The organism is Marinomonas sp. CT5, assembly GCF_018336975.1.
Taxonomy (GTDB): domain Bacteria; phylum Pseudomonadota; class Gammaproteobacteria; order Pseudomonadales; family Marinomonadaceae; genus Marinomonas.
In genome coordinates this window covers 1,690,595-1,748,265 of sequence record NZ_CP025572.1, presented here as the reverse complement: position 1 = coordinate 1,748,265, position 57,671 = coordinate 1,690,595, and the positions used below count along the sequence as shown (strand labels likewise).

Below are 57,671 nucleotides of genomic sequence, written 5' to 3'. Positions count from 1 at the left end.
CACGAAGCGATAATACTTTTTTCTGGAAGTCATTAAAGGGAGCCGGATGAGCGAAATCACTTATATCCTCTAGAAAGAGAACCTGATAACCATTAAGACGAACACTATCATCCACCAATTGGAGCAAAACCATTTCTTCATTGGCATCCACAACAAAACCGTCGGTCCAACTGTCAGGTCCATCCAACTCTTCACGAAATATGCGAACAACATTATTTCGAGTGCGGGCTTTTTCCAATTCAATGAGCATATAGGCTCCCTAAAAATACGTAAAATATAAACACTCGCTAGTGTAAACCTAGCCAGCATAATGAACAACTACTGCAGCACGTCGTGCCAGTTCTCAATCATATTAATCAGGTCTTCTAAGCCACATTCCGCTTGAATGCCATCCGTTGATGTTTGGTAAAAGCTCTCCTGTGTATCAAACATCGCTTTAATCTCCTCCGCAGCAGAATCCAAATCCACTCGACGCGAAACAGACACCCCTTCTTCACTCAAGATTACATCAAAAGGGCCATGCTTGAATTGAGTGGTTTCTTTTTCCGACTCCGCCAAACGAGCCGCCATCAATACACGTTGAATACTTTCCAAATCACGTACGTACTCAGAGACCCACTCACCAATTGCAGCGAATTCATACCCTGTATAAATACGATAAACATTTTCGTCCTGATCAAAGGCAATTTCATAATCCATGACCGTGAACCTCACTGTTTGTCATCTATATTCTCATCTTGCTTACTAGTTTGAACTTCTGCTGATGTCTGATTATTACGATAAGCACGATTACTAGCTTGCTGGCGCTGTGGAACAGCCGCCGCCAACCTGGCTTGCCTTTCAGCTTCTTTCTTAGCTTTCGCTTCTTCAACCAAACGTTCTTCATGAGCAACCATTTCAGGTGTTTCCATGACATAGGGACCAATTGCCCCTGTTCTCACGTCATTCAAAAACACTTCTGCTGCTTTGTGCATGTCAACTTTTCCACCAGCACGTAACGCGCCTCGCTTGGAACCGATGACCTTTAATACTTCATAAGAGTCATCTGAAACATCTTTCAGTTTATAGCGAGTCGTTAGCAACTCTAGATAGTCGGCGATAAAAAACTTCAAACCAGCCAAAGCGACATCTTCATAATCAATCGCAGTATCTCGAACCGCCCCTGTTACTGCTAAGCGATAGCTAGCATCAGGGTTCTCTATTTTGGGCCACAAAATCCCAGGGGTATCTAGAATCTGAAAACCATTGGTTACTTTCAGCTTTTGCTGCGACTTAGTAACCGCAGGCTCGTCCCCTACTTTTGCGACTCGACGCCCTAATAAGGCGTTCATCAAACTAGATTTGCCAACGTTCGGAATGCCAGCGATCATAGCTCGAATGGGCTTCTCTGCCGTGCCGCGATGTGGAACCATTTGGCTCACCCAGTGACTAATTTTTGAAACGTCTACTTTATCTAAAGTCGAAAAAGGATGAGCTAAAACCGAATCATTTCCTTGCCAATGCTCTAACCACAGCGCTAACCGTACTTTATCTGCCAAGTCTTTTTTGTTTAACAAACGTAAAACTGGCACATCACCGCGCAATGTATTTAACATAGGATTTTGGCTAGAATCGGGAATACGGGCATCCAAAACTTCGATAACAATATCTACTTGCGTCATAACATCTTCGATTTCTCGACGCGCTTTATTCATGTGCCCTGGATACCACTGAACGCTCACCCTAACTCCCCTATATTTAACTAAGTCTTTTTGCGGTGGCGGATTCTACCACAAGTTACGATAATAAAGAGAAAATACTATAGCCCTGTATTGCCAAGACGTTAACTCTCTTATGAGTGTAGCCTTAAACTATGATTTAGAAGGCAATATCCTCTAATACCTAATTTTCATCTCAACCAATTGAAGCCTGACTTAAGTCAAGGCAACCACCTGCAAACTCTCTATACTCGATTACTCCATATAAACGACAGCGAGGAATCTGCACCGAGCTAACGTTATTTATATGGTTGTTCTCTCGATCGGACCGAAAAGGTCCATTAGCCGAGGTTGTGTGTGGCCTCGGCTTTTTTCGTTTCTAGCATTACAAAATCTAATACGTCAGGATAGAGTCGCAAAAATGGTGCTTCTGCTTGCTCAATAACCAGAAGAAGATCGTTAATAAAAACCTGCAAGTGCACTCCATGTTGCCAACGCCGCATAATAGAATAAATCGCTTTTTCTACTCCCTCTACTGTGCCTAAGTTAGGTAACCAATTATCCTGTTCCAAAGATGTAATCATATTTTTCAAACGTTCGGGACTACGATATTTATCTCGTTGTAAAGATTTAATAGCCTGCTCACAAAATACATTCAAAGGCACAGCGCTAAAACGTGACCAATATCGTAATAGCCAATAATCCATAACAATATCTTGCACTATTCCTGCAAACCGACGACGCCCTTGTCTGGGCATAGAGCGAAACAAAACGCTTGCCTCATGTTGATCAACCATGACATCGACTTTCTGATGCAAACGCCAACCTTCTAATAAATCATCATCAAGTTGTTTAGTATCAACGGAAAAATCACCTAACAAACTTCCCATAAAAGATGTATTGGTAACAGCTGCGATATGAAGATGCGCAAAATAATTCATTTTCACCTTATTTTTCGATCATAAGAGACAAAATAAGAACATAAATTGTATATAAATGCGTCATGGTTAAGACCATCACTGTCCTTTTAGTCATTTTTTTGCAAAAATACTTTACTTGTCCAAATAGTCAAAACAAAGCATCCCCCAATGGTACTGTATTGATATTTTTAGACGTCGCAGATTACCCTTAATAAGCCAAATCCAAGAGAGACCAAACAAATGAAAATCAAGGTAATTTTAGCTTGCTGCTTAACCCTGCTCTTATGGAATACAGCGACAGCAACAACACTAAAAATGGCCTTTGATGCAGACCCCATTTCATTAGACCCACATGAACAGCTGTCGGAAGGTACACTGCAGTTTTCGCACCTTGTATTTGATCCATTATTACGGTGGAAACAAGATGGTAAGTTTGAACCCCGCTTAGCCACTAGGTGGGAACGAATCGATAATAAAACTATGCGTTTTTATTTACGCCACAATGTTACCTTTAGAACCGGCAATCCTTTTACCGCAAAAGATGTGGTTTATACTATTGAACGACTAAAAACATCGCCTGATTTTCGCGCCATGTTTAACACGATTGAATCGGCTTCTATCGTTGACCAATATACGGTTGATGTTCACTCAACCTATACCAATCCATTGCTACTTAACATCATGACGTATGTATTCCCAATGGATAAAGTTTTCTACCAAGGCCGAGACCAAATAATTAAATATGGTGAGACATTTGCCTCTCGAAATGTATCAGGCACAGGACCTTTTATCATAACCGAACGAGAGCTAGGTAGCCGTATGGAGTTAAAACGTAACCCAAACTATTGGGATACAAAGTCTGCCGGTAATATCGATAAAATTATACTGACTCCAATTAGAGCAGACTCCACTCGACTCGCCGCACTCTTGTCTGGTGATGTCGATTTTATCTTTCCTGTTTCACCGATAGACATTGAGCGCACAAAAAGGATCAAAGGGATTAATCTAGTCACGCTGCCTAGTACGCGTATTTTGTTATTGCACATGAACCAAAAACGCAGAAAAGAGTTTCAAGATATCAGGGTTCGAAAAGCCATTAATTTAGCCATAAACCAAGCACTTATCGTTGATAAAATTCTAAAAGGCTACGCTATACCAGCGGGACAATTAAGTGCTGACCGCTTTTTAGGTCATATAAATGATTTAAAACCAGAATATGACTTAAAAAAAGCCTTAGAGCTTATGAAAGAAGCAGGATATGAAAAAGGCTTTCGTATTAGCATGATGACTCCTAACAATCGCTATATGAATGATGAGAAAGTTGCTCAAGCCATTACCGCTATGCTCTCAAAAATACATATTACCGTCGATTTGAAAACGCTTCCTAAAGCACAATACTTTAAAGAGTTTAATAATCAGAGCGCAGACATAATGATGTTAGGATGGCAATCAGACACCATGGATTCAAATAACTTATTTGAATTTATAATTGCTTGCCCAGATGCCAAAACCGGTCTAGGCGCTTATAATGCCAGTCAATATTGTAGACCTTCTATTGATAACGATATACGCCAAGCCAACCGAGAAATGAACCCTGAAAGGCGCATTCGTCTAATGCAAAGAATAGAACGAACCATATATAATGATGCCGCTATTGTGCCACTCTATTGGCAATCACTCATTTGGGCGGCGAAAGATAAAGTCAAAATTCAAGACATAGTAAATGATCAAAACTACCCTCATTTAGGAGATCTATTCATTGAAGAATAGTAACTATGCCAACCTGATTAAGGTTTTTAATCAAAATAACACTGCGTTAATACGCAATGGGAATACAATTACCCCATGCTAATTTTTTTACTTCGCCGCTTAATGCAAGCCTGCTTTGTTATGATCATCATCAGTGTGATTAGCTTTGCCATACAAGATAAATTAGGCGACCCTGTACAACAAATGGTTGGCATGACGGTATCCCAGCAAGAACGCAACCAGATTCGAGAAGAACTTGGTCTAAATGACAGTTTCTTCCTACAATATTGGCGCTTTGCAAAAGGTGTGGTGCATGGCGATTTAGGCACCTCTTATTATTACAAAGAGCCGACTTTAGACGTTATCTTAGAAAAGCTACCAGCCACTTTAGAATTGGCTATATGCGCTATTATCCTTGTTATTCTTGTTGCTACACCTTGTGGTGTGTTAGCAGCCATTAAGCCCAAACATATACTGTCTCGTTTACTCATGATTGTTAGCTCTATTGGCTTATCTGTCCCCATCTTTATTATTGCAATTTTGATGGTATACATTTTTTCCATTGAGATGAATTTAGCTCCCAGTTTTGGCCGTGGCGAAACGACTAAAGTATTTGGGTTATGGGAAAGTGGTATTTTCACCAAAGACGGTTTGAAACACTTACTTTTGCCCAGTTTGTCTCTTGCTATTGCACTTATGCCTATTTTTGTTCGTTTGATCCGCGCAGAAATGATGGAAGTTTTACAATCTGAATACATCCGCTTTGCTTGGTCAAAAGGCCTTTCGTCTCGACGCATCTATTTCAAACATGCTTTAAAAAACACCATGCTACCAGTAATTACGGTGGGCGGAATTCAAGCCGGAACGCTAGTCGCCTATACCATTCTGACAGAAACCATTTTTCAATGGCCAGGAATGGGATTTTTATTCATGGATGCGGTCAGCCGAGTTGATACTCCACTCATCTCTGCCTACCTAATTGTTGTGGGTGGCATTTTTGTGATTACAAACACTTTAGTGGATTTAATCTATGGGCTGGTTAATCCCACTGTACGCTTAGCGAGTCATGGACTATGAAGTACACACGAAAAGATCTGCTTCATCCAACATCAGGCAGCCGTTGGAGCCATACGCTAACAGGAGTTATGGGTGATAAGCTCGCCATGCTTGCTCTCATTGTCTTTGCGTTCTATTGCCTTATTGCCCTACTTGCACCATTAGTTGCTCCCTATGATATTGCTGACCCCGCATTTATGGACCTAATGAATGCAGAGATTGCGCCGAGCTGGATCAGTGGAGATAACCGTTTCTTATTAGGTACAGATGCGCAAGGACGAGATTTACTATCGGTCATTCTCTATGGCACACGCCTTTCTCTTACCATAGGTATCTGCGCAGTATTGATACAAGCGACACTAGGAATTTGCATTGGTCTAATGGCTGGATATTTGGGTGGCCGCATAGATAATTTTTTAATGCGCTGTGCCGATATTCAGCTGTCTTTTTCTAACATGATGGTAGCAATTGTTTTCTTAGCTATTTTTCAATCACTATTCGGCATGGCCAGCTATCAACAATTGGCTATGGTGATTCTTATTCTTGTTATTGGCTTAACAGAATGGCCTCTTTTTGCACGTACGATTCGTGCCTCCGTATTGGCTGAAAAACAAAAAGAATATGTTGATGCCGCTCGAGTAATGGGTATTAGTTCTAAGCGTATTATGTTTCGCCATATTTTACCCAACACAGTATCACCCATTCTGGTTATTCTGACTGTGCAAATTGCCAACGCAATTGCGGCAGAAGCCGCTCTGTCCTTTTTAGGTCTAGGCATGCCGGCAACAGAGCCATCTCTCGGATCACTTATTTCAGCTGGTTTTGCCTACATGTTTGCAGGTTCTTGGTGGATTTGTGTCATTCCAAGTACCACATTGATTATTTTAATTCTAGCTATGAATTTACTTGGGGATTGGTTACGTGACCACCTAAATCCAAGGACGTATAAAGACTAATATGAACTTATTAAGTGTCAGCAATTTGCATGTCAATTTCCACATGAAAGAGCAGGAACTCGCCGCTCTTATTGACGTCAGCTTCACATTAAATCGCGGTGAACGAATTGCTATCGTTGGTGAGTCAGGAGCTGGAAAATCGGTTTTAGGGTTTTCTATTGTTAATCTCATTGGTAAACCGGGTTACATCAAATCGGGTTCGATCAAGATAGAAAACAAAGAAATAACATCAATGAATATGCGACAGTTACAAGAAATTCGTGGCAAACGCATTGCGATGATTTTCCAAGACCCAATGATGACGTTAAATCCTGTACTGACTATTGGAGATCAACTGGTCGAAACCATTCGTAGCCATACCAAAATCGCCTACAAAGATGCAAAAAGTATTGCCATTGAGAAACTACATCACGTGCAAATAGCATCACCAGAAAAACGCTTTGACCAATATCCTCACGAGCTTTCTGGTGGTATGCGACAAAGGGTGATTATTGCCTCTGTATTGCTACTCAACCCAGATATCATCATCGCAGATGAGCCAACCACGGCATTAGATGTAACCATTCAAGCGGAGATACTACAACTGCTACTCGCTATCTGCCGAGACAATGGTGTAGCGCTAGTGTTAATTAGTCACGACCTTGGTGTCGTGTCTAAAGTCGCCGAACGTACCTTGGTAATGTATGCAGGTCACATTGTAGAAGAAGGACCAACACTCGAAATAATCAATGACCCTCAACATCCTTATACTCAAGGGTTATTAAATGCCTTACCACAAATGACCTTGCCGGGGCAGCGCCTGAACCAAATCCAGGGCAGTATGCCATCATTAGCTGAACGCCCAACTGGCTGCGCTTTCCACCCTCGCTGCCCGTACGCCACACAAAAATGCAAACAACAGCAACCAAGATTTATTTACAGTGGCGTATCCAGCGTGGCCTGCTTTCTTGTAGAAGACATGATTAATGAGTTTACTGAAGGCAATTTGGAGGTAGACGAATGAGTCAACCTATTATCCAAATTAGCGGCCTAGAAAAATCTTTTTCTTCTAATGAAAGCTGGCTTAGTCAATGGCAATTCCGTCATGGCAGACTGAAAAGAAACAAAGACAGCGTCCACGCACTTAATGGTGTTAACCTTGCGATTAATAAAGGGGAAACCTTATGCGTAGTTGGTGAAACCGGCTGTGGTAAATCAACGCTCGCTCGCGTGATTATGGGCTTAACCTCACCATCCGCTGGCGAAATACACTACCTTGACCAACGCATTGATCATTTAAATAACCGTCAACGCATGTTTTTTCGGCGCCGTATGCAAATGGTGTTTCAGAATCCTTATGCGTCACTAAACCCTAGAATGACAGTTTATCAAACACTGAGTGAGCCTATTTCATTTCACAACCCGCAACTGTCACAAGCCCAAGTAGATGAACAAATTGACGAGCTTTTAGAGTCAGTCGGTATTTCAGCAAGCAGCTCAGACTATTATCCGCATGAATTTTCTGGCGGACAACGCCAGCGTATTAGCTTAGCTCGCGCTTTATCGGTAGAGCCTGACTTCATCGTTGCAGATGAACCCTTGTCTGCGCTAGATGTCTCAGTGCAAGCGCAAGTTCTTAATCTCATGATGGAAAAACAGGAAGAGCGCAATCTTAGCTATCTTTTTATCACTCACGATCTTGCCGTTGTAGAGCACTTTGCTACACGAGTCGCTGTCATGTATCTTGGGCGGGTGTGTGAATTGGCCTCAACTAAGACCTTATTTAACTCTCCAAAACACCCTTACACTCAAGCTTTATTGTCAGCTATTCCAAGGTTAGACAGTAATATAGCTCAACCCATTCGTTTAATTGGAGAAGTTCCCACACCTATTGAAAAACCAATAGGCTGTGTATTCCAAGCCCGCTGCCCCTATGCAAATCAACGCTGTTACGATGAATCTCCAGCAATGACACAACAAGTCGATGGCAGTAGCGTCGCTTGTCATGCAATAGAGGAGAGCCGACTATGACGCTTTTCTTTACGACTTCTGCTTGCCAGGAGGTCTCATGGAAATAAGATGGCTTGAGGACTTTATTGCCCTTGCAAAAACCCGCCACTTTTCTCGTGCAGCTGACGAACAAAACGTTACTCAGCCTACTTTTAGTCGACGTATAAAACTGCTCGAAGAAGAAATGCGTGTCACATTAATAGACCGCAACACTTTGCCTTTGTCTTTAACTCCAGCAGGAGAAGTCTTCCTACAAAGCGCAGAATTAATTACTAGACAATTAAGGGATACCAAAGAACGCTGCCAAGAAATACGCAAACAAGAAGAGTCTCAAATTCGTTTTGTTACCACGCAAACCTTGTTCCTTAGCTTCTACAAGGAGGTCATTGAACCTTTTTGCCAAAGTATCGACATAGATTTAGACATCAATATGAAATCCAGCTCTTGGTTAGGTATCGACTTTGTAAACTCTTTAATGGATCAACAATGTGACATTATGCTTTGCTATTGGCACCCCGCTATAAACTTCATCCGTGCTTTGGATGATGAACAATATGAACATATTGTCATTGCTGAAGAAATGTTGATACCTTGCAGCGCAACCGATGAAACAGGCGAGCCAAAATTCACGCTACCCGGCATGAAACGTAAGCCACTGCCTTATATTGGCTACTATGAAAATTCTTTTTTACAACCTGTTATTCATAATCACCTACAGAGACAGCGGGACATACCACAATTACAAACCCTGTCAGAGAATTATCATTCTGTCAGCATAAAGGCCATGGTTAAAGAAGGTTACGGTATCGGCTGGATTCCAAAGCGCTTAATGCTAGATACATTAAACTATGGAAAAGTTGCCTTAGCTGGCGAAGAAAACTGGAATATTCCACTTGAAATACGCTTGTATCGCTCTAGGTTCAATCAAAACCCGAACCTAACGCAATTTTGGGAAGCCCTAAAAAATAAAATAGCGAAGAATGGCCCGCTCTAATGCGGGTCACAAAATGAACTTATAAATTAATCAAAACCTTCTTTTTCATTCAATGCTACTATCATCGGGTCACTTCCCATGGAACTTGCTCCAAGCGCCTTACTGAACAAATAACCCTGACCAATATCACAACCAAATTCTTGCAACATAATCAGTTGGTCGACATTGCTAATCCCCTCGGCAATAACCTTAAGGTTTAAATTATGACCCAAACTAATAATGGCATGAGTCAATGCCGCATGCTTCTTATCTTCAGTGATATCACGAATAAAGACTTGATCAATCTTCACATAATGAAATGGCAGATCTTTGAGATAGCTGAGACTTGAATAACCAGTGCCAAAATCATCGATAGCCAGCTTTACACCAAGACGACTAATTTGACGCAGCAGTTCAGCACAACTTTCTGCATCTTCGATCAATATAGATTCAGTTACTTCAATCTCCAGAAGACAAGGATCCACTTTATATTTATCGAGTAAAGACAATAAATTAGGAAAAAAATCTGCCCTTTTTAATTGAGCAGCAGAACAATTAATCGCGACAGGAGGCACCGTTATGCCTTGCTCTTGCCACTCAACCAAATGACGAAAAGCCTGCTCAAAAACCCAATCCCCTAACGGTAAAATAACACCCGTTTGCTCTGCAATGGGAATAAACTCCGCTGGAGAAACGACACCAAGCTCTTCATCTTCCCAACGCAGCAATGCCTCCATTCCAACACAACGCTCACTAATTAAATCCACCTTTGGTTGAAAATGCAGTTCTAATCCTGTTGTTTGCAACGCTTTTCTCAACCGTCTCTCGATTCGAACATTACGTTCAAAGCGTCCCCCCATTTCGACATCGTAAAAACGGTATGTGGACCGACCTGATGTTTTAGCATGATATAACGCCATATCTGCGTATTTAATCAAGGTTGTGGCATCTGGACCAAATTCAGGGTAGACAACCCCCCCTATCGAGCAACCAATATTCAAGGTCAAGCCTTCAACATAATAGCCTTCGCTGATTTTCTGAATAATACTCTGAGCTAAACAGTCGAGTGACTCACATTTTTTAAGATCATCTTGGACTATCAAAATGAGAAATGCATCTCCTCCTAAATACCCAATAACAGCATTTTTTGGCAGTACATTAGATAATCGTCTGGATACCTCTACAATTAATTTATCGCCCAACTCATGACCAAATGCCTCATTGATAGTTTTAAAATGATCTAAATCTAAAACAAAGGTCGCAAGCTTTTTATTTTCTTCCTGACAATAAACAAGTAGTTCACTCAATTTATGTTGTACGTAATAACGACTTAATAAGCCGGTTAACTCGTCAACTTTTATATATTTACTGGCGGCATCCAATGCAGAACGATATCTCAATAATAATTTATTGGTATAAAAAGTAAGAAAGCAGGCTAATAAGAAAAAGGAAATAAGTACCGACAGTACTGGAAATAAGTGAACTTGCGTCCACAAGCTGGAATCAAAGCGAGAATCTACACGCCACTTTCGATTCGCTAATGACAGATAATGAGTGTCGTAACCCTTATCCCATAATGTCATTTTCGCTGAGTCCGCAAACCAGATGGGGTTATCAGCCGATACATCTGCAATACGAAAAACAACATTTTCCTTTAGTGAAGAAGTAACCTGTTTCAGTAAATTTTCAATATTAAAATATGCGCCGACAACACCGTAAAACACAATGTTATCTGTTGGTTTATTCGAACGGCTCTCCAGAGGTAAATAAATAGGTGCGCTTAGGATAATAGTATTCGCAGGAGCATTTTGTGTGTTTTGTAAAAAAGGCGTTGCTAGTGGCTTTGAAGCCGTCCACATAAGTGAGTTTCGAACCTGTTGAACTGAAACTAGGTCTTGGTATTGTGTCGATAATATATCGAAGCCGTAAGGTATTTCATTTGGGTAAATCAGGCTCAGCGGCATATATTCTTGGCGGTCACCTTGTGGGTAAATCGAGAAACTCGTATCCCCCAGCCTTACTCTTAGCTTTGACTCAAAAGTACTCTTCATTTTTGCAGGAACATATTGAGCGAAGAAGAACTGAATATCTTGGTTTGAAACAAGACTCTTAACAAAACCTACAAAATGGCGAGGAGAGACATCACCAGTATTGGATTCAATCAATGCGGCCACTGAATTCAGTTCTGAAGTGTACTGTTGCAAAACCCCACTCAATTTACTAGCAAACTTATCGCCCAACGCCTTTTGTTGTTCGCCAATATGTGAACGTTCGTCCAAATACATTGCAAGACTTGTGGCCAGACCACATAAAAAAACAACACAAAAAACCACACAATGTGCTTTGTTGAACATGGCCTGCTTTTTCAAAGAAATCATTCTCTATCCATCAATGTACTTATAGTCTAATACGTACTATTTGATACTGCGCTTATTCTAACTAAACACTTTACCTAAAAATCAAACGCACAACACGGAATATATGGTTAAAAAAAGTATTTGTGGTCGTTTTCTGGTATTCTGGATCTATTATCGACTTAATTAGACAGGCCTTTTGTGACCACATTCCACCACCCGTTAAACAAACACCTCCCCCCTAAACTTACCACTTTATTGTCAGACATGGGGTTCACCAGCTTTACCCCTATTCAGGAACAAAGTTTGCCAGCTATGATTGATGGCAAAGATATACTTGCACAAGCACAAACGGGGAGCGGCAAAACACTCGCCTTTTCAATCGCCCTTTTACTTAAGATCAATCCTCGTTTCTTTGGTGTTCAAGCACTGGTTATGTGCCCAACTCGTGAATTAGCAGATCAAGTATCCAAAGAAATTCGCAAGGTAGCCCGCTATCAAGACAACATAAAAGTACTCAGCTTATGTGGTGGCATGCCATTTGGTCCTCAAATTGGTTCTCTAGAACATGGCGCTCATATCATTGTGGGTACCCCTGGTCGCTTGATGGAGCACTTGCGTAAAGGCACCCTAAAACTCAATGCGTTAAAAACCTTAGTATTAGACGAAGCAGATCGCATGCTAGATATGGGGTTTGTCGATAGCATTCGAGAAGTGGTCGAATTAACGCCAAGCAACCGCCAGACGCTGCTTTTCTCTGCGACCTATGGCGATGGCATTGAAGCCATTAGTAAAGAGTTTCAGAATCAGCCAGTTAGCATTAAGGTAGAAGCACAAGAAGATCTTAAACCAAACATCGAACAATTTTTTGTTCGCAGTGAAAACAAAGATAAATGCGAAACCTTATTAGCTGCTTTAGAGCATTTTGAGCCTCGACAAGCCATTGTTTTCTGCAACACGAAAGCTGAATCACAACTTGTTGCCGATTGGCTAGCCGACCACAAAGTCGCAGCTCAAGCGATTCATGGCGACTTAGAACAAAGGCAACGGGATCAAGTATTGGTGCGCTTTAGCAACCAAAGTAGTTGCGTTCTCGTGGCGACGGATGTGGCCGCTCGTGGTATTGATGTAAAAGAAATAGACCTAGTGGTCAATTACGACACCACCCGTGACACAGATGTCCATACTCATCGTATTGGCCGAACAGGCCGTGCTGGAGCCGCCGGTGTTGCTGTTAACTTTGTCACCTCAAAAGACGACTACAAAGTAAGAGACATTGAAACTCGCTTTAATACCACAGCGAATTTCATCGAGCTTGATGCGGCTGACCCGCATTATCGCTTGATTCCACATAAAACGACCATTTCCTTTGATGCTGGCCGCAAAAACAAGCTTCGTCCTGGCGATATATTGGGCGCGCTCACAGCAGGCTTAGGCTTAGATAAATCGCAAGTGGGCAAAATCGACATTTTCGATTTTCATGCTTACGTTTCCGTCGACAACGAAGTCGCTAAAAAAGTCGTCAAAGAACTGGAAAACAAGAAAATCAAAGGTAAAAACATTCGAGCACGTATTTTAAGATGATCCAAAGATTTACCTCTCCGGCAGTGCAAACTGCCGGCTTTATACTAGGGGCTCTAATCATTAGCTTGTCGACATTAATGCCCCTAGAACAGCTTCCCACCGCCCCAGGCTCAGACAAATTACACCATGTTCTCGGATTTGCATTCTGGGCATTACTTTGTGCCTTAGGACCGAAAAAGCGCTTTACTTACATGGCTTTGTTTATCATTTTTTGGGGCGGGGCTATTGAGCTTATTCAACCTTATGTGAACCGCTATGCAGAGTGGCTAGATTTTTATGCCGACGCTCTCGGAGTCATATTAATCATAATGGCAAGGCTGTTAATTGAACGATTTCTTGAATCTAAACTTAAGGTTTGATGAAAGTACAAAAAAGACCTGATAAAGTATAACCGTTCGGTCAAATATTATTTTACAAGATAACCCTAAGAGAGACATATGAGCCATTTGAAAGCGTGGCGTTGCGCCATCATTCACTGCATCGCAGACCCAAAAGATGTTGGCATTGACGCTGCTTATGAATATTTTGAAGATGGCATTCTAGTCATCCAAGACGATAAGATTCACGCCTTAGGCAACGCGGCCGATATATTGCCGACCTTACCAGAAAACACTCCTATTGAGCATCATCCAGATGCCATTATAACTCCTGGCTTCATCGACACTCACATTCACTACCCGCAAACGGATATGATTGGCTCTTATGGCGAACAACTGCTCACTTGGCTCAATACGTACACCTTCCCCGAAGAAAGCAAGTTCGCAGACAAAGCTCACGCACGAAACGTTGCGGATCGCTTTCTAAAAGAGCTTTTACGCAACGGGACAACAACGGCATTAGTGTTTGGCACGGTTCACAAAGTCTCCGTTGACGCTTTTTTCGAGGCCTGCGAAGTCCAAAATTTACGTATGATTTGCGGCAAAGTCATGATGGATCGCAATGCCCCTGATTATTTAACTGATACGCCAGAAACGAGCTACCAAGAAAGCAAAGAGCTTATTGATACTTGGCATAATAAGGGACGCTTGCACTACGCTATCACCCCTCGCTTTGCCCCAACGAGCTCAGATGAACAATTACAATTGGCAGGCAAGCTATTAAGCGAATACAGCGATGTATACCTGCATACGCACCTCTCTGAAAACAAAGACGAATGCGCTTGGGTACAAGAACTGTTTCCTACCAGTTCTAACTATTTAGATGTCTACGATCAGCACAAACTACTGAGTGAGCGATCGGTTTTTGCCCATGGCATTCACCTGTGCGACAGCGAATATAATAGATTGCACGAAACCGGCTCCGCTATTTCATTCTGCCCAACGTCCAACCTATTTATTGGCAGCGGTTTGTTTAAACTGAATAAAGCTGAAGAGCATAAAGTTAACGTTGGCCTAGGCACAGATGTTGGCGGTGGCACCAGCTTCTCTATGCTGCAAACCATGAACGAAGCGTACAAAGTTATTCAATTGCAAAACGAAAACCTAAATCCAATTAAGTCACTGTATTTATCTACCTTAGGAGGGGCTAAAGCACTTCGCCTAGAAGATAAAATTGGCAATTTAGCAGTAGGCAGCGAAGCTGACTTTATTATTCTTGATAAAAAAGGCACGCCATTACTAGAATCTCGTTTAGCACTGTCTAAAAGCATCGAAGAAACGCTTTTCGTCTTTATGACCATAGGCGACGATAGAGCCATTCAAGCAACCTACTCTGCGGGGAAATGCGTTCACCAACGCTAAAGCCAGCACCACTGAGCAAAGTATAAAAGCCGGCCACTTTACTTCTCTGTTAAAGTGGCCATTTTTTTATATAATGACCGCCACTGTTTTATTGAGCACCAAGATTATGCATTCTCTAGCCACCATCGCCCTCGGCGCCTTTGCAATCATCTTCTTCTGCGCGGCATTAATTGTTGGACTTATTATTCTGAAAAAATACAAAGCGGAACAAATACGACTCAATGAATTGGCCCAAAAGCGTTCAGAAAAGAAACCTACAGATAACTAGTTGTTTTTAATATTAGGGATAAAGCCGAACAATACCGCTTTTACCCTCTATATCACCGAGAATCCATACTTTCTCAAAAGCATGTGGCACTGGGATTGTAATAAGATGCTCAAGTGCTTTTATATCCGCCTGACTCCAAGCCGGGTGCATATTTCTGATTACCAACCAGACCCTGTCTGAATCGTATTGCTTACCCGATTTATTCTCTAAAATTTTATTCAAAGACCTAAGCAAACGTTCATCTGCAGGCTCATTGTTCAAGGCCTGTAAGGTCGCACGAGTTTTATCAGTAAGATTTCGACCTAAAATTGCCATGGCCTCTTCTTCCGATCCGTAGAGATGGGCAATTTCTATATCGAGACGCTCCCCTTCTAACATGCAAGAGACATCGGGGCGAATTGGGTCATTATGCCAAATATGACGAATAGGTTTACCCGTATTACGTTCATAGCAACGCATAAACAGTTTGGCAGCTTGATGTTCAAGCGCTATTTTTTCTTGTTCACTCTTATGCATTAGTTACCCTTTCGTAAAAAGTATTCATGTTTTACTACCTTACTAATAGCATAGTCAAACCGATTAAACGGCATTAACTTCCTTTATTAATGTGAAAATCGCCGATGAATATTAATAATAGCTGAGTATAATACTCGGCTATTATTAAGGGCTCATTTTGATCGCTCTCTCACTTCGTACACACCTATTTTCTTTGGATGACATATGGAAAATGCGCACAACAACACTTCGGCTTCCGGCATGGGAGCGAAGGAATTCACACTTTTAGTGGCTTTATTAATGTCGATTACGGCGATTTCGATCGACGCCTTGCTTCCAGCACTTGGTATTATCGGAAAGGAGCTGGGTGCGGTTACAGCTAACCAACCCCAGCTGCTAATCAGTATGTTGTTTCTTGGTCTGGCAATGGGTCAGTTAATTTGCGGTCCATTATCCGATTCCTTGGGACGTCGCCCTATTTTGTTTTGTGGCTTCGCAATCTATTTGCTCGGCACCGTGGTGTGCTATCAGGCAGACAGTTTAGAAATGCTCATGTTAGGTCGCTTTATCCAAGGATTGGGCGTTGCTGGACCTTATATCTCAGCTATTTCGTTAGTACGTGATTTGTATCATGGTGCTCAAATGGCTCGGATTATGTCTTTGGTGATGATGATTTTTGTCCTGGTTCCAGCTATTGCACCAACACTCGGGCAAGCTATCATGTTTGTTTCAGACTGGCGCGGTATCTTTGAGCTATACCTAGTTTATGCGGTGATATTGGCCGCTTGGATTGGCTTACGCCTAAAAGAAACCCTACCAAAGTCCAATCGGATTCCGTTTTCCAAAAAAGGTTTTGTAGAAGGGTTTAAAGAAGTTGTCACAAATCGCATTACAGCGAGCTACACTATTTGCATGGGGCTATTTTTCGGTAGTTTCATTGGCTATCTGAACTCTTCACAGCAGATATTTCAAGTACAGTTTAAGACTGGAAACCTGTTTGCCCTGTACTTTGGCTTGCTCGCCTTGGTATTAGGTTTCTCTTCGCTAATCAACTCTCGCATTGTGGAAAAACATGGCGCAAGATATATTGCTTTCCGCTCTATTTGCATTGTCGTTATCGCCTCCATAGCTTTTTTCGCTCTGCATGCCTTCGTTTCCATTACTCTATGGATGTTCCTCGTATACGCTTCCATATTGTTCTTCTGCTTTGGCTTGCTATTCGGTAATGTCAACTCTCTTGCGATGGAGCCTATGGGCCATGTTGCAGGTATTGCTTCTGCGGTTATTGGTTCGGTATCAGCGATCATGTCGATGGGAATTGGTACTATCATAGGCCAAATGTACAACAATACCTTATTGCCGATTTCGGGTGGTTTTGTGGTGATGGGATCTCTGGCAATATGCATCATGTATTGGGCCGAAAAAGGCCGCCTTGAGGAAGAGATTGAAGAGCCAAACACAGCAATCTAACGGCAACATTTAAGCTTTCATAGAAAAAATCAAAAGCCAAATAGTCAGTACTATTTGGCTTTTTTTATGGTGATAGAATCAGCTAACAAGGCATCAAGCTGACTTTCCAAGTCTGGCTTATCCATCATCCTCTGTTTCATCAAGGCTGGCATCAGGAGCGCTTCTTTGCTCACCGCTTTCAATGCAAAGAAATTCACCGCAGATACACTAAAGTCCGCAATCCATGCTTTCAAAGTGGATTCTAAAACCGCTTCAAACTCAGTAAATAAGGCAAAGGTAGAAGGTGCCATTTTATGCTGCTCCCCTAATAAAATGCGGTACGTAGCAAGGTGCTCCGCTTTATTCACCCACACTTGCCAGAGCAACATCCAGCCATTTATTAGCGACGCCTCTTTTTTAGATTGCAAACGACCTAACGCTTTTTGCATGTCACCTTGCGCTTGCTCTGTTAACGAAGTTAACACCATTTCCCACAATACCAACTTGGTAGGAAAATTACTGTATACCGTGGGCTTAGACACGCCAGCCGTGGCAACGACTTGGTCAATGCTGGTGCTTTGATAACCCTGCTGAGTAAATAAGCCACATGCGGACTCCACTATGTGCGCTTTTTTACTGGGTCTTCCTCTTGCCATAATTTCCTCTTGGAATCGCTAGAAAGCTTGAATGTATTTCACTCTTGATAATCGTAACACCATCAACATGTTCAATGAGTCCCAATCCAATCAGCAGTAGTAACAACCTTTAGATCTACTTCTGGAAGAATCAAATTTGCCCATGTCCAATTATGATGTTCAACAATACTTTTTGCCGACAAATGCTCTCGATCAGCGGTGGTATGAGCATCTGCAATGGCCGTCAGATTAAAACCTTTACTCAAGCAAGACCTTAACGTCGTATCGACGCAAAACTCAGTTGCCGCACCAGTGATAACCACATTGTCCGCTTTCAAAGCAGTAAGAATTGGCGCTAAATTTGTTTCATAAAACGCATCACAAGCGGTCTTGGTCATTTTCATATCATCAGCCTGAACATCCAGCTCATCAATAATTTCCCAGCCTGGAGTCCCTTCAGCCAACCCCTCTTCTACCGTCCCGTTATGTTGAACATACAAAACCACTCCGCCATTCTGACGAATAAAACGAGCCAGTGAATTGATGTTACTTACAACGCTATCTGTATTTAACCTTGGCGTTAAAAACATCGACTTCTGCATATCAATGACCAGTAAAATATCCATAAACCATCCTCAAACATACTTATATAAGATGATTTTAAACGACTTCCTTTTCTTCGACTAATGCAAAACTTAATGTGGCTCTGATCTTTCACACTATCGATATCTATTCACGGTTTTAGATTCTTATCAATTAATACAAATTACTTGACGAACATCTATCATCGCATTAAATTAACTAAACGGTATAGTTAAATAAATAACAATTTTAGGAGCAAGTCATGCAAAGCGAGAACGGTTTCTACGGGCAATACGGCGGTAGCTATATTCCTGAAATTCTTTATTCGAGCCAACAGCAAATTTTACATGCGTTCGAAGAAGCCAAAAACGACCCTGAGTTTCTCGCTGAGCTTAATAAACAATGGCAGCAGTTTTCTGGCCGCCCAACACCGCTGACTTTTTGCGCGAATTTGACCGAACACTTTGGCGGCGCGCAAATTTATCTAAAGCGTGAAGATTTAAACCACAGTGGCGCGCACAAGATGAACAACGTGATTGGCCAAGGTTTACTGGTCAAACGTATGGGCAAAAAGCGTGTTATTGCCGAAACAGGTGCCGGACAACATGGTATTGCTACGGCGCTTGTTGCAGCGCGATTAGGACTGGAGTGCACCATTTATATGGGCGCGAAAGACATTGAACGCCAATATCCAAATGTATTCTGGATGAAGCAACTTGGCGCAACCGTAGTGCCGGTTACCACGGGTGCTCAAACCCTACGTGATGCACTAGACGAAGCGTTGCGTGACTGGTCTTCTAGTCATGAAGAAAGCCATTATTTGATTGGTACATCTTGTGGTTGCGCCCCTTTCCCTGAAATGGTCGCATTCTTCCAATCCGTTATTGGCAACGAAGTCCGCGAGCAAAGTGTCGCGCAATTCGGTCAATTTCCAGATCGTTTGTATGCTTGCGTTGGCGGTGGTTCAAATGCTTGTGGTTTGTTCCTACCTTTCCTCGATGATAAAGAAGTGGAAATGGTCGGTGTCGAAGCTGGTGGTAAAGGTTTGGAGCTTGGCGAACACTCCATTCGTTTGTCCCATAATCTTGGCCAGCCCGGTATCGCCCAAGGCTTTGCTACTATGTTCTTGCAAGACAATGCCGGACAGCTACAAGAAACACACTCAATCGCAGCAGGCTTAGACTATGTTGGCGTTTCCCCTATCATTGCCCATTTGGCCGAAACAGGCCGAATTAAAATGACCTATGCCATGGATGATGATGTGGTGGCAGCGTGTACTCTGCTACTGAAAAAAGAAGGCATTATCCCTGCTTTAGAGTCCTCTCATGCTTTAGCGGGTGCCTTTAAAGACGCTCCAAACCTACCAAAAGACGCGAAAATCGTCATCAACCTATCTGGTCGTGGTGACAAGGATATCTTCAACGTGGCAAAAGCAGTGGAAGACGAAACCTTCCCACAATTTTTAACCGATTACCTAGCCTCTTACCCAACCACTCAAAACAAAGGGGATAAAGCATGAGCCAATTAGCGACTTTTATCGAAGCAAAACGCCAAAACAAGCCAATTTTATCCATGACCCATGTGGTTTATGGCTACCCAAGTGTTGAAGAAAGCTTGAGTTGGATGGAAAAATTGATGGAGGAAGGAGTGGACTTCATCGAAGTACAATTCCCTTTTTCCGATCCTGTCGCCGACGGCCCAAGTATTGTCGCCGCTTGCCATAAAGCATTAGAACAAAAACTCGATGTGGATACTTGCTTATCTCAGTTAGGCAAGCTCGCGAAGCGCTTTCCTGACAGCCGTATTGTACTAATGAGCTACTTAAACCCAATGTATCGCTTTGGCTTAGACAAACTAGCCCAGCGTGCAGCAGAGGAAAACATTCTGGGTTTAATCCTTCCAGATCTGCCAATTGAGCAAGCCGCGACTTATCAATCGGCTTGTAAAACCAATAACATCGATCCAGTTTGGTTAGTTACTCCTGTGACTCCACCAGACCGTTTAGCCATGCTGGCAAGTCAAGCAAGCGGTTTCCTATATTGTGTCGCTCGCTCTGGTGTAACTGGGCATTCTAGCCATGAAGGCAAAGCCAAGCAGACCTCACTTGATGACTATCTGGCGCAGATCAAACAACACGCCAGCGCTCCGATGGGCGTCGGCTTTGGTATACGCGAGCGTGCCCAAATCGAACAGCTCACTGGCAAGGCTGACATTGCCATTATTGGTTCTGCCCTTTTGGATGCCTACAACCAAGGTGGTCAAAAAGCGGGCATTAAGCTAATTAAAGATTTGTTTCACTAATGAAGAGTCAATAATTAGTACTTGAAAAACGCAAAACCTGAATATATGATCCACATACAATTCATATATGGATCATATATTCATGGGTATTATTAAAATCTCCGACGAACTTCACGATGACATACGCAAAAGCAGTACCGTCATGTCCCGCTCTATCAATGCACAAGCCGAATTTTGGATGAAAATGGGGCGCTTAGCCGAGCTAAATCCAAGCCTCACCTTTTCCGAATTAATTGCCCAAGAACTTGCCAACGCGAATGCGGATGAAGTGCCACTTAAGGCTGTAAAATAACATGCAAGTCCATATCAAAACCCCAGCAGAAATCGAATTCATGCGTGAATCTGGCAAACTTTTAGCCAGCGTCTTTCATATGCTTGATGACTTTGTTGAAGAAGGTGTGTCGACCCTAGAAATTAACAATCAGGTCGAACACTTTATTCGCAATACCTTGGGGGCAAGGCCTGCAAGCCTAGGGCAATATGGCTATGAGTTTTCTCTAAACTCTTCGCTTAATGAAGTCGTTTGCCATGGTGTTCCAAGCGAGCATCAACGACTAAAAGCAAAAGACATCATCAACCTCGATATCACACTGGAAAAAAATGGCTTTATTGCTGATTCCAGTAAAATGTATGTGATGAGCGAAGCCAATCCTGTTGCTAAACGCCTAGTTAAAACGACTTATGACGCCATGTGGGCTGGGATCAAAAAAGTAAAACCGGGTGCTACCTTAGGCGACATAGGCGCCGCCATCCAAAGCCTTGCAGAAAGCAAAGGCTATTCAGTGGTCAAAGAATACTGCGGTCATGGCATTGGTCGAGAAATGCATGAAGAACCACAAGTTCTGCATTACGGCAAAGCCGGAACAGGAATGACCTTAAAAGAAGGCATGACTTTCACTATCGAACCCATGATCAACCAAGGTAAATCCAAAACCAAAACAAAAAAAGACGGCTGGACGGTTGTGACAGCTGATAAAAAACTCTCCGCTCAATGGGAGCACACCATCTTGGTCACTTCGACAGGATGTGAAGTACTCACGCTAAGAAATGAAGAGCGCATCCTTAAATAGTCGTAGCCCAATGACTTTCCATAAAATCAATGAAGACTCTCAGTCTATTCGGCATAAAACGCATTGCAGGAAACTGCATGTATATTCCACCTTGGAAATCACTGTTTAACTGCCAGTCTTCCAGTACTTGTACCACCTCCCCTTTTTCTAAAGCATCTTGGACGACAAAATCTGGAAAAGGTGCAATACCAAAGCCATTCATCACGCCTTTCAAGCGCATTTCAGCATCCGTCACCATATAACGACCATCCACAGTAACGACCGTCTTCCGTTCACCCTGGCTAAAGGTCCAGATCGTATCACCATCAAATAATCCAAGAGGTAAACAGGAGTGATCGGTCAAATCTTCTGGAGAGTTTGGTACACCATGATCAGCCAAGTATTGAGGACTCGCGCACAAAACAGAGCGAACACGGCCTAATGTTTTGCAGACCAAATGTTCGTATGGCTTCTCGGCGATATAAAAAACTAAGTCAACATTCTGATAGGCTGGGTCAACTCGCAAGTCTGTCACTAGCACTTGCAAAGAAACCGCTGGATACCGCTGCATAAAAGACACAAGCAAAGGCTCTAAAACCTGTCTGGCAAATGAGTCCGGCGCGGCGATACGTAGACGACCGGAAGCCTCGTTGGCATTATTTTCCGAGGCAATAACAGCTTCTTTTGCACTGTCTAGCATTTGCCGACATTGCTCGTATACCGCTCTGCCTACCAAAGTCGTGGTTTGACGACGTGTCGTACGTTCTATTAATACCGCCGACAACGCGGTCTCTATTCTTGAAACCTGTCGACTAACGCCAGACGGGGTCACACCCAGCTTTTGAGCCGCTTTAGTAAAACTTCCAGTTTCAACAACGGCAACAAAAGCCGCCATATCAGGCAACAAAGCAATCAGCTTATTCATGTCCATGAGTCATAAGTCTTTTGATTTTTTAGGCAATTATAATCTTCATAAACATAAGTTAGCATGTTTTATCACTCAACTCACCCTTTCTTAGAGAGCAAATATGTCATCACAAACGCTAACTAACCCATCCGTTTTTTCAAAATTGCCCATCGCCGAACTATCACTTTTGTTAACCGCTTTTTTTTGGGGAACAAGCTATGGCATTACAAAAGATGCCCTACTCTATACTGGCGTACTGGCCTTTATTATCATCCGCTTTGGTTTAACATCGCTTATACTCGCCCCTATTTTTATAAAAGAGCTGCGCAAAGGATTAGCAAAAGACTGGAAATTTGCCGTGCCAACTGGCGGCATTTTACTGTGTATTTTTCTTGCTGAAATCTATGGTGTGTTTCACACCACAGCATCTAAAGCGGCTTTTTTGATCAGTCTCTGTGTACTTATTACTCCATTGGTCGAATCCATTGCGGACCGAAAACTGCCCAGTAGATCGATCGTATTATTTGCCTTGCTGTCTGTTTTTGGTGTTTTTCTACTGACCACGCAAGGCATCGACCAGCAAACACCCGAGACCTTCTCTTTCAATCTGAATAAAGGAGACTATTCCATCCTATTAGCGGCGTTGCTACGAGCCTGTATGGTCGTGACAACAAAAATCTTACTGAAAGATAGAGTGTTATCACCTCTGAGCACGACAAGCATTCAGGCTAATATCGTCACGCTTGGTGCATTACTCATTTTTATTGTGAGCAATAACCCAATTGAGCAGTTATTCCCGACCGACTTTGCCTTTTGGGCAATCATTTTTTACCTAGTGATTTTCTGTACCATCTTCGCTTTTTTTGCGCAGAACTTCGGCGTTAAATACACTACGTCCTCACGAGTTGCCCTGCTAACGGGGTCAGAGCCCGCCTTCGGAGCTATTTTTGCCTATTATTGGTTAGGAGAATCCCTGAATACGGTACAAATGATAGGGGGTATTTGTATTTTATTGGCCACCATCATGGCGACGTTAAAACGATAAAGTGTTTTTTTATTATCAAAAAAGGAGGACGTTCTGGAAACGCCCTCCTTTCTATATAGAGACAAGAAATCAAACACACAATCCTTAAAATAATCAGTAAAGTGTGCTGAGGTTTACTCAACTGCACTAACGATTCGTCTGCAACTTTTGCGAATAACATCTTCTTAACGGCTGGAGTGAGTGAGGCTTGGGCGAACCACCGCTAGTCACATCTCTTAGATTAGCTTGATTTATGAAGTCAGAATTCAAGTCTCACTTTCTATAAAATGAGTATACAAATTGGGTTAAAACTTTCAGGCATCTACTCTAAAAATAACCCCTTTACCAAAAATACTATGTATTGGAAATGTAATATTTTTTTCCTTTAATTTCATCCTTAAACGACTAAGGAGAACATCAACTCTATGTAAATCAACAACTTCGACATACCCAAAAAGAGAATCATGCAAATATTTTTTATTAAGTATTTCTCCAGATGACTCAACTAATTTTTTTAACAATGTATATTCTTGCATCGATAAAGATACAGATAATCCTTTATAAATCGCTATACGAGTATTATCATCCAATTGCCAGTAATTAATTTTTTTAAATTGAGTCTGCTTAACCTCTTTTACCACATTCTTTTCTTCGTATGTTGTTGATACCAAACTGATGTCACACATTCTTTTCCATAGTCTATCAATTGCTTCAACTAGCATTAAAAAATTAATTGGCTTTATCAAATACAAATCGGCACCATTACTCAGGCCTTCTAATTTATCCAGTTGATCACCTCGTGCTGTAATTAAGATCATACCGAATTTATTTAATGAACTAAGATGCTTCACGACACTTAATCCATCTTCTCCAGGAAGCCCAATATCAATAAGAACAATATCTGTTGGCTCCGTATGAAGTTGACGCCAAAATATTTCTGCACTTTTACTTCCCCAAGCGTCATATCCACTTTTTTGTAAGAAAAACAGAACATCATCCATTAAATCTTCATTATCTTCAATAATTGCAACATTAGGTTTTCTATACATTAATAATACCTTAATCAATTTATTAATTTGGGAATTCTAAATTGAAAGCAGCACCCTTCATTTGAATTATGCAGCAGCACAACATTTCCATTGTGTCCGATTAAGATATTTTTACAAACATAAAGTCCCAAACCAACACCTGATTTTTTATCTGCTCCGCTTCGCGTAATTTTTTTATATCGTTCAAATATTTCATTTTCTTTTTCTTTATCAATACCGGTACCATGGTCTAATATATTAATCAAATAAAAACCACCCTCCTCATATATATCAACTTCCAAAACACCTTCTTCCATATATTTCAATGCATTATCGAATATATTTGAAAAAGCAATTTGCAGCATTGCATAATCTGCATTAACAGGTAATTTTGGTAGATACATAGGATCTATCAACTGGTGGTTCCATGAAAACTTAATAGAATGATGATCAAACATATAAATCAAATCACTAGCATCGAGCAAAATTTTAGAAAGATCCTGCTTTTCTAATTGTAAGCTTTCTACCTTAGAGGTTAGCCTATCATCAGCTAAACAATTATCTGTTAGCTGTATAAGTCTATTATTAGCTCTCTCAATACGTTTATAGCGTTTTTCTAGCTGTTTATCATTATCATGAAATCTAAGAAGATTGGTTATAGCACCAGAAATAATCGATAAGGAAGTACGAAATTCATGAGAAACAATACTGATAAATTGTCTTTGATGAAATCGGTTCTCTCTTTCTATATTTAGTTCTCTTATCAGACTTTTTCTTTCTATATATTGAATTTTTTTATTGTATACATTTAGCATTGTCACCCCCATCATAAAAAACATTATAATTGCAACTAATACCTGCCAAAAATATCCATCCCCTTCTGGGGTAAATATAAAATCATTCAAAATCATTACCCTATACAGACCTAAACAAAGCAATGAAATAACACCTAACACCATCAAAAAACGAGCCAAATTAATTTTATTTTTATAAAGACTAAAAAAACACAAATACAAAATGGCACACGACCCAAGCAAAAATAACGAATATACAATTCTAATTGCAATTGAGTACATATCAAAAAAAACAAAAAAAACTTGAGCAAGCATAATCAATAAGACAATTTTAATAAAAAAATAGGTTTTCTTATTTTCATCTCGCTGCCCTAATAATTCCGAACACATAAACAAGACAACAGAGAATGTTGTAATTGAAGTAAAACACACGAAATAATGTTGTAGATAAAATCCATATTGCCCCAACATCCAATCAAAATATCCTTGTACACAAAACACATTAAAATATATTGTTGTTGAAAGGAATAAAATCCAGAATTCTCTTTTTTTCATAACTAATGCCAGCAATAAAAATACACCACTAGCTAAAGAAAAAACACCAAAGAAAAAAATCCAAAATGTATTATTTATTAATGCATGATAAATAAATTCTTTCTGATTCCATATCCTTATATTCAAGATCATTGAACTACTGGTGGAGATCCTAAATATTAAAGAGTACCCTTTCGATGAAGCGGGCAATATATATAAAGGGGCATGGTAATTAAAGTCCCATCCAGAGCTTTCGTTAAAATCACCAGCATTTTTTTTCACCCAGGGGCCAGAGCTTTTAATCTCCCTATAATAAAACTCAATTCTATCTAGATAAGTTGGCAAGATCTCCAACCAGTGCTCTTCATCTTTTAACCTCTCATCACTGATATCTGCTTTTATCCAGAAAATAGAACCTGTATATCCTTTTGATAAAATTTTATTTGATTTTCTTAATTCATCATCAGGAATATTTAAAAATTCTTCTAAATTAAGATCACCACTTTTATCTTCATAATACTTATAAACTATATCGGCACCTAAACGAACCGGTGAGGAAAAAGCAGAATTAGAAAAAACTAACAACAAAAATATTAATAAAAAAAAACGATGTAAAGGGACCATATAGTTCACATAAATATAGGAAATGTTTAACTTTTGCACCTTCAGATAGAAATTTAGACAAAAAAAAGGATAAGCTCTAAAGAGCTTACCCCTTTTTCAATCCCCTTAGTAGCAACAAATAGAATAAGGCACGCCTAAGGTTCATTTAATCGACGGCATATCACCAACCTAATAAACCCATCCCTCTGAGCTCAATACTTCTAATTACAAAGGAGCCCGCGACAAAGAAAAACCATTCTTCGCTATTTCCCTCTCCACCAAAGCCTCCAGTTTCATTCTATGGCGAATAGTTTGCGCCTTATTCATCGGCTCCAACCAGCAATTTACCACACTCATTACATCGAATGGAGTCACAGCCAGACAAGTCAAAAATCCCAAAAAACCAGTAATTAGGATAATCAGTATGCTACGCTGTGCTTTAGTCAATAACTCTAAAGATTCATACACAGCTTTACCTTCATAGGTAACAATTGAAGTAAGAAAGGCCCCCTCTTGTGCTAGATCCCCTTTTGTAAGCATATAATCGACATAACCCTTGGCAATATCAGACTTGGTTAAAGTAATAACTTTCGCTGGTGAAAAAGACTCCCCATGTAACAATAGTTCAATGCTATCGCCTTCAGCTACTTTATAGTAGCCTGTTGGCAACGCAACTCGAAATATTGTAGTAGTTGCACTTTCAAGTGGTAATAATGAGTCCTCCACCACTCCATCCAAATGTACATCATAATCCGCGCTTTGCCTTTGCTTAATAGCTTTATCCTGAGAAGCTTTACTCCGTCTAAAGGCAGGCTGCTCTTTATTACTCTGAATTATGTTACTTTGATTTACCATAATAAACATCTGTGGTCTGGTTGACACAAAAGCCAAACACCATAGCTCATAGCTCATAGCTCATAGCTCATAGCTCATAGCTCATAGCTCATAGTATGAACAGCGCTCAACTTACGTTTTATAGGTTTTGATATTTTCTAAGATTATTTAGCCTACGCTACATACGATGAAGTAAGAGAAAATGCATAGAACTAACATAACTAGCATTTAGATTAATTGCTGAGAGGTAACAAATAGGACACAAGACAAAATATTACTGTTTTTTAGACAGGAGAGGTGTTTCGCTTCCAAGAAGCCATTAATTCACAAGGTAAATGTCAAAAGGTGTAAGTTTGTTGACAAGTCAAGATACATCACTGCCTATGAAATAATGGTTAGAGGCAGAAAAAGAATGAAAACATAAAAGTATTGCAATAAACCGCCAACATAAAAAAAGGGCAAGTTCCAAAGAACTTACCCTTTTTTAATATTCTTAATAACTAATTAAAGTACTGTAATGTTCTCTGCTTGAGGACCTTTTTGGCCAGCAGTAACAACGAATTCGACTTGTTGGCCTTCAGCCAAGGTTTTGAATCCGGAGCTAGCAATAGCACTGAAATGTGCGAACACATCAGGACCAGACTCTTGCTCAATAAAACCAAAACCTTTAATTTCGTTGAACCACTTAACGGTTCCTTTCACTGTATTAGACATAAATAATCACCTGAGTTTAGTTAGCCCTTTAGGGCTGGGTTATGCAAAAAAAATAGACTTGTACTTAGAAACTTTCAGGACGAGGATTTTATGAATAAAACAACGTATTGCAGAGTTAATAATTTAGACTTCTTTCTAGCTTGTGCCGCCATCATATAGAGATCCACTTTGGATAGATAGCTTTATTACAACTTATTTAAAATAAGTGACTACCTATCCCACGCTTTCAGTCCATCAATCCATGTTGATTGAACAAATAAATCTTCACTTAAGCTAACTAGGCTCGCTCTATATCCCTCTTTGATACGACCAAAGTGATTATCGATACCTAAAAATTCAGCGGGTCTTAATGACGCCATCTGCAAGGCTTCCGTTGGCGTTCGCCCGATTAGATTAACGGTATTACGAACAGCCGTTGCCATGTCTAAATCAGAGCCAGCCAATGTGCCATCTTCTGTGGTAACCCTGCCTTCATAACGCAACACTTTTTTACCTAAAAAAGGCATTTCTTTTTCATCGGAACCAACACTTTGAATAGCATCCGTCACTAAAAGCATGTGTTCGCAGCCTTTCGCGGCAACGGCCACTCGCATACTAGCAGGGTGCACATGATGTCCATCGGCGATTAAACCACACCAAGTAGGTATATCGGTTTGTAAAGCCGCACCAACCACACCAGGTTCTCGACTCACCAAAGGGGTCATAGCATTAAACAAATGGGTAAAACCACGAGCACCATTTATCACAGCTTGCCTTGCTTGATCATAGTTCGCTGCAGAATGACCGATACAAACAATAACACCTTCAGATACCAACCATTCAATAAACCCTTCAGGCACTTGTTCTGGCGCCAATGTCACCATGAGCTTTCCACTGCGACTGACTTCTAATAATGTGGCTAACTTACCTTCGGTGGGTTTACGCAATTTTGATTCATTATGCACGCCTTTACGAATAGGATTTAGATAAGGCCCCTCATAATGCATCCCCAAAATGCCAGCCATATTTTGTTTCAGTGCTTGGCAAACCGTTTGATGAGCTTGCGACATGATCTCGTAATCATCAGATATTAGCGTTGGCATCATGGCTACCGTGCCAAATTGCGCATGCACAGCGACCATGCGCTTCAATGCTTCAATGGTCGGTGTATGATTAAACAAAGCACCACCACCGCCATTTACATGCACATCAATAAACCCTGGCGCCAGAACCTCAACCACTTCCATATAGCCTGTTTGTACATCAGAAATATCTTCTGTAGACACGACGGTCTCAATAATTTGGCCTTCGAAGGTCACTTTTTGATTCGTGTACCAGTTTTCGCCATCGAAAAGACGTTTTGCAAATAATGTTGTTCTTGTATGTTCCTTCATATTGACTTCCTTCCTATCTGAGCTTTGGCCATCAAAATAGCGCCCGCCATGGCATCACCTTGTGGCTGACAAAAATAACCCGAAAAACGCTCTGGCAAATACGTCAAAATAGCCTCTGACACACCACCTACCAAAGCGATCTTCTGCGCACCTTTGGTGATTAAAGCGTCTAAATACTGACTTATCCATTCCACTTGCTGCTGAATAATTTTCAGTGCGATAGGATCTTTTTGCTGAGCAAATTGAAATACCTGAATAGCAAAAGCCCCATATTCTTTCGGAAGTGGGGCACGGTTTTGATACAACACATACTCTTCCGCAGACAAAGAAAACTCAGCATTAATACTGTCAGTAAAAGGCGTCGAAGGCGAGATACCATCTAACGCTGCTAACGAATATTCCAGTGCGGATAGGCCAATACGTGCGCCACTCCCCTGATCTGATAAGGGAAATCCCCAACCACCAACAATGCTGAATCGTTCATGTTGATAAACAACACCACAACTGCCAGTGCCTAATATCAATAACGCGCCATCTTCACCGTTAAACGCTCCCAAACAAGCCGCATGCGCATCGGTTAATAAGTAGCGTTGTCCAAAAGGGGATTTTTGAGAAATCACCTGCTCTTGTTCTAACGGCTGATTCGCACCCGCCAAGCCTAAACCTAACGTAATTTTCGCATAGGTTTCAGGAAGAATATTGCCTTGATGACACGCTTCAAGACAGGCATTAATAATATTCTGCCACGCCGCCTCAATGCCAATTCTTGGATTACCCGAACCACCAACAGCTTCACCCAATACATTACCATCACTATCAACCAAGCGGGCTCGACAGAAGGTTCCTCCTCCGTCCACTCCTATATATAAGCCGCTCATGACACTTTCCCCTCATGTAATTGTTGTCGTTTTTGTTCGCACCATTGGTAGTACTCTTTCAGCACTAATAAGCTAGCCGCCTCTTCATCCAATACTATGGTTGCCGTTTCATGTAGTTGCAGTGCCGATGCGGGACACATAGCAGAAAGCGGACCTTCAATCATGGCTTTCACCGCCTCAGCTTTGGCTTTTCCGGTTGCCATGAGTAACACTGCTCGGCTATCCAAAATAGTACCAATTCCCATTGTCAGTGCTAAATGTGGCTGATATTCCCCTTCTTTGAAAAAGCGCTTATTCGCGGCAACAGTAGATTCAGATAAGGTTTTGATACGTGTGCGCGACGCAAAGCTGGAGGTAGGCTCATTAAAGCCAATATGACCATTTAAACCAATACCCAGAATCTGCAAATCAATACCACCCGCTTGCAGGATACTCGCTTCATAATCCTGCGCGCTTTTCTTTAAAATGCTTGCATCCTGGCTCTCAGCCAATGGGACGTGGGTGTTCGCCGCGACGATATCAATTAATCCAAACAAATTTTGATTCATGAAAGTGCGATAGCTCTGCTCATGGGAATCAGCAATACCAATGTATTCATCTAAATTAAAACTGGTGGTTTGACGGAACGACACCTGTTTCGATTGATGGCGCACCACCAATTCTTTATACAAAGCAATGGGTGTAGACCCTGTCGCCAACCCTAGCACAGGTTTCGTTTTGGTATTAATCACATCAACAACACGATCAGCCGCATATAAAGCCACATCATGAGCTGATGGGAGAATGATAACTTGCATAAGACCTCTCTTCCCTTATAAAACCAATATAGAACCAATTAAAGCGCAATATTAATTTATTTTCCACAATTCTGTCATATTTGTTTGCTTGAACGAATAATTGGTGCTAATTTTTAAAACTTAGCAATACCTAAAAAATACCAATAATATTTTAATACCTAATAAAAAGCACTCATATCACAAATGGAAAACACAATCGGAGAGTACTCATGTTCAATGTTCGTTCCGCTTCACCTGAGAAAAAAATAGCAACAAAGCTTACTTGTCTAGCCGCCATTCTGCTTAGCAGCATTGGCACAGCGCAAGCTGCAAACGGTTTATCGATAGAAAGTTGGCGCAGTGATGATGCCAATATCTGGTCTGATGTCATCATTCCAGCTTTCAACAAAAGCCATCCAGATACAAAAGTAAACTTTGCCCCAACCCCTCCAACGGAATACAACTCAGCCTTACAAGCAAAATTAAAAGCAGGTTCTGCTGGCGACTTAATCACTTGTCGTCCATTCGATACGGCATTAGATCTTTATAAAGACGGTTATCTTGCCAACTTAAATGATCTAAAAGGCCTAAAACAATTCTCTGACGTAGCGAAAAGCGCTTGGGTCACGGACGATGGTAAAGACCAATTCTGTATGCCTGTTGCATCGGTTATTCATGGCTTTATTTACAACAAAGAAATCTTTAAAGAACTTAATTTATCCGTTCCTAAAACACGCGATGAGTTCTTCAAAACACTTGACACCATCAAATCAGAAAGTCGTTATATACCGTTAGCAATGGGAACCGCAGATCAGTGGGAAGCCGCAACAATGGGGTTCCAGAATATCGGACCAAACTATTGGCAAGGTGAAAAAGGCCGTAAAGCACTACTAAGCGGTAAAGAAAAATTCACAGACAAAGCTTACGTAGATACTTGGAAAGAACTTGCCCAGTGGAAACCATATCTAGGTCGAGGATTTGAAGCGCAGAAATATTCTGACTCACAGAACCTATTTACCTTAGGTCGTGCTGCTATCTATCCAGCAGGCTCTTGGGATATTCAGACATTCAATAATCAAGCTGATTTTCAATTTGGCGCCTTTCCGCCACCAGTTGCGAAAGCAGGAGACACTTGTTACATCAGTGATCATACCGATATGGGTATTGGCATAAATGCCAGCTCGACCAATAAAGAAGCCGCTAAAGTCTTCTTAAATTGGATGGCAAGTAAAGAGTTCGCCACTCTTTATGCGAATGCGGTACCGGGCTTCTTCCCATTGTCTGATCATCAAATTGACATCAAGGATCCTGTTGCACAAGAGTTTATGAGCTGGCGTCAACAGTGTGAATCGACCATTCGTAACTCATATCAAATCCTGTCTCGTGGTACACCAAACCTAGAGAACCAACTTTGGAACGTAAGCGCTCAGGTAATCAATGGGACCATGACACCGGAAGCCGCTGCCAAAGAAACACAAGAAGGCTTGGAGCAATGGTACAAACCTCAGCAATAAACTAAACCATTAAGAGGTCGTCCATTAGGGTGGCCTCTTAATTAAATGCAATTTATCTAGATAGCACGTTACATTGAGATAAACTATGACTCCATCCAACCAACATGACGAAAAGAAACCTTTCCCATGGCACTTGGTATTTTTCCTTGGGCCAGGATTGCTTATTTACGTTGTTTTCAGTGTTTACCCTTTGCTCGATACGCTCGTCTTGAGTTTATATAACGAGCAACAAGGACAAAATGGCTTTGTCGGTCTACAGAACTTTATCACCTTGGTAACAGACGATACTTGGTCACAGGCTTTTTGGAACGCTCTCGGCAATAACTTCAAATTCTTCGCGATTCACATGCTTGTACAAAACCCGATTGGGCTACTTCTTGCTGTTTTATTGAGCTCGCCAAAGCTGCGTTTATCCGGTACTTATCGAACACTTATCTTTATGCCTACCATGCTTTCTGTGGTGATTATAGGTTTCGTTTGGCAGTTGTTATTAAGCCCTATTTGGGGCATTTCTGAAAATTTTCTTTACAGCATTGGTCTTGGTCAATACTTCGATGCTTGGCTTGGTAAAGAAAGCAGCGCGCTGATCACCTTAGCCTTTATCTCCGTCTGGCAGTTTGTCGGTATTCCGATGATGTTGATTTACGCTACCTTACTCAATATTCCTGATGACATTGTCGACGCCAGTGTCGTTGATGGCGCAAATTCATTCCAAACCTTTTGGCACATCAAATTACCGTTAATTTTGCCAACTATCGCCATGGTATCAATTTTAACCTTTGTGGCGAATTTCAATGCATTTGAGCTGATATATGCGGTAAAAGGCGCCCTTGCCGGCCCAGATTTTTCGACCGATTTAATGGGAACTTTCTTCTACCGAACATTCTTTGGCTTCCAGCTACAACAAGGTAGCGCATCCATGGGTGCTGCGGTGGCAACACTGATGTTTTTGATCATTTTGGTGGGCGTTATGCTGTTCTTATTCTTTATTCAACGTCGCATTCAGCGATTCCAATTTTAAGGAGGTTATGATGAAACTATTTAGTCGTCTTATACCTTTCTCTGGAATGAGGCAAGTACCTAAAAGAGTTACTGTGCATGCTGTTTTATTGGCCTATACCGTGATTGCTCTTTTTCCGATTCTCGTCGTTGTGATTAATGCCTTTAAAGAACGTCGTGCAATTTTCCGTGATCCACTCGGCTTACCAGACAGTGACTCCTTTACCTTAGTGGGCTTCCAACAAGTTCTATTGAGATCAGACTTCGGCTTATATTCTTGGAACAGTTTGGTCGTCACTATTTTGGCGGTCGGTTTGGTGCTTTTACTTGGCGCTATGGCCGCTTGGGCTTTGACGGAATACAAATTTAAGGGCAACTTGCTGATTACCTTCTTATTTGCCATGGGCATCATGATTCCAATACGTCTTGGCACGGTGAGTATTTTAAGTCTGATGGTTAACCTGGATTTAGTAAATACGCTTACCGCACTAGTGCTGGTGTACATAGCCCAAGGCTTGCCTCTTGCGGTATACATATTATCGGAGTTTGTACGCACTATCCCAAAGGAACTAACCGAGGCAGCACGTTGCGATTCGGTTAGCGAATACAAGATTTTCTTTTGTGTCATCTTGCCACTATTGAAACCTGCGATGGCAACCGTTGCCGTATTCACCATGATTCCGATTTGGAATGATTTATGGTTCCCATTGATACTCTCACCGGGTGAAGAAACTCGCACTATTACCCTTGGCGTACAGCAGTTTGTTGGTCAATACGTCACAGACTGGAACTCGGTTTTGTCAGCGTTAACTCTAGCGATCGTTCCTGTGCTAATCCTATACACCATTTTCTCAAGACAATTGATCCGCGGCTTAACGAGCGGAGCGGTCAAATAATATTTCATATCTTTGACCGTTGGAGGTTTATTTCATGGCTAATGTAAAACTTAACAATATTAAAAAGCGCTTTGGCGATGTGGACGTACTACATGGCATCGACCTTGATATCAAAGACGGCGAATTTGTCGTATTGATTGGCGAATCTGGTTGCGGTAAATCGACCTTGCTACGTTTGCTGTCTGGGCTGGAAGATATAACCGAAGGCGACTTGTACATCGATGACGAACGCGTCAATGGACGCTCGCCAGCCAAACGCGGCATTGCTATGGTGTTTCAATCTTATGCTTTATATCCACATATGAACGTGTTTAAAAACATGGCATTTGGCTTAAAAATTTCCGGCAAAGACAAAGCGTTTGTGAACAACAAGGTTATGGAAGCGGCGAAGAAGCTAAAGATTGATCATTTATTGGAGCGATTACCGAGAGAATTGTCTGGTGGCCAACGCCAACGCGTTGCCATCGGTCGTGCCATTGTACGCGACCCGAAAGTCTTCTTATTCGATGAGCCTTTGTCTAATTTAGACGCCTCACTACGAGTTCAAACTCGTGTTGAGCTTGGCAAGCTTCATCAGGAACTAAAAGCCACGGTGATTTATGTTACCCACGATCAAGTCGAGGCCATGACATTGGGTGATAAAATTGTCGTGATGAACAAAGGCCGTGTCGAACAAGTTGGCACGCCGCTGGATTTGTACCACCATCCGAAAACACAATTTGTCGCTGGCTTTATTGGTTCACCCAAAATGAACTTTTTAAGCGCGAAAGTCAGCCAACCTGATCCTGAAAACACGCAACTTGTGCTAGAATCTGGCCGCATTATTCAAGCTTCGGTTGATACTTCGTCCTTAAATCAGGGAGAAATAGTACAACTGGGTATGCGACCAGAACATATGGCGCTCGCATGCCAACATAATACTGTTGAAGGCACAGTTACTTTGATAGAACACCTTGGTGAATTGTCTTATTTATATGTCGATATCGGTCAAGAAGGCGAAATGGTGCTTAAGGTGGATGGTGACAACCAACACCAAGCAGGTGATAAAATTACCTTTGGTATTCAACCTAATCGCTTGTATTTATTTGATCACCAAGGCAAGGCTTTAACGAGAGTCAACGCGCATACTTTTGCGACCATTCCTCTTTAGAGCTAGCCTGCTTAGCCCTTAGAAAAATAAGCACGAATACGGGGACCCTTTCCCGTTCAGGACACTGATATGAACCAAAATCGGGTTAATGAGTTATTTGGCGAGGCCCAAGCATTGAGAGAAAAAGGCATTCCTCTCTATATGCAGGTAAAAAAAGCCATTTTAGCGTCTATTTCTGCTGGTCGAGTACTTGGCGGAGATACGCTTCCACCGGAGCGAGATCTGGCCAAGTATCTTGATGTTTCACGCGTCACTGTGCGCCGAGCCATCGACGAGTTGGTAAAGGAAGACGTATTGACACAACGCCAAGGCGCAGGAACCTTTGTCAGCGAACGAGTTGAACAACCGCTAAACCACTTGCGTAGCTTTACCGAAGTGATGAAAGCCCGCGGCAAAGCCATTACATCAAAATGGCTGGACCGTTCGTTGGGAATGCCTCATGAGGATGAATGTAAAGCACTTAAGCTAACAGCAGAGCAAGAAGTCGTGCGTTTTTATCGTTTGCGTTACGCCGATGGTAAACCCATGGCGCTTGAATTGGCGACGATTCCAAGTAATTACATTCTCAACCCATTTGCGATGGAAGGATCACTCTACGATTTACTGGAACAACAAGGCTGCCGCCCTGTTCGCGCGTTTCAGCGCCTTCGTGCTATTAGCATTGATGAACAGCGAGCACATTTACTCGATATCCCTGAACTCAGTGCCGTACTGTATATAGAACGTACTGCGATAACAAAAGATGGAACGCCCATTGAGTTTACACGCTCATGGTTTCCTGGGGACTCTTATGACTTTGTCGCTGAGATTCATAACACGATTTGATAAAAACGGACAAAAAGGCTTTCGACTTAAGCAATAGAAAGCCTTTTTGTGTTTTAAAAGCAGAATTCCACCTACTTCTCTTCTTTTGCTTTAGCCAACAACAAAAATCTCTTATGAATTTTTCTCGTCGCAAGCCATACTGCACCAACAACAAGCGGCACAGACAGACCGATTACCAAACTTTTATCAAAGCTCACGCCTTTGTCGTAAACGGCTTCTATTAAAAACTTCAAGAGTCCTACGCTGTAGTAACTAATCGCAGCAACAGACAAACCTTCAACGGTATGCTGCATCGCTAATTGAATTTTAGAGCGACGGTCCATTGAAGTGAGTAATTGCTGATTCTGAGACTGTATCGACATTTCTACTTGAGTGCGCATCATGTCTGACACTCTATCAATACGTGTAGAAAGACTTTCCAAATGATTTCCGGTGCTATTACAGGTTCTAACCGCTGGCGTTAAGCGTCGCGTCATAAATTCGGTAATGGTTAAATGACCTGATACTTCGTCTTCTTTTAATTCATTCAAGCGCTTTAGAACTAATTCGTGATAAGCCCTTGTGGCACTAAATCGAAAAGAGGTTTTAGCACGAGTCGCCTCAACCCAAGCCGCCATGTCAATCAATTCACTCAACAATGCCTGTTCATCAAGTGGTTCCGTGGCGTCTGACAAACTGGCGGTGGTTTGCGCTAACTCTTCGTCCATAGAAACCAATTCAGCATTATATTTCCGCGCCATTGGTAAGGCTAATAATGCCATTAAACGATAGGTTTCAATTTCCACAACACGCTGAACCATGCGCCCGAGCTGACTATCACTCATGCCTTTGTTGTAAATCAAAAAGCGGCCACAACCATCACTATGTAGCTGAAACGTCGTCCACACTTGTGCATCACCATTTTGCGGACGACTACCAATTAAACGCATCCCTTCAAAATGACTCTTAACAAGGGCAAGATCAGGTTCGGGTATCGTTCGTGCGTCTTCCACTGTCACATGAAACGCGGCAATAGTAATACCGGGCAAACTCGATAGCCACTCGAAGGGCAAACAAGCCAAGGCATTTTGCTCAAAAAATCCCTTCGAAATATCAGCTTGAGTATCAATAATCATGTAAGAGATGAATTCGAGATGCTTATCACGACGAATTTTAAAATGACCAAAATCGACTTCAAAGCACACACTGTCATTTTCTGGTGGGACTCCATTAAAATGATCATAGAGTGAACAAAAATGCTCGAACTCGGCTTGTTTCTGATCTGAAGCAACCATAATAGCGAGATAACTGATTCGAGCAGGGCTAGGGATAACTTGGAAAGGACGCGAGTGCAGTTCAGCATAAAGAACATCGCGTAATGGATGAATATCTAATCCATAGGAATTATTAGCTTGAGTCACTGTTTTTTCCGGTACTTAGGTATAAAAATGGGCACAGGACAAAAACAAAATATTTGATTGAAAAAAAGCACCTTAAAAAATATTCAGTAGCTATTTGAAAGTGCCTACAGCAATTTCCATAACATCTTGTTTTTACCACTCTTTTTGGCAACACCAAGCATATCATCCGCAGCCTTAAAAAGGTCGTCACGGTTACAATTTTTAGTCGGGGATTTTGTACACCCACCGACACTAACCGTCACCCTGCCACTAAAGTCGTTATGACTATAAGCTAAATTTAACGCTTCTATACTCTGCATGCATTGACTAGCGATCTCCATAGAGTCTGCCTGAGAATGGCTAGGCAACAAAACAACAAATTCTTCTCCACCATAACGAGCGACTGTGCCCTTTTCCAAAACTTGCAACGCCAATACACTCGCTACCTGCTTTAATACTTTATCGCCAGTGGCGTGACCATAACAATCGTTATATTGTTTAAAATTATCGATATCAATAACCAACAAAGACATGCAGCTTTTCTTATCGACACAATCCTTCCATTCACGATCAAATACATCTTGATATTTTCGACGATTTGCAAGAGAGGTCAAAGGATCAATATTAGCGAGCAGCTCAAGCATTTTACGTTGCTTAACCAATTGCAAATGCAAACGCACACGGGCTTGTACAATATTAGTGTGCAATGGTTTCTGAATATAATCACTGGCTCCCATTAAGAGTGCTTTTTCTTCATGACTTGAATCGTTTAAAGCCGTAATGAAAATCACAGGAATAGCGCTGGTTCGTGCATCATGTCGAAGGTGGTTCATCGTTTCAAAGCCATCCATTTGTGGCATCAAAACATCCAATAAAATAAGATCCGGCTGGTATTCAACCGCTTTACGAATGCCCTGCTCTCCACTCTGGGCAAGCATAATATCGACATCATCATTCAGCATCTCGCGGATAAGTTTTAAGTTGATTTTTTCATCATCAATGACTAGAACACTCTGCTTTTCTGTCATAGCCGTAAATTACCTTGAATGGCTAAAATAAGTTCTTTTGCTTTAATCGCAGCCAACTCAAACTCAACTTTCTCTACATCATTAATTAAACTTTCAATATCCAAGGCATATTTGCTTCCATGCACCATTTGACGCAGCCTATTAAGTCTATCTTCTACCGAAAAATCTGACGAATTTAATAAAACGAGAATATCTTCAATATTAGAAACAATTTCTTTTTCATTATAAGAAGGCGTACTACTCTTATTAATACTAGATACGAAAGGCGCTATCGCCTCACCGATATCAGTCACTAGCTTCTTCAAGGCAATTATTAGATTTTCAACAGACGCTTCGTTTAACATATTTTCCTTTAATTGATCTTCAATGATCAAGCAATATGAGGACAACTCATAGGCTCCAATATAGGCTAAATTAGACTTTAATGTATGAATCGTCCTTACCATATTATCACCAAAAAAATTCTCCAAAGGAAAATCAACATACTTTTTATAAAAGGCTTGTATTATGTTGATATATAGTTTTTCTTTTCCACTAAGTTTTTTTATCGCCTTAGCTGTATCTAATGTCTCTATTTTTACAAGCTCTGATAATGCCTGAATATTTGTTAACGCATCACTATCAGAAGCTATGCCAGCTTTATGTGAAGTATTATAATACTCTTGATTAGTAAGATAATTTTGTAAATTTTTGTATAACTCAGGCTTTTTAATAGGCTTATCAAGGTGAGTATTCATTCCGGCTTTGGCAGATTGTTCTTTTGCCTCTTCTGAGACATGGGCGGTCATCGCAATAATTGGAATATCACCATAAACACTAGACTGTCTAATTTTTCTTGTCGCCGTTAAACCATCCATTACAGGCATCTGTATGTCCATCAGAACCAGATCATACTCTTGCTCATTCAACTTATTGATAGCTTCTTGACCATTTTCGACAACATCTACTTTTATAAAAGTATCCTCTAAATAACCTAAAATAACTTTTTGGTTAATTATATTATCTTCCGCTAGTAGCACTGAAAAAGCAGATAAATCAGGAATGTTTTTTTCTTCATTCTCTATATGATTTTCGATATTTAACAATGAATCAGGAGTATTAAGAGGAAAAGTAAAACTAAAAGTTGAGCCTTGGCCTATCTCACTTTTAACCCAAATATCACCTCCCATTAACTCACAAAGCTGTCTGGAAATAGTGAGTCCTAAGCCTGTACCGCCAAATTCGCGGGTAATACTGTCATCTGCCTGCTGAAATGCTTTAAATAATTTATCTGAATATGCTTTTGAGATACCGATTCCAGTATCAATAACATCACATCTGAATAACATCTCGTTATCGATATTCGTTTCAGAATAAACACGTATACTAACACCACCGTATTCCGTAAATTTAACAGCATTAGTAACCAAGTTAACCAAAACTTGTTGAATGCGTAATGGATCACCTAACAGCATTTTAGGAAGAGACTTAGAAATATCGACATTAAGCGATAAGTTTTTTTCTTTAGCTTTGAGACTATTCATATCAATGGCATATTGAACGATAGAATCAAGAGAGAATGGCACCACTTCTAAAGCCATTTTTCCTGCTTCAATCTTCGAAAAATCCAAGACATCATTTACCAGACGAAGTAACACTTCTCCAGAGGCTAATATTTTATGCAGGTGATCTTTCTGTGATGAGCTTAATGGCGTCTTAAGCGTCAGATGACTTAAACCAATAACAGCATTAATTGGCGTTCGTATTTCATGACTCATACGAGCCACAAAAGAAGATTTTGCCTCAAGCGCTTCTTCCACTATTCGCTTCGCCGTTTCCAGTTCAGAAGTTCGTTCTTGAACCTTACGGTCTAAATCTTGATTAACACTTTCTAAAGCAGCGCTGTATTCCAGTAACTTTTCATTGGCTTGCAATGCCACATTTTCAGCATCTTTGATTTTTGTGATATCACGACTTACCCCACAAACAAAGACAGGATCCCCAGCAGAATTAAATATAGGCACAAACAAAGTATCAAAATAAATACGACTACCATCACCACGAATCCCTGTCTGTTCAATCGAAGTAGGCTTGCCACTTTCTATGACTTGCTCATAGGTCTTATAGACCTGCTCTGCCATCTCATCCCCAAACTGAACCCTTAAATTGAGTCGATGTATTTCTGCTCCTTGCTCTAACCCCATAACAGCCCGAGATGCCGGGTTGTTATCATAAAGGGAAAACTCACCGTTTTTTTCCACTGCCATAATAAACATCAGGTCAGCGGAATAACGCCACATTTCTATAAAACAATCAATGATGGTTTGATCATGTTCTTGTTGGTTAAAAACGTCACTTAGGTTCATTTGTTTTCCCTCACAATATTACGCCCCATCTAGGATTGCTTAACCAGCTGCCAATTCATCGAACTCGCTTGAAAGAAAGCATCATCAGCGGAAGTCGAGTTAGCTAGCCACCTAGAAACCGCTAACACATCAGCATCTTGGTCAATACGGCCAACAAGCGAAATAGGCTGGCCTGTGTTCATCATATAACCACTCAAACTGACACTTTGTAATATATTGTTATGTTGTTGAGGCAAGGTGTCAGTAAAACCATATACCTTTACTCGCTCATGATTATAGCTTAGCCAACCAGACACAAAGCCGTACCGCTGATCCTGTAAAGCCAAAGCCAGTTCAACGCGTTGCTCTGTACTCTGCCAGATCCCATTTATGGGGTTAGCCACTTCAGTGTCTTGCTGGGTCAGATGTTTAATATGGTTAGTAGGTAACGCTGAAGAGGATTTAGTGAAAACCAGCTTATCGATGTAATCACCAGGCTCAAAATTCTGATACTGAGTTGTCGTTACTAAGGAGTTCATCACCGTCATTTGTCCAGTACTGTCTAACTGACCACAATATGTTGATACCCAATGCGAACCTTCATCGGGCTCTTCATCGCCAGTTGAACGCCAATAAATAGACAGCACTAATGGTTGCGAAGCATCTTGAACTGGATTGATCGGTCGACAATAGCCAACAACGATATAAGTTCCAGTTGATCCAGTATGTGAACCATATTCACCTAAAATCAAGCCATCGCTGCCCACTTCTAATGTCATCGTAGAGCCGTAACTATTTTCCCAAGTACCATTTAAAATCAAAGACATACCTTACCCCTTAAATTATTAGAGAAATCAGTTAACATCAAAAATTCGCGCTGGAAGCTCTTGGAGGGTTGTAATGACTCTAGGCCCCGAGGGTTTATTAAAAACCCACATACCGACAGGCAAAAGATTTGGCTTACCATCAATGTAATGAATTGAATATTCGTACACGGTATACAGATAATCCATCATGACAGAGCCTACCAAGGCAATATAATCTCCCCCTTCAAGAGGTTGAAACTGAGTTATGACCTTTCCCTTATCCTCTCCTTCTTCAATAAAAACATTGTACATATCCGCAGTAACGACTAGTTTCCCCACATCTCCAGCATCGGTACGGCCAATCTCAATCACAACATCCTCTTTTGTTTGAGACGCGATGTTGTAAAGAGTATTCATCAAAGTAACATCACCTTTAAAAGCCGAGGAGCCAGAATCTAAAGCAAAAAAATAAGGCTCTTGCTGCAAAGACTCAGGGGAAATAACCTGTTTATGACCAATAGAAAGGGAGAAAATCTTACTCGTCCATAAATACGGTGCTGCGTATTGATCCCAAGGTAAAAACAAATATTCTCGACTGTTCCTATAATCATCATCAAGCTGCCCAAATTGAACCTGGCCTGCTTTGCTGTCAATATCCGTCAAAAACCCTACATAAGGACATTGAGGACTCACAATTCTTTGCTCAATCAAGCTTTGAAAAAAATGAAAAGAGGCGGCTTCTGCTTGGTTAGCAAAAGACTGATATCGATAAGGTGAATAGGCCGCTGTCTCAGTTACGTCCGTCATACTTGGAACACCAATTCCACCATCCCAGTCCAATTCACTAAACTGAGGGCCTTCATAAGATTTCGCAAGGTAAATATCCGATAATACAGACACAGATCCGATGTCAGATTGGTTTAGATGAGGCGTTAAGGTAAATACATCACGACCCGTTTGAACTTCCATGCTTCCCCAAGGACCGAAGCTAACCGCCATTACCTGCTCATCAACCCAAGTGAAGCTTGACGATAGTTGATAGACGAACTGTTTATCTCCATAGTGCTCACAAGTATTTGGTTTGCATAAACTAGAAGTAACCCAAATAAAGTTACTACCAGTATCAAAGGAAAATTTTAATGGCTGAGGTGAGGTTCCCAAACCAACGCAAGCATACCAAGGCGATGCGCCATTATTTTGATAAGGGCCACGATCAAGCGTAATAGAAATTCCGGTTGCTTCACCATTCATTGATAGGTTTTTTTTCATACTTTACTCCTTGAAGATCACAGTACATGCTCAAATATAACTAACAGCTAACCCCTAAGATTAAAATCAGATTGTGACAATAAACAGGGCTAACAATAACGCATTCTCATTTATACTTAGCTTTCAAAAGCTATCTCAAAGGACAACGGAATCAATCGTTTTATGACTATTTCACTCATTAAAACTGGCATTATTTTATTTAGCTTTAGCGTCATGGGTACAGCTCATAGCAATGAGTTAATCAATTTTGGAAAATCATGTTTGAAAAAAGAAGAACGCTTGAATCAAACGAGAATAAAATTAAATCTTGCCTCTATCAGAGCTGAGCAAGGGCAAATCAAAAATAATCAAGCCGTAGATGACTTAAAGCGTTACAAAGCAGAAAAAGAAAAACTCGAAACATCAATGACAGAATGCAATGAAACCACACCAAATAGTGCTTACTGTCACCAAATACGTCGACAATACAATGCATTAAATTACCGTATTACCCGAGCTGAGGCCGATGCACTTGATAAAGACATTGCCCCAGATGAAAGCATCATAGATTTTGAATACGAAAAAGCCGTCTTTAAGCAAGAATATGAAAACTTTTTGGCCTTGTGCAGAGACTCAAATGCTCATTATGCGTTTATCCAAAGTCCTAATGCTTATTCCGCTGTTTGCTCAAACGATGCAGCCAAAAACTCTATCACCTGCTCTTTTTTCTAGTAACGCTAGCTGTAAGCCCTAAATTACTGGGCGCTATCGACTTGTTGAACATTTTGCCTTTGCACCACATTAACCAACTTATCCATCGGAAATCCTAAGCTCTCTGCTTTAGCTAGCAATCGGCGCTTTACCGTATTCGGCATTGTTGGAGTTCGTGATAATAACCAGAAGTAGTCCCGACTTGGACCTGAGATCATGGCATACTGATAATCTTTTTTGTCCAGCTCAAAGATCACATAAGCACCATAGAAAGGCCCAAAGAAAGACACTTTTAAATGCCCAACATCAGAGGAATTAACAAAATAAGCCCGACCTTCTGCTTCTCGCCACGCCTTATCTTCTGCAGAGTAGCCTCGATTTAATACATCAATACCGCCGTCATCTCTCATAGAATAAGTTGCTGTAACGTTCGACAAACCTTCTTCAAAAGCATGGTCTTGGCGCACAATTTCATACCAAGTGCCCAAATAACGCTCCACTTGAAACTGAGTTACTGGATTAATATTTTTAGGAGCACTCGTACAGCCAGCCAACAAAATCGCCATTGTCCAAACAATAAATTTCATTGAATTCCCCTTTATAAAAAATGACTTCTTTAAGGCATCATACAAATGTCACATTTTTATTGCAGTCTAGCAAAACCTTTTGTGACGGAAGCCGCCTTTTGTTTGAGACTCGATTACAAAGACAACCCAATATTCGCCAGAACAAATCGCTAATTGTTAACCTGAATAGTGCAACACCTATTACAGCGATAGACCCAAGGTACTTATCTTTTTCTATTGATATTTCAGTATTAGCAGGTGGGTTTTGGTGGGAAGGCAGTAAAGGTACACAGCGTGGACTGGGTACGCAGCGAGTAGAACCACTCAACCTTCAGCAAGACAAGCTTGACTCATTTGTAAAAGCCCTTGGTCCTGCTTATGTCCGCGTTGGTGGCTCAGAAGCCGATAAAGTGCACTACTTTACAAGCCCCATATCATCGTTCCCGTCTTCCAGCACTCTTCTCATCACACAGAGCATGTGGCATCGGCTTCACGATTTTTGCCAACGCAATGAGTTAGCACTCATGTTCACCATGAAATACGGCCTATTTGAGCGACGAAAACAAGGCTTCTGGCAAGATATTGAGGTTAAGAACTTATTACAATACAGCCAAGCCCATGGACAAAAAATCGATATTTGTGAACTAGGGAATGAACTGAATGCCTATTGGGCATTCCATGGTTTAACATCTCAGCCTAGTGCGAAAAAACTCGCCAAAGACTACGACGCTTTTATTCGCTGTGTTCGTCAATATTCTCCCAACAGTAAAATTGCCGGCCCCGGCAGTGCTTTCTGGCCAAGACTGGGGGAAACCATCAAGCCACTTAGCAACTTATCCGCCCCATTCTTAGGCTATTTAGAAGAACCGCTCGACATCGTTGATTGGCATTATTACCCTTTTCAAAGCAGCCGTTCCCCAGTCAGAACCCGCTCTGCCACAATTAAGAATATCCTCTCCCCGAATTCCCTTAAGGATTATGAACGCTACTCAAAGCAACTAGAGAGAATGCGCGACCTCTCTCAACCAAATGCTCAACTCTGGACTGGAGAAACTGGTTCGGCCCAATGTGGAGGCCAAGCTAAGCTTTCAGACCGTTTTGTATCTTGTTTTTGGTGGGCCGACCAACTTGGCCGAGGTGCCAAAATAGGTCAAAAGGTCATGATAAGACAAAGCTTAATTGGTGGAGATTACGCGCTTATAAACCGAAAAACCTTGAAACCCAACCCAGACTATTGGGTTAGTTGGCTTTGGGGAAAGCTCATGGGTGAGTTGGTATTTGATGTTCAAAGCAATGATCCATATGTACAAATTTATTGCCACAGTGCAAAAAAACAAGGCAAATGTACCCTACTCATCATCAACATGTCCGCCTCCCCAAAAATTCTTCACTGCAATGGGTTTGGGTCAAAGAAAAAACGTTTTGAAATCACGGCAGACTCGCTTACATCAAAGAAAATCCTTATCAACGGCATCAAACCCGAGTTTAAAAATGGCAAAGTTAAACTCCGCGATTTTCCAAAGCTTTCTAAACTTAATCTTGTCAGCCCGTACAGCATCAATTTTTGGTGCTTTACCTTATAAAATGCCAATACATAGTTGAAAGAAGCTTCCCACTACCTATTTTCGGTAATGAAAAGCTTTTAAAAAAACAACGTCTAACAGTCTTTAAAAGCGAAACTGAAAGCAATAAAGCGTCATAGTTGCACTTGATCCAGCGTTTTCGAACCTCCACTTTCAACATGTAGCATGGTTAATACCTTACTCACTTTTGCAAGAATGCTATTGACCTGCTCCAACGAGAAACGCGCTTCTTGAAACGTAGTCACGATTCGTAAGTCATGATGACCATCAGGCGAAACATCATCCATAACCTCAAAGTGTAAGCCAAACATGGAGTCATTCTTTTCTGGGGGAACTTGTTGGTAAAATATGTCGCCTGTTGGCGATTTTAGTGAGCCATTTAACGCATTATTAGAATGGATATGTATATAAACATCAAACAGTAGACCTTCACTAATTGGCATACCCAATTCTTGCTGAATCAAGTTAATCGGAATATCAGCATAACTCAGCGATTCATTAATTTGCTGGGTGATACTTTGCAGTAACTCATAAACAGTTTGCTGGCGATCAAACTGCACTCGATGAGCAACCATAGTGGTGAAATACCCAATCGTATCAAAGAAATCAGCATTGGTTCGTCCTGATGCAGAAGTACCTATGACAATGTCATCTAGTTTCCCTTCTAGATGCAGGGATAAGGCAATCGCAGTGTACAAAATATTAAAAAGAGACGATTCCTGCTGCTTAGCTAAGGCCGATAATGTTTGAAATGCGTCTTTTCCAAGATCAAGCTCCGCCCATTGAGCCTTGGTCGATATATTAACTGGATTGTTTGTCCCTGGAAGACTTAAGCCTTTCTTCGCGCCATGTAATTTGCTCACCCAATAATCAACATGCTGCTGATTTAAACCCTGTTCAGATTGCAGCAGAGAAAAATCATTGATATTACGTGCAGGCGCCCCCCAAATTGGCTCTTGGTTATTTGCACGAGCCATATAGGCATGAGATAAGTCTGACATCAAGGTATTCAAAGACCATTCATCAATTACCATGTGATGAATTAACAAAGATAACACTTGGGATTCGCCTTCAGAAACATTCATGAAACGCACTCTTAAAGGCAGTTCGCGTGTAAGGTCGAATTTATACCCAGCTTCATAAGAAAGTGTCCTATCTACACTTTCATCTCCGCGCCAAAACCATTTATAACGGCTCAATTCCGTAACTGGAATGATATGCTGAGTAACCTCATCGTCTTGCGTATGAAACTTTGTTCGTAGACCTGTATGGCGCACTAAAATATCAGTGAACGCCTCAAGAAATACCCCTTCGTCAACGCGATTAACGAAGGATATAACAAAAGGTAAATTATAGATTGGGCTAAACTCATAAGCAGAATAGGCTTGCCATAAAAAATCTTGCGCAAATGTAAGTGGCGCCGCACTTTCTTGCGACAGAGTTGTAATAACCTTCTGCTCAACGTGCCCATTGGCAACCGCACGTTCAGCCAATGATAATGCGGTAGAAGCTTTAAAAAAATCATTAAAACTCACCTCAATACCATGAGACTGCATAAGTTTACCAATCACACGAGTCGCCAGTAGAGAGTGGCCGCCATGATCAAAAAAGTCATCGTCCAAAGCCATCTCAGGGTCAACTAAAGCGAGACGAAATTCATTTAGTATGATGTTTGCTACTTGGTTCTTACTTGACTGTTCTGTACTGGATGGCATAGCCTGCTCTAGGCCATGTCCTTGTTCCATAGAGAATCCTTCAAGTGGTGTCAATAAGAGCGCCAGACCTGATGAAGAGAGCAGTAAATAATGATGTTTTATAGCGGCCAACAACTCTTCTAATGTATGACTTTGATCCAGCATAGGATGTAAATCGATAACCAAAAGACTCTCTTGCTGAGTCTGTACAATAACGCTACTAAAAGGAGGATTTGTAGCAGCATCCCATGCTAAATTTCGACGCGTTTCTAAATAGCTGGCAACATCACCTTGCAATGTAGAATCAGTTAAACATGCATCATATTCTTGCGAATAATATTTGATGATCTCACCTTCATCACTAAAGCTATATCGAGCATTTAGGTTTGGGAGTTCTTTGATAACGTTTAATATGGCTTTTCTCAACAACGAGAGATCAACACTATTACCCATCTTCCAAGCGTATATATTTCTAGGAACACGTTCGGGTTGTTGCAACTGTAACATCCAGATTTCTTCTTCATACTCACTAACCTGAAATGTCCCTGTATCACTAGAATTAAAAGCCTGTGTAAACATAGTATCCCTCTGCTCAAACCTTAATAAAATTAAATAAACATCAACGCCCTGTTACTTACTAGCGCTACTTAACCGTCGTTTTTACAAACCCTTTCTTTCCTCATACAACCCATACGATCAGACTATTTGCCCAATCAAACGAATGAATTGAAGCAATGGTAAAACCCTACAAAATATACAGTTGATTATCATTCTCATTATCGATACCATAAAATCCGTTGTCAAGCACCGTATCTTTAAGAGAACTCCCAAGCAGGATCAAAATTAAAAAGTAAATATAAAACATAGGGTTATAAAGGTAACGAGCGGCGTAACCCTGAAATCTAACGCTTTCTTACCTTAGTGTTGTTAATCAAATAAACGGAGTTATTATGAATCTATCTACTGCAAATAAAGAACGTTTAGACTCCTTTTGGAGCTACTGTTTACAGCATCAGTACTTTAATATCGGCTATCCAGAGTCTGCAGATTTTGATTACTCCTCTTTATATCGTTTTTTCAATTTTTCTTTGAACAATTGTGGTGACTGGCGGGAACTGAGCAATTACGCACTGAACTCTTTCGAGTTTGAGAAAGACGTCATGCAGTACTTCGCCGAGTTATTCAAAATATCTTTTCAAGAGAGTTGGGGGTATGTAACGAATGGCGGCACTGAAGGAAACATGTTTGGTTGCTACCTAGCAAGGGAGCTGTTTCCAAATTCGACTTTGTATTATTCCAAAGAGACACACTATTCCGTGGCTAAAATAGCCAAATTATTACGGATGAAATCCTGCCTTGTCGACACGCTAGATAATGGTGAAATAAATACAGATGACCTGATACAAAAGATCCTATTCAACAAGGACAAACAGCCAATTATATTTGCCAATATCGGCACAACCATGTCTGGAGCAGTGGATAATATTGCCAATATCCAATTGCAACTCAAGCAAATTCATATCGATCGACCCAACTACTACTTACATGCAGATGCGGCATTAAGCGGGATGATTCTTCCCTTTGTAAATAACCCTCAACCCTTCACATTTGCTGATGGCATAGACTCCATTAGCGTGTCTGGTCACAAAATGATAGGAAGCCCAATTCCATGTGGGGTTGTCGTTGCCAAATGTAAAAATGTCGATCTAATTTCGGTCGATGTCGACTATATTTCAGCCCGAGATCAAACGATTAGCGGATCACGCAACGCTCATTCAGTATTAATGATGTGGAGTGCGATCCATTCATACTCACCTCTAGAATGGAGACAGCGCATAGAACATTGCTTAAACATGGCACAGTACGCCGTGAATAAGTTTCAAGCAGCCGGAATAAGAGCGTGGCGTAACCCTAACTCCATTACCGTGGTTTTCCCTAGCCCTTCAGAAAAAGTATCAAGGCACTATCACCTAGCAGTATCAGGGCCTTTAGCGCATTTAATAACAATGCCTCACCATAAAACCACCCAGAAAATCGATGAGCTTATCCAGGCGATCATTATAGATCAGCAAGAACTTCTTGAGCACTCTGCCTACTCATAAAGGCACAAAAAACGATTGGAATTATTATGAAAAGACTAAATTACGGACAATGGAGGCGAGTCATATGAATAAGCCCACTTTACGCAGTCTCTTAACAAACAAAGACACTGCCGATGCTCTACGACCCGCTCTCCCCAAACTTGTAGCTGGCGCACTCTTCGCTTCAATATCAGGTTTGGCCATGCTTGCCGCGTTGTGGTGCTTGATTCAATTGGTTGGTAACTTATCATTCAGCTGGGTAAGTTCAGCCGTTTTATGCTGGTTACTCGGCGCTATTTTCGCTGCGGCCGCTTCGTGGTTAGCCCACGATGGCGAAGCCGATTTTTCTGCTAGATTAAGACGTCAAGTTGCCAATCATTTAGTGCGATTACCATCAACAACACTTACCAAGCAAAACGATCAGAGCCTACGAAACCTAGTCTCCAGCGACATTGAAAAACTGCACCATATGGTGGCTCACCTGCCATCAGAAATCACCAACTTCGTTGTTTTACCTATTGCCGCTATCTTGCTCTTAATCAATATAGTGGGGCTCTCGGCCTTATGGGTGCTATTACCCGGCATTCTCGCCTCTTCATACTATTTGGTTGTCGTGCCATACATCAATGCTAGAGATGGCGAAGCACGTATGAAAGTTATGGGAGAAATCATCTCAGCAGTCGACGATTACAGTCGTGGCATTCGAGTCAATCGGATATATGGACAGCAATCTGGCGCCCTAGCAGCATATGACAATTCAACCCAACGCTTTACTAACAGCATGGTTATGTGGGTCAGTAAAGTGGCAACCTTAGCGGGTATGGCCGTGGCTCTGCTACAGGCCGTGGCCACGTTTGCCATCGCGTATTTAATTGCTTATGACGCCAACATGACAACGCTGGCAGCCACACTATTCTTTAGTCTAGCTATCGTGACTCCCGCGCTACGCCTTGGTCATGGGCTTGATTATGTCAGCTCTGGTAAGGCGGCATTGGGCAGAATCATTACATTATTAGAGCTTCCGTCATTGTCGACAGGGCCAATCACACAACAAAAACACGCCGCCACTCTCACACTGAAAAACGCCCATTTCTCTATCGATGACTCCCAACTGTTGAATAACTTAAATTATACCTTCCAACCCAAAGCACTAAATGCCATCACTGGGCCAAGTGGAATAGGAAAAACGACCTTACTTCGCATCTTGGCTGGATTAGAGAGGCTGCAAGTTGGACAGGTTCTTTTAGAGCAAATGGATATAACTCAATTGAGTGAACTAACATGCTACCAATCTATTTTGCTGATCCCCCAAGGTGGCGATGCTCTGCCTGCTACCGTAGCGGAAAATTTACGTTTAATTGCGCCTGAAGCCAGCATTGAACAACTCAATGCCGCTCTTCTTTGCGCCCAATTAAAAGTCGATCTAGAAACCCAAGCTCAAACACTCTCTGGCGGTGAACGTCAACGACTAGGTATCGCTAGGGTATTTCTATCAAACGCTAGCGTTATATTGCTAGATGAACCTACCAGTGCTCTAGATAGTAGGAAGGCAAAGCAATTAATGGTGGAACTAGAACGCTTTGCTCGCGAACAAGAAAAAACCATTGTGATGGTCACTCACGATAAAGCTTTAGCCGCAAATGCCGCAGCCCAACTCGAATTAACACAAGCAAATACAACGGAGGACCAGTTATGAAACACAATATGGAACAAGCCAACAACTCGCCTCTTTCCGCCCTACCCGCTGCGGCACGCCAACGCTTAATGAATGTAAGCTTAGGTTGGATCCTTGTCGCAGGATTAGAAGCCTTTGCCTACACTATGATAGCGCTTGGTATCGTTAATAATTGGTCGCCCCAATGGATCTTAACCAGTGCTGGTGTCGCCATTTTGGTCACGGTTTTCGTCAATCGTTCTGGATACTTAACTGGCGTACGACTCGCAGGAGACTTATATGCCGCATTAGGCCATGCCCTAGCGAGAACCAAACTGTCTTGGTTTACTAATGATCATCGTTCAAAAATAGCCAGCATGGCCGGTCAGGGCATTCCTGGGTTTATGAGCATCCCCGCTCACCAATTGCAAAGTTTTCTTCATGCTCCTTTCTTGCCGCTCTGTCTAGTCTTCGGCATAGGGGCGGTCGCGGGATTAAACATTGCGCTGATTGCTTGCATGTTATTAACCTTATCATTGGTCGTACAATTTCTATCGCAGCGCGCCTTAAAGCGGGCTGACGCCCAACGCAGTTCTGCACAAAGCAATACCTCTGCCGCTACCCTGGAATTTGTTGATCACCTTGAGCTTTTGCGTACTGCCGCCGGTCCCGTACGAGCGATAGAACGCCTTGAGCAACGTTGGCAAAAGCAAGAACGAGCCTTAACAAAAACCAATTTAGCCTCCGCTTCAGCTATATTCATCTCGACCCTTGCTAGTGTTTTACCTATGGCAGGTATTGCTGTCTTTATGATGCTATCTGGAAACGACCACTCCTCCCCCACGCTATTAGCGGTACTGGTCTTAATGGGACGTGCATCAGCGCCATTGGGCGAATTAGCAACCGCTGGATTAGGCGTTAACGACCTAAAAGCCTCTTTACGTAACTTCCAGCAAACAACCGAAGCGCCGCAGCTGGCTGAACCCAGCACACCCAAAGCCGCGCCTACAACATTTGATATTTGCATCGATCAAGTCAGTCAATCACCCGTATTAGAAAATATAAATGCCATCATCCCTTCAGGCAGTCGAGTGAATATTTCGGGCCCAAGCGGCAGCGGAAAAAGCACCTTACTAGAGCTACTGATGCGCTTTGATGATCCTGATGAGGGCACGATTTCAGTTGGTAACATAAAACTCAAAGAAATGTCTTATGAAGAACTAGCTCACCTTATTGCCTATGTACCTCAAGACCCCATCGTTTTTACTGGTTCCCTTGCAGATAACATACGTATTGGTAAACCCAAGGCCAACGACCAAGAAATAGAAAGAGCAGCAAGGCTAGCGTCATTAGATAGCATTATTGATCGCTCTCCAGAAGGCATACACCAGTCAGTTGGTCAGCAAGGTAACGCATTATCTGGTGGTGAGCGCCAACGCGTCACCATCGCTCGCGCATTGATAAAACAAGCGCCCATTTTAATTTTAGATGAAGCCACTTCAGCATTAGATGAAAAGACAGAGCATGATATTGTTGCAGCTCTTGATTCTATTGATACGACCATCATTTTTGTCACCCATAGAGACGCGACACCTTGGCACCCTAGCCAAACAATTGATTTAACAAACTAGCACTTTTTCTTAGTAACAAAAAAACAGGGAGAATGAGATCTCCCTGTTTTTTGTTCCTCTTCAATGTAACCTAGGCTGCGTTTATTGACCCCTGCATGAGACGGATAACCTCCCCAACGGTCCGACATCTTGCTAATGCATAAAAATCGATTTCGACACCACCCCGCTCCGTCAAATATTTGGCAATTACCATCAACTGCTTAGGCCGAATATTAAATGAGGACAATTGAGTATTCGCTGAAATAGTTTGAACTCCATGGTCTTTTACAACATGCTCAAAAGCCTCAAAAACCACCTCATTTATCCCTTCATCTCTAAGGCCTTTAAGATCTTTCGATTGACTAGACGGTGAATAAGACAACCGATGATACAGCTGCTTTTGCGCCATATTTAATAGTGCTTTACGGTCAATTTTACCGTTTGCGGTTAATGGCAACGCCTCAACCAACAAACCTCTAGTGGGAATATGTGAACTTGGCAAATAATCCTGCAAATAACCCCTTAGATTCACAAACTCTAACGGTTTATCCAGCGCTTTAAACTCCTGGGTATAAATAGCCACCAGCTCAATAACATCAGCTTCAGGATGAGTACAGCAAACGACAACGGCATCATGAACTTGCGGATGCTGAGACATAGCGTTTTCGACCTCAGCGGCGGCTATCCTGACCCCCTGAACTTTTAAGTATCCTTCTTCTCTTCCTGCAAAGATAATAGTCTGATCTTCTCTGAAGTAACCTAAATCACTCATTTGAAAAACCGTTTCAATCTTATTCTTTGAAGTCTGAATTTGAATGAAGTCTTTTGGTATTATTTTTCCGTCGAGTAAATAACCATTCGATAAGTTCATACCTGACATATACATCCTACCAACTTCACCCACAGCACAAGCTTGATGCAGTTCATTCAGAATAAAATATTGGTTATTCAGCAACGGCTTACCATAGGGAATAGCTTCTTGATCAACCTCACTTATCTCATGCCAAATACTCCAGATAGTCGTTTCAGTTGGTCCTCCTAAGGAAAACAAAACGACATCAGGCAACTGCATTCTAATCCGAGAGATTAGTGAAGGCTTAATATAATCCCCACCTTGAGCAATCAGACGCAAAGATAACAACTGCTCTTTTTTCGCAACAGTAAACAACATATCGACAATAGCAGGCACACTCACCCAAATAGTGATGCGATTTTCAGCCACTAATTTAGCCCAATCTAAAGCATTCTTTTGCTGCTCAAAGGTTGGAACCACTAACGTGGCACCAACAGAAATAGCAGCAAAAATATCAAAGACCGACATATCATGATGAAAAGGGGTAACGGCCATAAAAGTATCACTGGCACTAATGTGCCAGCGTTCTATGGTTTGCTGTAAAACATTTGCCGTCGCTTGATTGTTCAACACAACACACTTAGGCGTCCCAGTACTTCCTGATGTGTAGAGGTAGTAAGCAGGTGAATTATCTAGCTTGTATTCGAAACAACCTTCGCCAATTTCTGGTTCATAATCCTCTTCAAGGATAGAGCGAACATTAAGCGTCGACTCTAATACCGCATCCCCGTCGCTTACTCTTCTATCGGCATGGCTATTTGATAACAAATAGTTTTGTCTTGCTAATGGCGAATCTGCGTCTATAGGAAGCCAAATAACACCAGTCAAAGCACAAGCCAACACGGTATAAATGTATTCAGGGCTCTTTCGTAAGCAAATTGCCACGACCGAGCCTGCGACCAGTCCTTCTTGTTTAAATGCTCCAATCATTTTCGCTACATTGGCACCAAGATCACGATAACTAATGTGTTCTTTATCAAATACCAACGCGCTTTTATTAGAGCAATCTACAAATAGGTTACGTTGAATTCTATATAGATAATCCGCCATCATCGTTGCATTATTACACCCGCATTCTGCCAATTCGCACTCAGCTTCTTTCATATACTTTACTCCACCTATATTCGGTACATTCATCCATATAACGTAATCTTAAGTGTTATAAGTTCATGCCGGCTCAGGTGTTTCATTGGTGTCTGGTACGTTTATTTGACGTTCCTGAATCAAAGCCCACCAATTTGATAAGGTAGGATTACGAGCAATTTCTTCAAAGCTAATAGCAATATTGTAAGCTTTGAGGTCAGAGGCAAATTGCATGATTTTGAGTGAATCTAAACCATATACAATTAGGTTTTCATCTGGGTCCAGCTCCTCATCTTCTTCTATCAGTTGTTGCACTCGTGCATAAAGCCATTCTTGAGTGAGAGCCTTCGTACTGGATTGGCTTAAGGATTCGACATCGATTACTTTGCCACAGCGGGATGAGACATACTTTAAAGCCAAGAAATGCTCATCTTCAGAAAAATCTGCCACCGCGTTACCAACTAAAAAAGGTTGTACATCGCCCATAAAAGCATCGACACAAGTAACCATGCATCCAATATGTGCATACACACCGCCCACAATAAGTTGATCTCTCCCCCACTTCTGTAGGCGCTCACGTAAATCGGAGCGAGCAAATGCGCTATATCGCCATTTCGTCAAAACAACGTCATGTTCATTTGGCGTCAATTGATCAATGATAAGCTGCTGATCTTTCGTTGATGCGGGCAATCCAGGCCCCCACATTGCATTAAGTAACGCCCTATCAACATCTGGCTGCTCATACGGTTGAGCGGTATAAACCACCGGAACATTATTTGCGTAAGCCCATTCACGTAATCGCACTAGGTTTTGTATTAGGCTAGTGATCAATGGTCCTTGCGTATCATAAAAATTCACAAAATAACGCTGCATATCATGAATAAGCAACACGGCCCGCTTTGGGTCAATTTCCCAATCAACTTTATTAGCAGGGTAATCAGCGGAGTTAGGCATTGGGTAGTCAGAAATTTTTTTAATAGTCACGTGCACTCACTTAATATTTTAAATAGATTTAATGTGTTTATAGGCTGCGTAATACTTTCTTATCAATTTTCCCTACGGCCGTTAAAGGCATAGATTCAATCAATCGAACACGATCAGGAATCTTGTATTGAGCAATCCCTAGATCGAGCAAATACCGCCTTAGGGCAGACGGTTTAAAAGTAGAAGTTCGAGCCACAATGAATGCACAACTTTTTTCACCAAGACGCGAGTCATCAATGGCAACCAGGGCGACATGAAGAATATCTGGATGGGCAAGGATAAGGTTTTCTATTTCTTCAGAAGCAATTTTTTCTCCGGCACGATTAATTTGATCTTTCACTCGTCCAACGACTTTGATATTCCCTTCCTGAGTTCTTAGCACTAAGTCTCCGGAGCAATAATAGCCCTCTGCATCGAACGCTTTAGCATTATGATCAGGACTTTGGTAATAACCACAAAAGGTATAAGGGCCACGAGTCATCAACACCCCAGCCTCACCATCAGGAACCTGACTGCCTTGTTCGTCGAGAATAATGATTTCATCATCAGGGCTGATCGGTCGCCCTTGACTCGTAAACACTTGCTCGTCTGGATCATCGAGACGCGTATAATTAACCAAGCCTTCAGCCATACCAAAAACCTGCTGCAATCGACATCCCAGAACGTCAGGAACTTGTCGCGCCAATGACTCAGAGAAATTTGCCCCACCCACTTGAATAAGCTGCAATGTTTGCAAATCTTGAGAATAATCGGCGGCTTGTTCAACCCATGCGACTACAGCACTTGGAACTAAAGAAGCCATATTGACTTGGTACTGCTTAATTAATGCAAAACAATTCAATGGCTCTGGATCAGGCGCCATCACGACACAACCTCCCGCATAAAAAACACCAAGCGCACCGGGAGAACTCAACATAAAATTATGAGCGGCAGGTAAGGAGCAAAGCAGCCGAGTGTCTGTATCTAAACAACAAATATCCGCACTCGCCCTGACACTATAGTAGTAATCATTATGCGTTCGTGGAATGAGTTTAGGTGTCCCCGTACTCCCTCCAGACAACTGAAAAAAGGCGACTTCATCAGCCGGGGTAGGAGAAAAGTCTATCGAGCCTTCATTTTCCTGCTCAATCCATGAAGATAGGCTAAAGAGACCCGGTTTATCATCCAGCTTCAAAATAACTTGCGGCCCAATTCCAGAAGCTTGAAGAGACTCTATAAAAGCGTCATCAGCAAATACATCATGATCGCTTGAGACGATTAATAACTTAGGTGTGATTTGTCGACAAAAACTTTGTAGCTCATATTGTCGATGTGAATAAAGTGCATTAAGCGGCACCACTCCCGCTTTCAATAAAGCAAAAAACACAATATAAAATTCTGCAATATTTGGCAGTTGTACTAAGGCGGTATCTCCTTTCCCAA

The 57,671-nt window shown here is 41.6% G+C and carries 52 protein-coding genes (2 of these 52 running past the window's edge); 26 read left to right on the top strand and 26 right to left on the bottom strand.

Features of this window, described 5'->3' with window-relative positions; all coding sequences use genetic code 11:
- The 4 genes from C0J08_RS08135 to C0J08_RS08120 form a co-directional block, all read right to left on the bottom strand.
- Nucleotides 1-250 carry the 5' end (the start) of a hypothetical protein gene (locus tag C0J08_RS08135; protein ID WP_212655650.1) on the bottom strand. Its footprint begins 350 nt before the window's first position, so 250 of the gene's 600 nt are visible here — the first part of the coding sequence; the start codon lies at nt 248-250; its stop codon lies beyond the left edge, outside the window.
- A 68-nt stretch (nt 251-318) separates the two neighbouring features.
- Nucleotides 319-699, bottom strand: coding sequence for a YacL family protein (locus tag C0J08_RS08130; protein ID WP_212655649.1), 381 nt, complete (start codon nt 697-699; stop codon nt 319-321).
- 11 nt (nt 700-710) lie between these two features.
- The gene (ylqF, locus tag C0J08_RS08125; RefSeq protein ID WP_212655648.1) at nt 711-1,721 is read right to left on the bottom strand and encodes a ribosome biogenesis GTPase YlqF; all 1,011 of its coding nucleotides are present in this window, start codon (nt 1,719-1,721) and stop codon (nt 711-713) included.
- Between the two features lie 317 nt (nt 1,722-2,038).
- A complete protein-coding gene (locus tag C0J08_RS08120; RefSeq protein WP_212656272.1) occupies nt 2,039-2,638 on the bottom strand; it encodes an acyl carrier protein phosphodiesterase in 600 nt (199 codons plus the stop codon).
- A gap of 219 nt (nt 2,639-2,857) precedes the next feature.
- On the opposite strand from C0J08_RS08120, the gene C0J08_RS08115 reads away from it, so the two are divergent.
- From C0J08_RS08115 to C0J08_RS08090, 6 genes are all read left to right on the top strand, one after another.
- Nucleotides 2,858-4,387 (top strand): ABC transporter substrate-binding protein, encoded by a 1,530-nt coding sequence (locus tag C0J08_RS08115; RefSeq protein WP_212655647.1) that lies wholly within the window; start codon nt 2,858-2,860, stop codon nt 4,385-4,387.
- A gap of 75 nt (nt 4,388-4,462) precedes the next feature.
- The gene (locus tag C0J08_RS08110) at nt 4,463-5,443 is read left to right on the top strand and encodes an ABC transporter permease (protein WP_212655646.1); all 981 of its coding nucleotides are present in this window, start codon (nt 4,463-4,465) and stop codon (nt 5,441-5,443) included.
- The gene (locus tag C0J08_RS08105) at nt 5,440-6,378 is read left to right on the top strand and encodes an ABC transporter permease (RefSeq protein WP_212655645.1); all 939 of its coding nucleotides are present in this window, start codon (nt 5,440-5,442) and stop codon (nt 6,376-6,378) included. Before C0J08_RS08110 ends, C0J08_RS08105 begins: the two co-directional genes overlap by 4 nt.
- A 1-nt stretch (nt 6,379) precedes the next feature.
- Nucleotides 6,380-7,381 carry an ABC transporter ATP-binding protein gene (locus tag C0J08_RS08100; protein WP_212655644.1) on the top strand — a complete coding sequence of 334 codons (1,002 nt, stop codon included), beginning with the start codon at nt 6,380-6,382 and terminating at the stop codon, nt 7,379-7,381.
- Nucleotides 7,378-8,388 carry an ABC transporter ATP-binding protein gene (locus C0J08_RS08095; RefSeq protein ID WP_212655643.1) on the top strand — a complete coding sequence of 337 codons (1,011 nt, stop codon included), beginning with the start codon at nt 7,378-7,380 and terminating at the stop codon, nt 8,386-8,388. The genes C0J08_RS08100 and C0J08_RS08095 overlap by 4 nt, the downstream gene beginning before the upstream one ends.
- A gap of 37 nt (nt 8,389-8,425) precedes the next feature.
- On the top strand, nt 8,426-9,361 hold the full coding sequence (locus tag C0J08_RS08090) for a LysR family transcriptional regulator (RefSeq protein ID WP_212655642.1): 936 nt from the start codon (nt 8,426-8,428) through the stop codon (nt 9,359-9,361).
- A gap of 26 nt (nt 9,362-9,387) precedes the next feature.
- Here the strand turns inward: C0J08_RS08090 and C0J08_RS08085 are convergent, their stop codons facing one another.
- Nucleotides 9,388-11,718 (bottom strand): bifunctional diguanylate cyclase/phosphodiesterase, encoded by a 2,331-nt coding sequence (locus tag C0J08_RS08085; RefSeq protein WP_212655641.1) that lies wholly within the window; start codon nt 11,716-11,718, stop codon nt 9,388-9,390.
- A 243-nt stretch (nt 11,719-11,961) separates the two neighbouring features.
- Between C0J08_RS08085 and dbpA the strand changes: the two genes are divergently transcribed.
- The 4 genes from dbpA (at nt 11,962) to C0J08_RS08065 (ending at nt 15,285) form a co-directional block, all read left to right on the top strand.
- Nucleotides 11,962-13,278 carry an ATP-dependent RNA helicase DbpA gene (gene dbpA / locus C0J08_RS08080; protein WP_249344644.1) on the top strand — a complete coding sequence of 439 codons (1,317 nt, stop codon included), beginning with the start codon at nt 11,962-11,964 and terminating at the stop codon, nt 13,276-13,278.
- The gene (locus C0J08_RS08075; protein WP_212655639.1) at nt 13,275-13,637 is read left to right on the top strand and encodes a VanZ family protein; all 363 of its coding nucleotides are present in this window, start codon (nt 13,275-13,277) and stop codon (nt 13,635-13,637) included. The genes dbpA and C0J08_RS08075 overlap by 4 nt, the downstream gene beginning before the upstream one ends.
- A gap of 78 nt (nt 13,638-13,715) precedes the next feature.
- Nucleotides 13,716-15,017 carry a guanine deaminase gene (guaD, locus tag C0J08_RS08070; protein WP_212655638.1) on the top strand — a complete coding sequence of 434 codons (1,302 nt, stop codon included), beginning with the start codon at nt 13,716-13,718 and terminating at the stop codon, nt 15,015-15,017.
- Between the two features lie 73 nt (nt 15,018-15,090).
- Nucleotides 15,091-15,285 (top strand): hypothetical protein, encoded by a 195-nt coding sequence (locus tag C0J08_RS08065; RefSeq protein ID WP_212655637.1) that lies wholly within the window; start codon nt 15,091-15,093, stop codon nt 15,283-15,285.
- Between the two features lie 12 nt (nt 15,286-15,297).
- Here C0J08_RS08065 and C0J08_RS08060 read toward each other — a convergent pair whose 3' ends face one another.
- Nucleotides 15,298-15,801 carry a hypothetical protein gene (locus C0J08_RS08060; protein ID WP_212655636.1) on the bottom strand — a complete coding sequence of 168 codons (504 nt, stop codon included), beginning with the start codon at nt 15,799-15,801 and terminating at the stop codon, nt 15,298-15,300.
- 204 nt (nt 15,802-16,005) lie between these two features.
- Between C0J08_RS08060 and C0J08_RS08055 the strand changes: the two genes are divergently transcribed.
- On the top strand, nt 16,006-17,250 hold the full coding sequence (locus C0J08_RS08055) for a multidrug effflux MFS transporter (RefSeq protein ID WP_212655635.1): 1,245 nt from the start codon (nt 16,006-16,008) through the stop codon (nt 17,248-17,250).
- A 50-nt stretch (nt 17,251-17,300) separates the two neighbouring features.
- Here C0J08_RS08055 and C0J08_RS08050 read toward each other — a convergent pair whose 3' ends face one another.
- Nucleotides 17,301-17,885, bottom strand: a complete 585-nt coding sequence (locus C0J08_RS08050) for a TetR/AcrR family transcriptional regulator (protein ID WP_212655634.1) — start codon at nt 17,883-17,885, stop codon at nt 17,301-17,303.
- A gap of 71 nt (nt 17,886-17,956) precedes the next feature.
- Nucleotides 17,957-18,490 carry an isochorismatase family protein gene (locus C0J08_RS08045; RefSeq protein WP_212655632.1) on the bottom strand — a complete coding sequence of 178 codons (534 nt, stop codon included), beginning with the start codon at nt 18,488-18,490 and terminating at the stop codon, nt 17,957-17,959.
- A 218-nt stretch (nt 18,491-18,708) separates the two neighbouring features.
- Here C0J08_RS08045 and trpB point away from each other — a divergent pair, with 218 nt between their 5' ends.
- The 4 genes from trpB to map all read left to right on the top strand — a co-directional run bounded on the left by trpB (nt 18,709) and on the right by map (nt 21,817).
- Nucleotides 18,709-19,965, top strand: a complete 1,257-nt coding sequence (gene trpB / locus C0J08_RS08040) for a tryptophan synthase subunit beta (RefSeq protein WP_212655630.1) — start codon at nt 18,709-18,711, stop codon at nt 19,963-19,965.
- Nucleotides 19,962-20,747 (top strand): tryptophan synthase subunit alpha, encoded by a 786-nt coding sequence (trpA, locus tag C0J08_RS08035; protein WP_212655628.1) that lies wholly within the window; start codon nt 19,962-19,964, stop codon nt 20,745-20,747. Before trpB ends, trpA begins: the two co-directional genes overlap by 4 nt.
- An 82-nt stretch (nt 20,748-20,829) precedes the next feature.
- Entirely contained in the window at nt 20,830-21,039 is a 210-nt protein-coding gene (locus C0J08_RS08030; protein WP_212655626.1) for a ParD-like family protein, read from the top strand.
- A 1-nt stretch (nt 21,040) separates the two neighbouring features.
- A complete protein-coding gene (map, locus tag C0J08_RS08025) occupies nt 21,041-21,817 on the top strand; it encodes a type I methionyl aminopeptidase (RefSeq protein WP_212655623.1) in 777 nt (258 codons plus the stop codon).
- On the opposite strand, the gene C0J08_RS08020 is transcribed toward map, so the two are convergent.
- Nucleotides 21,810-22,721 carry a LysR family transcriptional regulator gene (locus tag C0J08_RS08020; protein ID WP_249344582.1) on the bottom strand — a complete coding sequence of 304 codons (912 nt, stop codon included), beginning with the start codon at nt 22,719-22,721 and terminating at the stop codon, nt 21,810-21,812. The two genes, map and C0J08_RS08020, sit on opposite strands and share 8 nt — an antisense overlap.
- Before the next feature lie 103 nt (nt 22,722-22,824).
- Here C0J08_RS08020 and C0J08_RS08015 point away from each other — a divergent pair, with 103 nt between their 5' ends.
- Nucleotides 22,825-23,748 carry a DMT family transporter gene (locus C0J08_RS08015; RefSeq protein WP_212655619.1) on the top strand — a complete coding sequence of 308 codons (924 nt, stop codon included), beginning with the start codon at nt 22,825-22,827 and terminating at the stop codon, nt 23,746-23,748.
- A gap of 293 nt (nt 23,749-24,041) precedes the next feature.
- Here the strand turns inward: C0J08_RS08015 and C0J08_RS08010 are convergent, their stop codons facing one another.
- The 7 genes from C0J08_RS08010 to nagB form a co-directional block, all read right to left on the bottom strand.
- Complete coding sequence (locus C0J08_RS08010; RefSeq protein ID WP_212655616.1) at nt 24,042-24,776, bottom strand: response regulator transcription factor; 735 nt, start codon at nt 24,774-24,776, stop codon at nt 24,042-24,044.
- A gap of 14 nt (nt 24,777-24,790) precedes the next feature.
- On the bottom strand, nt 24,791-26,707 hold the full coding sequence (locus tag C0J08_RS08005; protein ID WP_212655614.1) for a sensor histidine kinase: 1,917 nt from the start codon (nt 26,705-26,707) through the stop codon (nt 24,791-24,793).
- A gap of 204 nt (nt 26,708-26,911) precedes the next feature.
- Entirely contained in the window at nt 26,912-27,598 is a 687-nt protein-coding gene (locus C0J08_RS08000; RefSeq protein ID WP_212655612.1) for a hypothetical protein, read from the bottom strand.
- Between the two features lie 426 nt (nt 27,599-28,024).
- Nucleotides 28,025-28,234, bottom strand: a complete 210-nt coding sequence (locus C0J08_RS07995) for a cold-shock protein (RefSeq protein ID WP_012069364.1) — start codon at nt 28,232-28,234, stop codon at nt 28,025-28,027.
- Nucleotides 28,235-28,443: 209 nt separating this feature from the next.
- Complete coding sequence (gene nagA, locus C0J08_RS07990; RefSeq protein ID WP_212655609.1) at nt 28,444-29,607, bottom strand: N-acetylglucosamine-6-phosphate deacetylase; 1,164 nt, start codon at nt 29,605-29,607, stop codon at nt 28,444-28,446.
- Complete coding sequence (locus tag C0J08_RS07985) at nt 29,604-30,485, bottom strand: glucosamine kinase nucleotide-binding domain-containing protein (RefSeq protein ID WP_212655607.1); 882 nt, start codon at nt 30,483-30,485, stop codon at nt 29,604-29,606. The genes nagA and C0J08_RS07985 overlap by 4 nt, the downstream gene beginning before the upstream one ends.
- Nucleotides 30,482-31,282, bottom strand: coding sequence for a glucosamine-6-phosphate deaminase (nagB, locus tag C0J08_RS07980; RefSeq protein ID WP_212655604.1), 801 nt, complete (start codon nt 31,280-31,282; stop codon nt 30,482-30,484). The genes C0J08_RS07985 and nagB overlap by 4 nt, the downstream gene beginning before the upstream one ends.
- Nucleotides 31,283-31,491: 209 nt before the next feature.
- On the opposite strand from nagB, the gene C0J08_RS07975 reads away from it, so the two are divergent.
- The 5 genes from C0J08_RS07975 (at nt 31,492) to C0J08_RS07955 (ending at nt 36,645) form a co-directional block, all read left to right on the top strand.
- The gene (locus tag C0J08_RS07975; RefSeq protein WP_212655603.1) at nt 31,492-32,775 is read left to right on the top strand and encodes an ABC transporter substrate-binding protein; all 1,284 of its coding nucleotides are present in this window, start codon (nt 31,492-31,494) and stop codon (nt 32,773-32,775) included.
- 85 nt (nt 32,776-32,860) lie between these two features.
- Nucleotides 32,861-33,796 carry a carbohydrate ABC transporter permease gene (locus C0J08_RS07970; protein ID WP_212655601.1) on the top strand — a complete coding sequence of 312 codons (936 nt, stop codon included), beginning with the start codon at nt 32,861-32,863 and terminating at the stop codon, nt 33,794-33,796.
- Nucleotides 33,797-33,806: 10 nt separating this feature from the next.
- Nucleotides 33,807-34,670, top strand: coding sequence for a carbohydrate ABC transporter permease (locus C0J08_RS07965; protein WP_249344580.1), 864 nt, complete (start codon nt 33,807-33,809; stop codon nt 34,668-34,670).
- 34 nt (nt 34,671-34,704) lie between these two features.
- The gene (locus C0J08_RS07960; RefSeq protein ID WP_212655599.1) at nt 34,705-35,820 is read left to right on the top strand and encodes an ABC transporter ATP-binding protein; all 1,116 of its coding nucleotides are present in this window, start codon (nt 34,705-34,707) and stop codon (nt 35,818-35,820) included.
- A gap of 69 nt (nt 35,821-35,889) precedes the next feature.
- Nucleotides 35,890-36,645: a GntR family transcriptional regulator gene (locus C0J08_RS07955; protein WP_212655597.1), complete on the top strand. Its 756-nt coding sequence runs from the start codon at nt 35,890-35,892 to the stop codon at nt 36,643-36,645.
- A gap of 71 nt (nt 36,646-36,716) precedes the next feature.
- Here the strand turns inward: C0J08_RS07955 and C0J08_RS07950 are convergent, their stop codons facing one another.
- The 5 genes from C0J08_RS07950 to C0J08_RS07930 all read right to left on the bottom strand — a co-directional run bounded on the left by C0J08_RS07950 (nt 36,717) and on the right by C0J08_RS07930 (nt 43,451).
- A complete protein-coding gene (locus C0J08_RS07950) occupies nt 36,717-38,045 on the bottom strand; it encodes a DUF3422 family protein (RefSeq protein WP_212655595.1) in 1,329 nt (442 codons plus the stop codon).
- Nucleotides 38,046-38,149: 104 nt separating this feature from the next.
- Nucleotides 38,150-39,052, bottom strand: coding sequence for a GGDEF domain-containing response regulator (locus C0J08_RS07945; RefSeq protein WP_212655592.1), 903 nt, complete (start codon nt 39,050-39,052; stop codon nt 38,150-38,152).
- Entirely contained in the window at nt 39,049-41,397 is a 2,349-nt protein-coding gene (locus C0J08_RS07940) for an ATP-binding protein (RefSeq protein WP_212655591.1), read from the bottom strand. Before C0J08_RS07940 ends, C0J08_RS07945 begins: the two co-directional genes overlap by 4 nt.
- A 29-nt stretch (nt 41,398-41,426) precedes the next feature.
- Nucleotides 41,427-42,203, bottom strand: a complete 777-nt coding sequence (locus C0J08_RS07935) for an avidin/streptavidin family protein (protein WP_212655589.1) — start codon at nt 42,201-42,203, stop codon at nt 41,427-41,429.
- 27 nt (nt 42,204-42,230) lie between these two features.
- Nucleotides 42,231-43,451, bottom strand: coding sequence for a pepsin-like aspartic protease (locus C0J08_RS07930; RefSeq protein WP_212655587.1), 1,221 nt, complete (start codon nt 43,449-43,451; stop codon nt 42,231-42,233).
- A 162-nt stretch (nt 43,452-43,613) separates the two neighbouring features.
- On the opposite strand from C0J08_RS07930, the gene C0J08_RS07925 reads away from it, so the two are divergent.
- A complete protein-coding gene (locus C0J08_RS07925; RefSeq protein ID WP_212655585.1) occupies nt 43,614-44,162 on the top strand; it encodes a hypothetical protein in 549 nt (182 codons plus the stop codon).
- A gap of 23 nt (nt 44,163-44,185) precedes the next feature.
- On the opposite strand, the gene C0J08_RS07920 is transcribed toward C0J08_RS07925, so the two are convergent.
- Nucleotides 44,186-44,728 (bottom strand): lipocalin family protein, encoded by a 543-nt coding sequence (locus tag C0J08_RS07920; protein ID WP_212655583.1) that lies wholly within the window; start codon nt 44,726-44,728, stop codon nt 44,186-44,188.
- A gap of 98 nt (nt 44,729-44,826) precedes the next feature.
- On the opposite strand from C0J08_RS07920, the gene C0J08_RS07915 reads away from it, so the two are divergent.
- Nucleotides 44,827-46,290, top strand: a complete 1,464-nt coding sequence (locus tag C0J08_RS07915; protein WP_249344578.1) for a glycosyl hydrolase family 79 N-terminal domain-containing protein — start codon at nt 44,827-44,829, stop codon at nt 46,288-46,290.
- A gap of 113 nt (nt 46,291-46,403) precedes the next feature.
- Here the strand turns inward: C0J08_RS07915 and C0J08_RS07910 are convergent, their stop codons facing one another.
- Nucleotides 46,404-48,563 (bottom strand): condensation domain-containing protein, encoded by a 2,160-nt coding sequence (locus C0J08_RS07910; protein ID WP_212655579.1) that lies wholly within the window; start codon nt 48,561-48,563, stop codon nt 46,404-46,406.
- 371 nt (nt 48,564-48,934) lie between these two features.
- Here C0J08_RS07910 and C0J08_RS07905 point away from each other — a divergent pair, with 371 nt between their 5' ends.
- From C0J08_RS07905 to C0J08_RS07895, 3 genes are all read left to right on the top strand, one after another.
- Entirely contained in the window at nt 48,935-50,086 is a 1,152-nt protein-coding gene (locus tag C0J08_RS07905; protein ID WP_212655577.1) for a histidine decarboxylase, read from the top strand.
- A 64-nt stretch (nt 50,087-50,150) separates the two neighbouring features.
- The gene (locus tag C0J08_RS07900; RefSeq protein ID WP_212655576.1) at nt 50,151-51,761 is read left to right on the top strand and encodes an ATP-binding cassette domain-containing protein; all 1,611 of its coding nucleotides are present in this window, start codon (nt 50,151-50,153) and stop codon (nt 51,759-51,761) included.
- Nucleotides 51,758-53,350, top strand: a complete 1,593-nt coding sequence (locus tag C0J08_RS07895) for an ABC transporter ATP-binding protein (RefSeq protein WP_212655575.1) — start codon at nt 51,758-51,760, stop codon at nt 53,348-53,350. Before C0J08_RS07900 ends, C0J08_RS07895 begins: the two co-directional genes overlap by 4 nt.
- Nucleotides 53,351-53,420: 70 nt before the next feature.
- Here the strand turns inward: C0J08_RS07895 and C0J08_RS07890 are convergent, their stop codons facing one another.
- The 3 genes from C0J08_RS07890 to C0J08_RS07880 form a co-directional block, all read right to left on the bottom strand.
- On the bottom strand, nt 53,421-55,286 hold the full coding sequence (locus C0J08_RS07890) for an AMP-binding protein (protein ID WP_212655574.1): 1,866 nt from the start codon (nt 55,284-55,286) through the stop codon (nt 53,421-53,423).
- Between the two features lie 63 nt (nt 55,287-55,349).
- Nucleotides 55,350-56,249, bottom strand: coding sequence for an isochorismatase (locus C0J08_RS07885; protein ID WP_212655573.1), 900 nt, complete (start codon nt 56,247-56,249; stop codon nt 55,350-55,352).
- Between the two features lie 37 nt (nt 56,250-56,286).
- Nucleotides 56,287-57,671, bottom strand: partial view of a (2,3-dihydroxybenzoyl)adenylate synthase gene (locus C0J08_RS07880; RefSeq protein WP_212655570.1) — the 3' portion only. 223 nt of this gene lie beyond the right edge of the window; the window shows 1,385 of its 1,608 coding nt (coding positions 224-1,608); its start codon lies off the right edge, out of view — the gene reads right to left on this strand; the stop codon is at nt 56,287-56,289.

Bases quoted from the DNA above. Each gene is read 5' to 3' on its own strand.
- C0J08_RS08130 (WP_212655649.1), bottom strand. From the start codon at position 699: ATGGATTATGAAATTGCCTTTGATCAGGACGAAAATGTTTATCGTATT.
- C0J08_RS08120 (WP_212656272.1), bottom strand. From the start codon at position 2,638: ATGAATTATTTTGCGCATCTTCATATCGCAGCTGTTACCAATACATCT.
- C0J08_RS08115 (WP_212655647.1), top strand. From the start codon at position 2,858: ATGAAAATCAAGGTAATTTTAGCTTGCTGCTTAACCCTGCTCTTATGG.
- C0J08_RS08110 (WP_212655646.1), top strand. From the start codon at position 4,463: ATGCTAATTTTTTTACTTCGCCGCTTAATGCAAGCCTGCTTTGTTATG.
- C0J08_RS08105 (WP_212655645.1), top strand. From the start codon at position 5,440: ATGAAGTACACACGAAAAGATCTGCTTCATCCAACATCAGGCAGCCGT.
- C0J08_RS08100 (WP_212655644.1), top strand. From the start codon at position 6,380: ATGAACTTATTAAGTGTCAGCAATTTGCATGTCAATTTCCACATGAAA.
- C0J08_RS08095 (WP_212655643.1), top strand. From the start codon at position 7,378: ATGAGTCAACCTATTATCCAAATTAGCGGCCTAGAAAAATCTTTTTCT.
- C0J08_RS08090 (WP_212655642.1), top strand. From the start codon at position 8,426: ATGGAAATAAGATGGCTTGAGGACTTTATTGCCCTTGCAAAAACCCGC.
- C0J08_RS08085 (WP_212655641.1), bottom strand. From the start codon at position 11,718: ATGATTTCTTTGAAAAAGCAGGCCATGTTCAACAAAGCACATTGTGTG.
- dbpA (WP_249344644.1), top strand. From the start codon at position 11,962: ATGGGGTTCACCAGCTTTACCCCTATTCAGGAACAAAGTTTGCCAGCT.
- C0J08_RS08075 (WP_212655639.1), top strand. From the start codon at position 13,275: ATGATCCAAAGATTTACCTCTCCGGCAGTGCAAACTGCCGGCTTTATA.
- guaD (WP_212655638.1), top strand. From the start codon at position 13,716: ATGAGCCATTTGAAAGCGTGGCGTTGCGCCATCATTCACTGCATCGCA.
- C0J08_RS08065 (WP_212655637.1), top strand. From the start codon at position 15,091: ATGACCGCCACTGTTTTATTGAGCACCAAGATTATGCATTCTCTAGCC.
- C0J08_RS08060 (WP_212655636.1), bottom strand. From the start codon at position 15,801: ATGCATAAGAGTGAACAAGAAAAAATAGCGCTTGAACATCAAGCTGCC.
- C0J08_RS08055 (WP_212655635.1), top strand. From the start codon at position 16,006: ATGGAAAATGCGCACAACAACACTTCGGCTTCCGGCATGGGAGCGAAG.
- C0J08_RS08050 (WP_212655634.1), bottom strand. From the start codon at position 17,885: ATGGCAAGAGGAAGACCCAGTAAAAAAGCGCACATAGTGGAGTCCGCA.
- C0J08_RS08045 (WP_212655632.1), bottom strand. From the start codon at position 18,490: ATGGATATTTTACTGGTCATTGATATGCAGAAGTCGATGTTTTTAACG.
- trpB (WP_212655630.1), top strand. From the start codon at position 18,709: ATGCAAAGCGAGAACGGTTTCTACGGGCAATACGGCGGTAGCTATATT.
- trpA (WP_212655628.1), top strand. From the start codon at position 19,962: ATGAGCCAATTAGCGACTTTTATCGAAGCAAAACGCCAAAACAAGCCA.
- C0J08_RS08030 (WP_212655626.1), top strand. From the start codon at position 20,830: ATGGGTATTATTAAAATCTCCGACGAACTTCACGATGACATACGCAAA.
- map (WP_212655623.1), top strand. From the start codon at position 21,041: ATGCAAGTCCATATCAAAACCCCAGCAGAAATCGAATTCATGCGTGAA.
- C0J08_RS08020 (WP_249344582.1), bottom strand. From the start codon at position 22,721: ATGAATAAGCTGATTGCTTTGTTGCCTGATATGGCGGCTTTTGTTGCC.
- C0J08_RS08015 (WP_212655619.1), top strand. From the start codon at position 22,825: ATGTCATCACAAACGCTAACTAACCCATCCGTTTTTTCAAAATTGCCC.
- C0J08_RS08010 (WP_212655616.1), bottom strand. From the start codon at position 24,776: ATGTATAGAAAACCTAATGTTGCAATTATTGAAGATAATGAAGATTTA.
- C0J08_RS08005 (WP_212655614.1), bottom strand. From the start codon at position 26,707: ATGGTCCCTTTACATCGTTTTTTTTTATTAATATTTTTGTTGTTAGTT.
- C0J08_RS08000 (WP_212655612.1), bottom strand. From the start codon at position 27,598: ATGAGCTATGAGCTATGGTGTTTGGCTTTTGTGTCAACCAGACCACAG.
- C0J08_RS07995 (WP_012069364.1), bottom strand. From the start codon at position 28,234: ATGTCTAATACAGTGAAAGGAACCGTTAAGTGGTTCAACGAAATTAAA.
- nagA (WP_212655609.1), bottom strand. From the start codon at position 29,607: ATGAAGGAACATACAAGAACAACATTATTTGCAAAACGTCTTTTCGAT.
- C0J08_RS07985 (WP_212655607.1), bottom strand. From the start codon at position 30,485: ATGAGCGGCTTATATATAGGAGTGGACGGAGGAGGAACCTTCTGTCGA.
- nagB (WP_212655604.1), bottom strand. From the start codon at position 31,282: ATGCAAGTTATCATTCTCCCATCAGCTCATGATGTGGCTTTATATGCG.
- C0J08_RS07975 (WP_212655603.1), top strand. From the start codon at position 31,492: ATGTTCAATGTTCGTTCCGCTTCACCTGAGAAAAAAATAGCAACAAAG.
- C0J08_RS07970 (WP_212655601.1), top strand. From the start codon at position 32,861: ATGACTCCATCCAACCAACATGACGAAAAGAAACCTTTCCCATGGCAC.
- C0J08_RS07965 (WP_249344580.1), top strand. From the start codon at position 33,807: ATGAAACTATTTAGTCGTCTTATACCTTTCTCTGGAATGAGGCAAGTA.
- C0J08_RS07960 (WP_212655599.1), top strand. From the start codon at position 34,705: ATGGCTAATGTAAAACTTAACAATATTAAAAAGCGCTTTGGCGATGTG.
- C0J08_RS07955 (WP_212655597.1), top strand. From the start codon at position 35,890: ATGAACCAAAATCGGGTTAATGAGTTATTTGGCGAGGCCCAAGCATTG.
- C0J08_RS07945 (WP_212655592.1), bottom strand. From the start codon at position 39,052: ATGACAGAAAAGCAGAGTGTTCTAGTCATTGATGATGAAAAAATCAAC.
- C0J08_RS07940 (WP_212655591.1), bottom strand. From the start codon at position 41,397: ATGAACCTAAGTGACGTTTTTAACCAACAAGAACATGATCAAACCATC.
- C0J08_RS07935 (WP_212655589.1), bottom strand. From the start codon at position 42,203: ATGTCTTTGATTTTAAATGGTACTTGGGAAAATAGTTACGGCTCTACG.
- C0J08_RS07930 (WP_212655587.1), bottom strand. From the start codon at position 43,451: ATGAAAAAAAACCTATCAATGAATGGTGAAGCAACCGGAATTTCTATT.
- C0J08_RS07925 (WP_212655585.1), top strand. From the start codon at position 43,614: ATGACTATTTCACTCATTAAAACTGGCATTATTTTATTTAGCTTTAGC.
- C0J08_RS07920 (WP_212655583.1), bottom strand. From the start codon at position 44,728: ATGAAATTTATTGTTTGGACAATGGCGATTTTGTTGGCTGGCTGTACG.
- C0J08_RS07910 (WP_212655579.1), bottom strand. From the start codon at position 48,563: ATGTTTACACAGGCTTTTAATTCTAGTGATACAGGGACATTTCAGGTT.
- C0J08_RS07905 (WP_212655577.1), top strand. From the start codon at position 48,935: ATGAATCTATCTACTGCAAATAAAGAACGTTTAGACTCCTTTTGGAGC.
- C0J08_RS07900 (WP_212655576.1), top strand. From the start codon at position 50,151: ATGAATAAGCCCACTTTACGCAGTCTCTTAACAAACAAAGACACTGCC.
- C0J08_RS07895 (WP_212655575.1), top strand. From the start codon at position 51,758: ATGAAACACAATATGGAACAAGCCAACAACTCGCCTCTTTCCGCCCTA.
- C0J08_RS07890 (WP_212655574.1), bottom strand. From the start codon at position 55,286: ATGAAAGAAGCTGAGTGCGAATTGGCAGAATGCGGGTGTAATAATGCA.